The 57,671-nt window shown below is 72.7% G+C and carries 37 protein-coding genes and 1 pseudogene; 20 read left to right on the top strand and 18 right to left on the bottom strand.

Features of this window, described 5'->3' with window-relative positions; all coding sequences use genetic code 11:
* The first annotated feature begins 242 nt into the window (after positions 1 to 242).
* A complete protein-coding gene (locus ABZ312_RS12140; protein ID WP_500329352.1) occupies positions 243 to 686 on the top strand; it encodes a VOC family protein in 444 nt (147 codons plus the stop codon).
* A 65-nt stretch (positions 687 to 751) separates the two neighbouring features.
* Here the strand turns inward: ABZ312_RS12140 and ABZ312_RS12145 are convergent, their stop codons facing one another.
* Positions 752 to 1,372, bottom strand: a complete 621-nt coding sequence (locus tag ABZ312_RS12145; RefSeq protein WP_500329353.1) for a TetR/AcrR family transcriptional regulator — start codon at positions 1,370 to 1,372, stop codon at positions 752 to 754.
* Between the two features lie 203 nt (positions 1,373 to 1,575).
* Here ABZ312_RS12145 and ABZ312_RS12150 point away from each other — a divergent pair, with 203 nt between their 5' ends.
* From ABZ312_RS12150 to ABZ312_RS12160, 3 genes are all read left to right on the top strand, one after another.
* Positions 1,576 to 2,490: a LysR family transcriptional regulator gene (locus tag ABZ312_RS12150; RefSeq protein ID WP_500358946.1), complete on the top strand. Its 915-nt coding sequence runs from the start codon at positions 1,576 to 1,578 to the stop codon at positions 2,488 to 2,490.
* Positions 2,491 to 2,594: 104 nt separating this feature from the next.
* The gene (locus ABZ312_RS12155; protein WP_500437488.1) at positions 2,595 to 3,308 is read left to right on the top strand and encodes an SDR family NAD(P)-dependent oxidoreductase; all 714 of its coding nucleotides are present in this window, start codon (positions 2,595 to 2,597) and stop codon (positions 3,306 to 3,308) included.
* Positions 3,309 to 3,372: 64 nt separating this feature from the next.
* Complete coding sequence (locus ABZ312_RS12160; protein WP_500358947.1) at positions 3,373 to 3,861, top strand: ATP-binding protein; 489 nt, start codon at positions 3,373 to 3,375, stop codon at positions 3,859 to 3,861.
* Positions 3,862 to 3,900: 39 nt separating this feature from the next.
* Here the strand turns inward: ABZ312_RS12160 and ABZ312_RS12165 are convergent, their stop codons facing one another.
* On the bottom strand, positions 3,901 to 4,782 hold the full coding sequence (locus ABZ312_RS12165; protein WP_500437490.1) for a GNAT family N-acetyltransferase: 882 nt from the start codon (positions 4,780 to 4,782) through the stop codon (positions 3,901 to 3,903).
* 434 nt (positions 4,783 to 5,216) lie between these two features.
* A complete protein-coding gene (locus ABZ312_RS12170; protein ID WP_500437492.1) occupies positions 5,217 to 6,494 on the bottom strand; it encodes an MFS transporter in 1,278 nt (425 codons plus the stop codon).
* 149 nt (positions 6,495 to 6,643) lie between these two features.
* Between ABZ312_RS12170 and ABZ312_RS12175 the strand changes: the two genes are divergently transcribed.
* The gene (locus tag ABZ312_RS12175; RefSeq protein ID WP_500437494.1) at positions 6,644 to 7,402 is read left to right on the top strand and encodes a site-specific integrase; all 759 of its coding nucleotides are present in this window, start codon (positions 6,644 to 6,646) and stop codon (positions 7,400 to 7,402) included.
* A 60-nt stretch (positions 7,403 to 7,462) separates the two neighbouring features.
* Here ABZ312_RS12175 and ABZ312_RS12180 read toward each other — a convergent pair whose 3' ends face one another.
* Entirely contained in the window at positions 7,463 to 8,296 is an 834-nt protein-coding gene (locus ABZ312_RS12180) for a class II fructose-bisphosphate aldolase (RefSeq protein WP_500329360.1), read from the bottom strand.
* Between the two features lie 131 nt (positions 8,297 to 8,427).
* Here ABZ312_RS12180 and ABZ312_RS12185 point away from each other — a divergent pair, with 131 nt between their 5' ends.
* A complete protein-coding gene (locus ABZ312_RS12185; protein WP_500329361.1) occupies positions 8,428 to 9,216 on the top strand; it encodes a DeoR family transcriptional regulator in 789 nt (262 codons plus the stop codon).
* 168 nt (positions 9,217 to 9,384) lie between these two features.
* On the top strand, positions 9,385 to 10,305 hold the full coding sequence (locus ABZ312_RS12190; RefSeq protein WP_500437496.1) for an SIS domain-containing protein: 921 nt from the start codon (positions 9,385 to 9,387) through the stop codon (positions 10,303 to 10,305).
* A gap of 110 nt (positions 10,306 to 10,415) precedes the next feature.
* Here ABZ312_RS12190 and ABZ312_RS12195 read toward each other — a convergent pair whose 3' ends face one another.
* On the bottom strand, positions 10,416 to 11,396 hold the full coding sequence (locus ABZ312_RS12195; RefSeq protein ID WP_500329363.1) for a ricin-type beta-trefoil lectin domain protein: 981 nt from the start codon (positions 11,394 to 11,396) through the stop codon (positions 10,416 to 10,418).
* 172 nt (positions 11,397 to 11,568) lie between these two features.
* Between ABZ312_RS12195 and ABZ312_RS12200 the strand changes: the two genes are divergently transcribed.
* Genes ABZ312_RS12200 through ABZ312_RS12210 form a run of 3 tightly spaced genes read left to right on the top strand, consistent with a single transcriptional unit; the run spans position 11,569 to position 17,817 of the window.
* On the top strand, positions 11,569 to 12,162 hold the full coding sequence (locus ABZ312_RS12200) for a sigma-70 family RNA polymerase sigma factor (protein ID WP_499509416.1): 594 nt from the start codon (positions 11,569 to 11,571) through the stop codon (positions 12,160 to 12,162).
* Entirely contained in the window at positions 12,159 to 13,301 is a 1,143-nt protein-coding gene (locus ABZ312_RS12205) for a hypothetical protein (protein ID WP_500437498.1), read from the top strand. Before ABZ312_RS12200 ends, ABZ312_RS12205 begins: the two co-directional genes overlap by 4 nt.
* A gap of 19 nt (positions 13,302 to 13,320) precedes the next feature.
* Entirely contained in the window at positions 13,321 to 17,817 is a 4,497-nt protein-coding gene (locus ABZ312_RS12210; RefSeq protein ID WP_500437500.1) for an FtsK/SpoIIIE domain-containing protein, read from the top strand.
* Between the two features lie 106 nt (positions 17,818 to 17,923).
* Here ABZ312_RS12210 and ABZ312_RS12215 read toward each other — a convergent pair whose 3' ends face one another.
* Entirely contained in the window at positions 17,924 to 18,223 is a 300-nt protein-coding gene (locus tag ABZ312_RS12215) for a hypothetical protein (RefSeq protein ID WP_158689870.1), read from the bottom strand.
* A gap of 48 nt (positions 18,224 to 18,271) precedes the next feature.
* Complete coding sequence (locus ABZ312_RS12220) at positions 18,272 to 19,141, bottom strand: hypothetical protein (RefSeq protein ID WP_500329366.1); 870 nt, start codon at positions 19,139 to 19,141, stop codon at positions 18,272 to 18,274.
* Positions 19,142 to 19,323: 182 nt separating this feature from the next.
* On the opposite strand from ABZ312_RS12220, the gene ABZ312_RS12225 reads away from it, so the two are divergent.
* Together ABZ312_RS12225 and ABZ312_RS12230 are read left to right on the top strand one after the other, a co-directional pair.
* Positions 19,324 to 39,465 carry an RHS repeat domain-containing protein gene (locus ABZ312_RS12225; RefSeq protein WP_500437502.1) on the top strand — a complete coding sequence of 6,714 codons (20,142 nt, stop codon included), beginning with the start codon at positions 19,324 to 19,326 and terminating at the stop codon, positions 39,463 to 39,465.
* Between the two features lie 12 nt (positions 39,466 to 39,477).
* The gene (locus tag ABZ312_RS12230; RefSeq protein WP_500356459.1) at positions 39,478 to 42,009 is read left to right on the top strand and encodes a right-handed parallel beta-helix repeat-containing protein; all 2,532 of its coding nucleotides are present in this window, start codon (positions 39,478 to 39,480) and stop codon (positions 42,007 to 42,009) included.
* A 96-nt stretch (positions 42,010 to 42,105) separates the two neighbouring features.
* Here the strand turns inward: ABZ312_RS12230 and ABZ312_RS12235 are convergent, their stop codons facing one another.
* On the bottom strand, positions 42,106 to 42,399 hold the full coding sequence (locus ABZ312_RS12235) for a hypothetical protein (protein WP_500437504.1): 294 nt from the start codon (positions 42,397 to 42,399) through the stop codon (positions 42,106 to 42,108).
* On the opposite strand from ABZ312_RS12235, the gene ABZ312_RS12240 reads away from it, so the two are divergent.
* Positions 42,386 to 42,967: a hypothetical protein gene (locus ABZ312_RS12240; protein WP_500437506.1), complete on the top strand. Its 582-nt coding sequence runs from the start codon at positions 42,386 to 42,388 to the stop codon at positions 42,965 to 42,967. The genes ABZ312_RS12235 and ABZ312_RS12240 overlap by 14 nt on opposite strands.
* 87 nt (positions 42,968 to 43,054) lie before the next feature.
* Here the strand turns inward: ABZ312_RS12240 and ABZ312_RS12245 are convergent, their stop codons facing one another.
* On the bottom strand, positions 43,055 to 44,827 hold the full coding sequence (locus ABZ312_RS12245; RefSeq protein ID WP_500329370.1) for an MOSC domain-containing protein: 1,773 nt from the start codon (positions 44,825 to 44,827) through the stop codon (positions 43,055 to 43,057).
* Positions 44,828 to 45,060: 233 nt separating this feature from the next.
* On the opposite strand from ABZ312_RS12245, the gene ABZ312_RS12250 reads away from it, so the two are divergent.
* The gene (locus ABZ312_RS12250; protein WP_500437508.1) at positions 45,061 to 45,807 is read left to right on the top strand and encodes a GNAT family N-acetyltransferase; all 747 of its coding nucleotides are present in this window, start codon (positions 45,061 to 45,063) and stop codon (positions 45,805 to 45,807) included.
* Here the strand turns inward: ABZ312_RS12250 and ABZ312_RS12255 are convergent.
* On the bottom strand, positions 45,804 to 46,691 hold the full coding sequence (locus ABZ312_RS12255) for a helix-turn-helix domain-containing protein (protein WP_500437510.1): 888 nt from the start codon (positions 46,689 to 46,691) through the stop codon (positions 45,804 to 45,806). The genes ABZ312_RS12250 and ABZ312_RS12255 overlap by 4 nt on opposite strands.
* Positions 46,692 to 46,781: 90 nt before the next feature.
* Between ABZ312_RS12255 and ABZ312_RS12260 the strand changes: the two genes are divergently transcribed.
* Positions 46,782 to 47,906 (top strand): hypothetical protein, encoded by a 1,125-nt coding sequence (locus ABZ312_RS12260; RefSeq protein ID WP_500437512.1) that lies wholly within the window; start codon positions 46,782 to 46,784, stop codon positions 47,904 to 47,906.
* Between the two features lie 18 nt (positions 47,907 to 47,924).
* On the opposite strand, the gene ABZ312_RS12265 is transcribed toward ABZ312_RS12260, so the two are convergent.
* Both ABZ312_RS12265 and ABZ312_RS12270 read right to left on the bottom strand, forming a co-directional pair.
* The gene (locus ABZ312_RS12265) at positions 47,925 to 48,977 is read right to left on the bottom strand and encodes a sulfite oxidase (protein ID WP_500437607.1); all 1,053 of its coding nucleotides are present in this window, start codon (positions 48,975 to 48,977) and stop codon (positions 47,925 to 47,927) included.
* A gap of 91 nt (positions 48,978 to 49,068) precedes the next feature.
* Positions 49,069 to 50,367, bottom strand: coding sequence for a GAF domain-containing protein (locus ABZ312_RS12270; RefSeq protein ID WP_500329374.1), 1,299 nt, complete (start codon positions 50,365 to 50,367; stop codon positions 49,069 to 49,071).
* A 173-nt stretch (positions 50,368 to 50,540) separates the two neighbouring features.
* Here ABZ312_RS12270 and exaC point away from each other — a divergent pair, with 173 nt between their 5' ends.
* A complete protein-coding gene (gene exaC / locus ABZ312_RS12275) occupies positions 50,541 to 52,064 on the top strand; it encodes an acetaldehyde dehydrogenase ExaC (RefSeq protein ID WP_499509404.1) in 1,524 nt (507 codons plus the stop codon).
* Between the two features lie 47 nt (positions 52,065 to 52,111).
* On the opposite strand, the gene ABZ312_RS12280 is transcribed toward exaC, so the two are convergent.
* The 6 genes from ABZ312_RS12280 to ABZ312_RS12305 all read right to left on the bottom strand — a co-directional run bounded on the left by ABZ312_RS12280 (position 52,112) and on the right by ABZ312_RS12305 (position 55,888).
* Positions 52,112 to 53,203: a glutamate--cysteine ligase gene (locus ABZ312_RS12280; RefSeq protein WP_500437513.1), complete on the bottom strand. Its 1,092-nt coding sequence runs from the start codon at positions 53,201 to 53,203 to the stop codon at positions 52,112 to 52,114.
* Between the two features lie 41 nt (positions 53,204 to 53,244).
* Positions 53,245 to 53,463 carry a DUF5133 domain-containing protein gene (locus ABZ312_RS12285; RefSeq protein ID WP_500329376.1) on the bottom strand — a complete coding sequence of 73 codons (219 nt, stop codon included), beginning with the start codon at positions 53,461 to 53,463 and terminating at the stop codon, positions 53,245 to 53,247.
* Positions 53,464 to 53,561: 98 nt separating this feature from the next.
* Positions 53,562 to 54,275, bottom strand: coding sequence for an STAS domain-containing protein (locus ABZ312_RS12290; RefSeq protein WP_500437515.1), 714 nt, complete (start codon positions 54,273 to 54,275; stop codon positions 53,562 to 53,564).
* A gap of 526 nt (positions 54,276 to 54,801) precedes the next feature.
* Positions 54,802 to 55,068 carry a DUF4235 domain-containing protein gene (locus ABZ312_RS12295; protein ID WP_500329378.1) on the bottom strand — a complete coding sequence of 89 codons (267 nt, stop codon included), beginning with the start codon at positions 55,066 to 55,068 and terminating at the stop codon, positions 54,802 to 54,804.
* Complete coding sequence (locus tag ABZ312_RS12300) at positions 55,065 to 55,481, bottom strand: DUF3618 domain-containing protein (protein WP_500437517.1); 417 nt, start codon at positions 55,479 to 55,481, stop codon at positions 55,065 to 55,067. Before ABZ312_RS12300 ends, ABZ312_RS12295 begins: the two co-directional genes overlap by 4 nt.
* Entirely contained in the window at positions 55,478 to 55,888 is a 411-nt protein-coding gene (locus tag ABZ312_RS12305) for a phage holin family protein (RefSeq protein ID WP_500437519.1), read from the bottom strand. Before ABZ312_RS12305 ends, ABZ312_RS12300 begins: the two co-directional genes overlap by 4 nt.
* Positions 55,889 to 56,041: 153 nt before the next feature.
* Between ABZ312_RS12305 and ABZ312_RS12310 the strand changes: the two genes are divergently transcribed.
* The 4 genes and pseudogenes from ABZ312_RS12310 to ABZ312_RS12325 form a co-directional block, all read left to right on the top strand.
* Positions 56,042 to 56,413 (top strand): hypothetical protein, encoded by a 372-nt coding sequence (locus tag ABZ312_RS12310; RefSeq protein WP_500329381.1) that lies wholly within the window; start codon positions 56,042 to 56,044, stop codon positions 56,411 to 56,413.
* A 105-nt stretch (positions 56,414 to 56,518) separates the two neighbouring features.
* Positions 56,519 to 56,929 carry a hypothetical protein gene (locus ABZ312_RS12315; RefSeq protein ID WP_500329382.1) on the top strand — a complete coding sequence of 137 codons (411 nt, stop codon included), beginning with the start codon at positions 56,519 to 56,521 and terminating at the stop codon, positions 56,927 to 56,929.
* 82 nt (positions 56,930 to 57,011) lie between these two features.
* The gene (locus tag ABZ312_RS12320; RefSeq protein ID WP_500329383.1) at positions 57,012 to 57,200 is read left to right on the top strand and encodes a hypothetical protein; all 189 of its coding nucleotides are present in this window, start codon (positions 57,012 to 57,014) and stop codon (positions 57,198 to 57,200) included.
* Between the two features lie 179 nt (positions 57,201 to 57,379).
* Positions 57,380 to 57,565 (top strand): annotated as a pseudogene (locus ABZ312_RS12325) (hypothetical protein); the annotation flags it as partial.
* Positions 57,566 to 57,671 lie beyond the last annotated feature (106 nt).

A 57,671-nucleotide genomic window follows, 5' to 3' on the forward strand; every position in this document is an offset into this window, starting at 1 on the left:
CCACTACGAGGACGACTCGCCGCCTTGCGATGCACCGCACCAGACGCCGCTGGGCCCGCCCTTCGGGCGGCCGGCGCTCATTTGACGACACGACCGAGCGCTGCCCGCACCGCCAACGCGGTGGCCGTCCGGTCCGCGCCGTCCGCCCGTGGGGGAGCGGGGGTACGGATCATCCCCGCGGGACCGTGGACGTCCGGCGCGCCCCTGCGCGCCGGACGGGGCAAGGGAAAGGAGCAACCCCAGTGGACATGAAACTCGAGGTCGTGGTGGTGCCCGTCGCCGACGTCGACCGGGCCAAGGACTTCTACGTGGGCCTCGGCTGGCGGCTGGACGCGGACCTCACCACCGGCGAGGACTTCCGCGTGGTCCAGGTGACCCCGCCCGGCTCGCCCTGCTCGGTCATCTTCGGCACCGGGGTCAGCTCGGCGGCGCCCGGCTCGGTCCAGGGCCTCCACCTGATCGTGGAGGACGTGGTCGCCGCCCGCGAGGAACTCGTGGGACGCGGGGTCGAGGTGGCCGGACCGTTCCACGACGCCGGAGGGATCTTCCACCGTGCCGGGACGGAAGGACGTGTGTCCGGCCCCGACGCGGAGCGACGCAGTTACTGCTCCTTCGCGTCGTTCAGCGACCCCGACGGCAACGAATGGGTGCTCCAGGAGATTACGGAGCGGCTGCCGGGCCGCTGACCTCCGCCCCTGGTGCCGTACGGTGCCGCACCGCGGTCGCGCGCCGCGCCCGTGGTGCGGAACCTTCACACGGCGGCGACGGCCTTCTGAGGCCCGGTCACGCCGAGGATGGCGAGGCAGTTCGTCCACAGCGGGCTGAGGCGCCCGGTGTCGTTGTACAGCTTGGCGAAGAGCACCTGTCCCTCGAGCTGGGCGACGATCGACGCCGCGGCCGCGTGGGTGTCGGCGACGGTGACGTCGCCGCGCTCGCGGGCCTCGGTGACGACCTCGTCGATCATGTCGACCTGCGTCTCGAAGATCTCCTGCAGCCGTCCGCGGATGGACTCCGTCTGGTTGCTCATCTCCAGCGTCAGGTTGCCGAACATGCACCCGGAGACCGTGCCGCAGGACTGCTGCCCCGCGTGCTGGCTCTCCTCGGTCGCCTCGAACAGCCTGCGCAGCCGCTCCAGCGGTGCCTCGGCGGCGCCCAGGATGCGGGTCCAGTCGCGCCTCTGCGCCGCCCAGTGCTCGTCGATGACGGTCAGGGCGAGGGCTTCCTTGGACTCGAAGAAGTAGTAGAAGCTGCCCTTGGGCACCCCGGCCGCCTTGCAGATCTCGGCCACCCCCAGGGCGGAGTAGCCGCGCTGCTCGATGAGCGTCTGCGCGGCAGTGATGATCTTCTCCCTGGCATCACTTGTGCGTCCCATGACAGCAGTATACGACCGATCGACTATTGTGTCGTCGACCGGCCGGTCCCGCTACTTGTCCCGGTCGGGAATTCCGACCGGCCCCCATCGTGGGCGCGCCGGCGGGACGTGCGCCAGGACCGGTTTCCTCCCTGCTGCGAGGCTGCGACTCCCACACGCCCCCCGTGACGGAGATCCGGCAGGCCAGGCCCTAGCATGGCGGCGTGGAGCTGCGTCAACTTCGGTATTTCGTCGCGGTCGCCGAGGAGCTGAACTTCGGGAGGGCGGCCGAACGGCTCCTCATCGCCGGGCCCTCGCTGTCCCAGCAGATCAAGGCGCTCGAACGCGACCTGGGGGTCAGGCTCTTCGACCGCGACCGCCGGTCGGTGTCGATCACCCCCGCGGGCTCGGCGCTGCTCCCGCACGTCCGGGCGCTGCTGGAGCGCGCCGACGACGTGGGGCGCCGCGCCAAGCAGCTGGCCGGCTCGGAGGCGGTGCGGCTCGGCTACACCAACTGGCTCCCCGCCGACCTGGCGGCCCGTGCGTCCGCGGTGGCCCGGCTGCACGTGGACGCGTGGGTCGGGCCCTCCCACACCCAGGCCGCCCGGGTGGCCGAGGGCGGCTTGGACCTCGCGATCTGCTGGGTGCAGACGGCGGACCTGGAGCGGTGCGGCCTGCGGTCCCGGCTCCTGGGCGCGGACCTGCTCTACGCGGTCTCCACCGGCGACGACACCAGTGCCGTCCGGGCCGAGGACACCGTCGTCCTCCTCGACGACGACACCACCACCTGGCAGTCGTGGAACGTCTACGCGGAGCGTTTCGCCGCCGACACGGGGGCCCGCACGATCCGTATCTCCGACGGCGGTATCACCGGCAGCGGATTCTTCGACCACGTCCGCCGCTGCCGCGGACCGGTCGTCAACTCCCCGAAGGGCCAGACCACCCCGCTCCCTCCGGACCTGGTCAAGCGGCCGGTGATCGCGCCCGAGGTCTACTGGACCTGGTCGCTGGTGTGGCGCGCCGACGAGGTCCGCGACTCGGTGCTGGCCGTGGTGGACGCCCTGGCCGAGGGCGTGGGCGACCTCGGCATCCACGGCCCGGACGTCTGGCTCCCCGACGGCGATCCCTACAAGCGATAGATTTTTGGCGGTATGCCGGAATTGTCGCTCGGTCCTCGCGGTTATAGGTGACCGGTCGGCTACTTCGCCGGCGCAGTCCACACCCCATCCGTCGGGAGCAGGTCATGAGCGTTGAAGGTCAGAAGGTCGCGATCGTCACCGGTGCGTCGCAGGGCATCGGTGCCGGTCTGGTCGAGGCGTACCGGAAGCTGGGGTACGCGGTGGTGGCCACGTCGCGGAACATCGGCGAGTCGGCGGACCCGGGGGTGGCGGCGGTGCGCGGGGACATCGCCGACTGGGACACCGCGGAGCGGGTGATCGCGACGGCGGTGGAGCGGTTCGGCCGGGTGGACACGCTGGTCAACAATGCGGGGATCTTCGTGGCGAAGCCGTTCACGGAGTACACCGAGGAGGACTACCGGGCCGTGATGGCGGTGAACCTGGACGGCTTCTTCCGCGTCACGCAGCTGGCGGTGGAGCGGATGCTCCAGCAGGGCGGGGGACACGTCGTCCAGATCTCCAGCAGCCTCGGGGACCAGCCGGACGCGAAGGTGACGTCGGTGCTGGCGTCCCTGACCAAGGGCGGCCTGCAGTCGGCCACGAAGGCGCTGGCGACCGAGTACGCGACGCAGGGCATCCGGGCGAACGCGGTGGCGCTGGGGACGATCAAGACCCCGATGCACCCGGTGGAGACCCACGAGATGCTGGCGGGCCTGCACCCGGTGGGACGCATGGGCGAGATCGACGACATCGTCGAGGCCGTCCTGTACCTGGAGAGGGCGCCCTTCGTGACCGGTGTGGTGCTCCCGGTCGACGGCGGCCAGAGCGCGGGCCGCTGACGTGCGCCGGCCTCCGCCGTGGTGGGAGGCAGGGCCTTCCGCCGCGGAGGACGCCGGTCGTGGCGTGCCGACCGGCCGTCGGACCAGCTACGGCCTGGAACGACTCCTGGACGTCCTGCCCGCGGCGCCCCGCCCGTGGCGGCTGCGCCACGGGCGGGTGCACGACGCCGTCCTGTGCTTCCCCGTCCGGCACGGCCCGCGCGAGCTCGGCACCCAGCGGCGTCAGGTGCGCAGCCCCCTGGACCTGCCGGAGGTGCCGGAGGAGGCCGCGGACGACGCCCTCCTGGTCGTCTCCGAGCTGGTCACCAACGCCGTCACGCACGGCACCTCCGAACACGGCCGGGGCCTGCCGATCGTCGCCGCCCTCGCGTCGGACCACGGTCTGACGGTCCGCCCCGGCGCCGGTGTCTGCTGGGCCGACCTGCCCCTGGACCGCCCCCGGCGGTGCGGCGCAGGCGGCGACCAGGCGGCATGCGTCGCGCTGACGACGGCTTTCGCCGCGCTTCTGCTCGTCGCGGTCTTCACGGCGGGCTGCCTGCTGCAGCTCGTCTGAGACGGGGCGAGGGAGGAGCCCGCGCCCCGTCCCGGCGCCTTACAGGTCGAGCTGGTACTCGATCGCCTGGTGCGTGGGTCGGTAGCCCAGCGCGTCGTTGATGTTCCGCATGGGCCGGTTGCCGTCGGCGGTGTCGGTCAGCAGACCGTCGAGTCCGGGGTGGCGCTCGCGCGCCTGCCGGATCGACTCGGCCTTCATCCACCGCCCCAGGCCGTGTCCCCGGTGCTCGGGCAGGACTGCGGTGCCGTAGTGCTGGCCGTCGCCCTTGCCGTCGCCCGGGACGACCAGCTCGGTGAACCCGGCGATGGAGCCGTCCGCATCGTCGACGGCCACCACGGTGTGCAGCAACTCCCCTCGCGCCTCGACGGCTTGGGCGGCAGCACGGACCCGGTCCACGTCCCAGGTCACCGTGCCGTAGGCGACGTCGTCCATCGGCATGTCGTCCATGGCCCGGCGTGACGCGGCGAACGTCGTGGCGAGGTCATCGGGCACGGTCCCGTGCCATGACGCCAGCCGGTATCCGGGGTGCGGACGCTCGACGAGTTCACCGAGGGCACTGATGTCCACGTCGGCCATCGGGAGCCGGGCGAACGTCAGCGCGAGGGCCCTGCGGAAACCCCGTGCCAGGAGGAAACGGTCGCCGGGCGAACCGGCCTCGGCCTGGGCGATGACGCAACGCCGGCCGTCCGCCCGGGCAGCCGCCACGGCCGCGGCGAGCAGCCGCGAGCCGACGCCGCGGCGCCGCTCGACCGGATGGACGTGGAGCTTCAGTTCGGTGAGGTGTTCCTGCCCGGGACCGCTGAACAGGCGCAGGAACGCCGATCCGAGAGGAATCGCGTCCGCGTCGCTCGCCAGCCACGCCAGCCGGTAGCCGGACGGGCCGTGAGCGGGGTCGGTCAGTGGGGTGATGCGCATGGACAAGGTGTCTCCGTCGTGAGGAGGTGGGAAAGGGAACGCGGGACCGACTGCCGGGCACTCCTGCACATGTGCCGCACACCTCCTCGTCGACGAAGCCGGCCGGTGACACCCGGTCGGCCGGGGGACGCTAACGGTTCCCGCAGGTCGACGGCAACCCGATTCGGATCCGGCAGCCCGGGACCTCGCGGTCCCCCTCGACGGCTTCGTCACGGCCTCGCCGCCGCGCGTGAGCTCCGCGGTGACGACCTCGACGTCGTCCTCATGGCCGGCGGCGTCACGATCGGCCCGGCGCTCGACGCCGGGCGGTCGACACGCTCACGCTGCACCTTGCCCCCGTCCGGCCGGACGCCGCACGCCGCTGTTCACCGGCGCAGCGTGACCCCGACCTCGACCGTGACGCACATGACCCACGACCGCCCCTGACGGCCCCGCAGGGCTCAGGACGAGGGGGAGGGGCTGCCCACGCCCTGTTGCTCCCCGCCGGGGGCCGGGGCCGTCGACCCGGGCCGCGGGAGGGCCGCCCGTACGGCGGGAAGCGTCAGGACCAGGGCCACGGCCGCGAGTTGCCAGACCGCACCGAAGCCCAGCACCCCCGCGACGCCGAACAGGACGGACACCGGACCGGCCGCCGCGAGGCCCACCGGCCCGAGCGCGAAGGCGCCGAAGGTGCCGTAGGCGCTGACCCGGGCGAGCGCACTTGGCGGCACCTGGGACTGCGTGGCCGTGGCGTAGAGGGTGCCGCACACGGCCGAGCCGACTCCGGCCGCCAGCGCGGCGGCGCAGATCCAGGGCAGCGGCCGCCCGGTGGCGAGGGCGGCCGACGGCATGGCCCAGCCCAGGGTGGCGGCCGTGCCCACGAACAGCGGCCGGCGGGGCCGGCGCCCCAGCATCGCCACGCCGCCCGCCACTGCTCCCGCCCCGTACAGGGCCATGACCAGGCCCCAGGAGCTCGGCCCGCCGAGATTCCGCTGGGCGACCAGCGGCCCGAGGACGAGGAACGGCGCCCACACGAAAAGGTTGAACAGGCAGACGTGGACCGAGGTGACCCACAGCCAGGTCCGGGAGCGGAACTCCGTCCAGCCCTCGCGCAGCTCCGCGACGAAGGACGAGGCAGGCCCCGCGGCCCGGACGGTCCGCGGCAGCAGGAGCAGGGCCACGACGCTCACCCCGTAGCTCACGGTGTCCACGGCGAGGACCGCGGAGGCGCCCGCGGCCGCCGTCAGGACGCCCGCGATCGCCGGGCCCGCGATCGAGGCCGCCGATCGGGCCACGCCGAGCAGCGCGTTGCCGTCGGAGAGCGCGTCACCCGGCACGATGCGGGGGACGAGCGCGTCGAGAGCCGGGGTGAACAGGGCCTCGGCCGCGCCCCAGACGACGACCAGCGCGATCAGCGTGACCATGTGCGGATCACCGCCGAGGAGGGCCAGGGCGAGGCCGGCCTGGGTGAGGCAGCGGGTGACGTCCGCGGCGAGCATCACCTGCCGGCTGCCCCACCGGTCGGTGAGGACGCCTCCGGCGAGCAGGACCAGCACCAGCGGCAGGATCCGCGCCGCGAGGACCAGGCCGAGCTCGGTGCCCCCGCCGCCGGTCTCCAGGACCGCGAAGGCCAGCGCGACCGACGCCATCGACGATCCGAACAACGAGGTGGTGTAGCCGATGAAGAAGCGCCGGAAGTCGCGTTCGCGCAGGACCGCGGGGTGGAGATCGAATGCCATGGGCGCAGCGTGCAAGGGGCGCGCGGCGACACGCCAGGCCCGCGAAAGAAATTATTGAGTCGGGTCGAATCAACTTAGGATGGCAGCAGTTCACACCACAGGGTGATTTACTGCGGTCGATCTCGGGATCGACAGGGGAGGGGCGTCGCATGACCCAGCCGGTGGAGTACGCCGTCGCTGTCGACCGCTTCCTCGCCGCCTCCGGGCTGGGCGCAGGCTCGCGGCGGGTCTACCGGATCGCGCTGGCCACCTGGGCCTGGGGGCTCGTCGACCGCCCCCTGCCCGTCGGCGGAGGGCGCCGTAACGCCGAGCCCCCGGCGGTACCGCTGGCCCTGCTCGACGCACCGGGTACCGCGGGGCGGCTACGCGAGGCCTTCACGGCACGGTCCGCGGCGGTCGGTGCCCGCACCGCCAACCGTGAACTGTCGGTGCTCTGCAGCGCCGTGACGTGGTGGCGTGCGCAGGGCTGGCTGTCGGGCGACCCCACGCAGGACCTGCGGGCGCTGCCCGTGCCGAAGGCACGCCGAGCCGGGGCCGGACTCGGCGCCGACCAGGTGCGTGAGGTGCTCCGGCTGTCCGCGCCGCTGCGGGAGCAGGCGTTCTGGCATCTGCTCCACGAGACCGGGGCCACCATCGAACGGCTGCTCGCGCTGGACGTCGGCGACCTCGACCTGCCGGACCGCCGCACCCGCCGGAGCACCGGGGTGCCGCTGCGCTGGGGGGACGGATCGGCCCGGTTGCTGCCGCTGCTCGCCCTCGGGCGGGTCGACGGGCCGCTGTTCCGCACCGGCCGCGGGCGGCTCTCCTACCGGCGCGCCGCGGAGTTGTTCACCGCCGCCACGCGCCCGCTGGACGTGCGGGGGCGCGGCTGGACGCTCCGCCAACTCCAGGCGGCGGGCCGGCGCTGACCCGTCCGCCGCCCGCCGCCCGCCGCCCGCCGACCAGCGTCCGGCGTCCTGCGTCCTGCGTCAGCCGAGGACCCGCAGGGCGCTCTCGACGGCGGCGGCCATCTGCGTGCGCGCGGAGGAGAGGTAGCGCCGCGGGTCGACGGTGGCGGAGTCGGCCGAAAGGAAGCCGCGCACCGCGCCGGTGAAGGCGATGTTGAGTGCCGTACCGATGTTGATCTTGACCATGCCCGCGGCGACGGCGCGCCGCAGTTCGTCGTCGGGGACGCCGGTGGAGCCGTGCAGGACCAGCGGGACGGTCACCGCACCGCGGAGACGGGCGATCAGGTCGTGGTCGAGCCGTGCCGTGCGGGTCGTCATGGCGTGCGAGCTGCCGACGGCGACCGCGAGGGCGTCGATCCCGGTGGCGGTCACGAAGGCGGCAGCCTCGTCGGGGTCGGTGCGGGCCCCTGGGGCGTGCACGCCGTCCTTGCCGCCTATCTCGCCGAGTTCGGCCTCCAGCCACAGACCGTGGTCGTGCGCCCAGTCCGCCGCGGCGCGCGTGGCGGCGACGTTGCGTTCGTGGGGGAGGGTGGACGCGTCGTACATCACGGAGCCGAAGCCGCAGTCCGCGGCACGGCGCAGCAGGGCCTCGTCGGTGACGTGGTCGAGGTGGAGGCCCACGGGGACCGCGGCCGACTCGGCCACCGCGGCGGTCGCGCGGGCGATCGGGGCGAGGGAACCACCGTGGAAACGGACCGCGTTCTCGCTGATCTGGCAGACCGCGGGGCGTCCGGCCGCCTCCGCGCCGGCGACGACCGCCTCGGCGTGCTCCAGGGTGATGACGTTGAAGGCGCCGATCCCGCGCCGGTCGGCGTGCGCCGCGCGGACGAGTTCGGCGGTGGGGACCAGCGGCATGACGCGGCGACCTCTCGATGGAATGATGTTGAGCGAAGATGATGGTTCGACCTGGAAAAGGCGCAGAAGTGTGCGCTGCCACGCGTGGGCGCGGCGCCGGGCCGGCACACCCACCGACAGGGGGCGAGGAGATGGCGGGACCACAGGCCCGATGGAGCGCGCTGCTGGAGATGCTGACCCGCGACGGGAGCGTCGAGGTCGAGGCCGCAGCAGCCGAACTGGCGGTGTCCGCCGCGACGATCCGGCGCGACCTGGACGAACTGGCCCGGCAGAACATGGTCACCCGCACCCACGGCGGCGCCGTGATCAACGCGATCGCCTATGACCTGCCACTGCGTTACAAGGCCGCCCGCAACGCCCCGGAGAAGGAGCGCATCGCCCGGGCGGCGGCGGCCCTGGTGAAGCCGGGCACGGTGGTCGGGCTCAACGGCGGCACCACGACCACCGAGGTCGCCCGCGCCCTCGCCGCGCGCGCCGACCTCGGCGACAGCGGCACCGAGACCGCGCTGACCGTCGTCACCAACGCGCTGAACATCGCCGGTGAACTGGCCGTCCGGCGGCACGTGAAGCTGGTGGTGACCGGCGGTGTCGCCCGGCCGGCCTCGTACGAGCTGATCGGGCCGCTGGCCGCGGAACTCCTCGCGCAGCTCACCCTCGACCTGGTCTTCCTCGGCGTGGACGCCATCGACGTCACCCATGGCGCGGCGGCCCGGCACGAGGGCGAGGCGAGCATCAACCGTGCGCTCGCCCGGCGCGCCGAGCGGGTCGTGGTCGTCGCCGATGCCTCCAAGTTGGGGAAGCGTGCCTTCGCGCGGATCTGCCCGGTCGAGGAGGTCGACGTCCTGGTGACGGACCGGGACGCCCCGACCGCGCTCACCGAGCCCTTCGCGGCGGCGGGCGTGGAAGTCGTCCGCGCCTGACCTGGCCTGCCGTCGCACCGGCCGTCTCCCCCTTCCGCCGTCCCGCCACCGTATGAAGCTGCATGCAATTTTCTGCAGGAAAATTGCTAGGGTCGAGCAACTTCACACATGATGCTCGACCGGGCGTGCTCGGTGTCAAGGGCCGCCGGACAGGGACGGAGTCCATCGATGAGCGAGAGCAGGACCGAGACCGAGATACGGACCCAGCCGGAGTGCTGGCGCCGCGCCATCGGGCTCGCGGACGACGCGGAGACGGCGGCGTGGCGCGCCGTGATGCCCCGGGCCGGTGAACGGGTGGCGGTGGTGGGCTGCGGCACCTCGTGGTTCATGGCGCACGCCTATGCCCTGCTCCGCGAGACCGCGGGGCAGGGTGAGACGGACGCCTTCGCCGCTTCGGAGATGCCGGCCGGCCGGGCGTACGACCGGGTCGTCGCCCTTACCCGGTCCGGCACGACGACCGAGGTGCTGGAGGTGCTGACCCGGCTGCGCGGCACCGCCCCCACGGTGGCGGTCACCGCCGATCCCGCCACCCCGGTCATGGAGCTGGCCGGCGCGGCGGTGGTGCTGGACTTCGCCGACGAGACCTCGGTCGTCCAGACGCGCTTCGCCACCACCGAACTCGTCCTGCTGCGCGCCCTGCTGGGGGAGGACCTGACCGGACTGCCCGCCCAGGCGGAGGCGGCGCTCGCCGCGCCGCTGCCCGACGGGCTGCTGGAGACCGAGCAGTTCACCTTCCTCGGCCGCGGCTGGGCCTACGGCGTCGCGCAGGAGGCGGCGCTCAAGATGCGGGAGGCGGCCGGCGCCTGGACGGAGGCGTACCCGGTCATGGAGTACCGGCACGGCCCGATCAGCGTCACCGGGCCCGGCCGGGTGGCCTGGTGGTTCGGCGACCCCGCGGACCTCCCGGCCGGGCTGGCGGGGGAGATCGCCCGCACCGGCGGACGCCTGGTGGCCCTGGGGCGCGACCCGCTCGCCGACCTGGTCGTCGTCCAGCGGCTGGCCGCCGCGCTCGGTGCCGCACGCGGCCTCGACCCGGACGCGCCCCGCCACCTGACGCGCTCGGTGGTGCTGGCGGACGGCCGGGGCTGACGGGCGGGCCGACCTACGACCCCCGACCCCGTCCGCCGTGACGTGAACGCCGTCCCCGCCCCGAGGAGGGGCGGGGACGGCATCACGTGCGGTTTGTCATGTGCGGTTTGTCAGGACTTGTACCACTTTTGGTTCTTCGTCCCGTAGCACGTCCACAGCTGGAGCGGGGTGCCGGCGGCCGTGCCCTTGTCGACCACGTCGACGCACTTGTTCTTGTTCGTCAGGTCGCTGGACGTGTTGAGCCTGAACTGCTGGGCCCAGCCGCCGTTGCAGCGGGCCAGTTGTATGACCGCACCGTCCGTGAACGAGGCGGCGGCCAGGTCCATGCACATGCCGAAGGCGCGTACGGTCCCGTCGGAGCGGAAGTCCCACTTCTGCCAGGCGCCGCCGTCGCAGTCCTGGATCTGCAGCCGGGCGCCGTCGCGGCCGGTGCTGTTCTTCGCGCCGCTGACGGCGATGCAGCGGCCGCTCTGCGAACTGCGGATCCGCACGCCGGGCACGATGGCGGGCTGCTGCGTCTTGCTGGGTGTGGGCTGGCCGGCCGACGAACCCGATGTGGAGCCCGACGAGCCGCCGGAACCGCCGGAGGCCGAACCGCCGCCGGTGGCCGAACCGCCGCCGCTCCCGCCGCTTCCGGTGCTCCCGCCGCCTCCGGTGCTGCCGGGTTCACCGCCCACTGCCGGAAGGCCGCCTCCGGTGCTGCCGGTGCCGCCCGCCGCGCCGCCGCCGTTCGTGCCTCCCCGGGGCCCGGAGGCCGGCGGGACGTTGCCGCCCCCGGCGGGGGAGCCCTTGGTTCCGTTCGTGCCGGGCGACGCCGGCAGGACGCCGCTCTGCGAAGCGCTGGGTTGGACGGCCGCCACCGGGTCGCCCTTGCCGCCCCCGTCGGGCAGCACGTCAATTCGTGCCATCAAGGGCACGACCAGTACCGCGCAGCCGATGACGGCCGACGTGGTCGCCAGAACGCTCCACGCCCGCCTGTCCGGCAGCAGCCGCCGGTGCGGCAGCGAGGGGCGTCGGGCGAAGGTGTCCGCGAAACGGGGCGTGGCCCCGTCGAGAACCTCGGGGTCCCGTGGATCGGGATGGGGAGGCACGTGGTCTCCTGTCGGCTCGGGAATCTGCGCGGAAGCGTAGGGCGCGCGTCCGCCCTTCGATTTCGGCAAGGTGAACAATAGTTTAAGATTTCACCAAGTGTGACAGTGAATGATCGAATATGCGCCAACACTGTGGTCAGAGCATCTCGTTCAGCAGCTTAATCTTTACGCCATGTGTGTGAACGAGTCCGACTGTCGTGAGGGCGAGGCGGACATCCTCGCGGACCACGACACCGGCGGCGCCGACGAACACAGTGCTGTCGCCAGCCTGATCATCGCCGAGCGGGACAGTCTCCGGAGGTTCGTCACCGGCCTCATGGGCCGCGACGTGCATGCCGCGGAGGACGTGCTGCAGGAGACCCTGCTGCGTGCCCTGCAGCGCGCCGGGCGGCTGGACGTGCACGAGCGTCCGGTCCGCATGTGGCTCTTCCGGGTCGCCCGCAACCTGGTCGTCGACCATCGCCGCCGCGACCGCTCCGTGCCCGTCGGCATCACCGCCGCGGACTTCGCGGGCACCGCGCTCGACCACGCCGGCGACCACGCCGGTCTCGTCGAGGACCGGTCCGTGCTCCTCGCCGCGCTGAGCGCCCTGCCGCCCGCGCACCGCGAGGCCGTGGTCCGGGTGCACGTGATGGACCAGACCGGGGCCGACGCCGCCGCCGAGATGGGCGTACCGCGGGGCACCGTCAAGTCCCGGACCCACCACGGCGTGCGGGCCCTGAGGGCCGAACTCGCCCGCCGCGGCGTGGACGGAGTGGCCGCGTGAACGTCCCCGCCGGCTGGACCCGGCTCATCGCGCTCATCGGTCTGCTGATCCTCGTCGTCGTGGTGGCGCACTGGCTCGTCCGCCGCAAGGGGGGCTGGGGCGCACTGCGCCGCCGCGTCGTGCGCGAACTGACGACGGCCGCACGCGCCTTCGCCACGCCCGTCCGCACGCAGCTGCGGCACCGCAGCGGCCTGCGTGTGCTCGCGCGCCTGCTGCGCGACGACGCCGGGTGGACGGATGCGGCGACCGCGCTGCGCCGCGCCGCCGCCGAACGGCCCGGCGCCCGGCCGTACGCGACGCTGCTGGGCACCGACGTCGTCGGCGTGTACGTCGCCCACGGCCACGGCGAGGGCGCGCTGCCCGAACCCTGGGCCCGCGACGCGGCCGAGCCGCGCCTGTGGTGGATCGGCCGCGCTGACCTCGGCACCGCACCGGAGACCGGGCACGGCGGCGAGGCCCCCGTGCTCGTCTGCCTCGGCAGGGCCGGTACGGACGCGGTGCTCCTCAACCTGACGGCCGTTCCCCCGGCGGTCTCCGTCACCGGCGAGCGGCGCACCGCCCGCGCGGTCCTGCAGGCCCTCGCGGCCCAGCTCGACGCCCGCCTCCCCGCTGGTCGCGTCGTGGTCGGCGCCGGGGTGCACCCCCGGCACGACGGCCCCACCGACGTCTTCGAGCGGCTCGACGCCGGCTACGCCGTGAGCGCCGAGGCACCGGAGCGCAACCGTCCGGCCCGCGTGCGCCTGCTCACCCTGGGCGTGGCCCACCACAGCACCCTGATCCTGGAAGCGGACCGGGACGGCCACCTGCGCCTGCACGGAGGCCCGCCCGCCCTCACCGTCGACGCGCTGCCCCTGGCCCGCGCCGTCGCCCGGCTGGTACGCACCCTGCCGCCCGTCCCCGGGGACGACGGTGGCTCCGGTCCGAACCCGCCGAAGGTGCTCGGCACCCTGTCAGCCGACGACGACCTCGTCGAGACCGGACTCCCGCCCACCGCCATGGCCGTCTCCGCGACCGCCCCCCGCCCCGAGCCCGCCCCCGCCGCCACCGAACACGGCGACGAGGACGGCGACCTCGCCGAGCCGACCGCATTCGGACCGGCGGGCGTCTCCGCCGCCACCGCACGCTCCTCGTCCTCGTGACGCCCGAACTGGGAAGACCGTGAACCTCACCATCACCACCGTCGACGGCGCGGACGGCGCGCGCCGCGACCACCTCGTAGGGCTGCCACCGCGCACCACCGTCGCGGACCTCTCGGCGGCCGTGGACGGGGCGCGAAGCCGCGACCTCTACCTCGACGGCCGCCGGCTCGACCCCGACGCGCCCGTCGATGCGGCGGGACTGCGCGAAGGCGGCGTCCTGGGCCTGGGTGCCCCCGGCAAAGACCCCGACCGGGTACGCGTCGGCGCCGGGACCGACGCCGGACCGGTGCTCGCCGAGGTCCACGTGGTCTCCGGACCGCAGGCCGGGCGCACCTGGCGGCTCGGGTTCGGCAGCCACGAGGCCGGCTCCGGACCGCTCTGCGCGATCCGTCTCGAGGGCGACGGCGTCCCCGAGGGCGGCCTGTGGGTGACGGTCGGCGCCGACGGCTCCGCCCACTGGCACCGCACCAGCACCGCGCCCGGTGACGACGTGCGCGGCCGGGTTGCCGCGCCCCCGCCGGACGACGCGGTCACCGCCCTGCGCCGCACCCGTCCGCACAAGGTCACCACCGAGCGCACCGCCGCCCAGGGGCAGCCGGTGCCGTGGCCGCCCGGCGAGGACCTGACCGTCGGCTCCGTCCTGCTGAGGATGAGCGCGCCGGTCGAGGCGGACGCCGCCGTCACCGAGTCCGCGGACGGCTTCGGCATCGACTACAACCGCCCGCCGCGCATCGCCCCGCACCTGGACGGCGAGCGGGTGCGGCTGCCCTCGCCGCCCTCGCCCCCCGCCAAGCGGCCCTTCCCCGCGGCCATGATGATCGCCCCGGTGATCATGGGCTTCTTCATGGTCGCCATCTTCAAGTCGTACTACTTCCTCGCCTTCATCCTGCTCGGCCCGATGATGATGGTCTCCAACTGGGTCACCGGCCGGCGCACCGCCCGCAAGGAGTACGAGGAGGCGGACCGGCAGTACAACCGGCGCCGGATCGTGGTCGAGGACGGCGTCCGCGAGGCCGTCGCCCGCGAGCGCCGGGTACGCCATGTCACCGGCCCCGACCCCGCCGCCGTCGCCCTGATGGCCACCGGGCCGGGCAGCCGGCTCTGGGAGCGGCGCCGCCACGACCCCGACCACCTCGTGCTGCGGCTGGGCACCGCCGACCAGCCCTCGCTGCGCGAACTCGAGGACCCCGCCCGGGACGAGAACCACCGCACCATCCGCTGGAACATCCCCGACGCCCCTATCGCCATGGACCTCAGTGGCCATGGCGTGGTGGGCGTGGCCGGCCCCGCCGCCGAGGTGCAGCCGCTCGCTCGCTGGATGGCCGTGCAGGCGGCGGTGCTGCACACTCCCCGCGACCTGCGGATCGTGCTGCTCACCGATTCCAGCCGCGCCGGCGACTGGGCCTGGGTGCGCTGGCTCCCGCACGTGCGGCCCGCCGCGCCAGGCGGCCCGCTCGTCCTGATCGGCAACGACCCAGAGTCGACCGCGGCCCGCGTGTCGGAACTGGTCGCGCAGATCCAGGTGCGCAAGCGGGCCACGCGCTCCGACCGCAACGCCGCCCCCGTAGGCCCCGACGTCCTGGTGATCGCCGACGGTGCCCGGCGGCTGCGCGACGTGCCCGGCATGGTCCAGGTCCTCACCGAGGGCCCGGCCGTACGCGTCTTCAGCCTGTGCCTCGACGACCAGGAGCGGCTGCTGCCCGAGGAGAGCACCGGTGTGGTGCTCGCCGAGGCCGGCCGGCTCACCGTCAAGCGCCCCGGCACGCCCGACGTCCCGGGGGTCCGCGCCGACCACGTCACGCCCGAGTGGTGCGAGCAGGTCGCCCGCGCCGTGGCGCCGGTCCGCGACGTCAGCCCCGAGCACGACGCGGGACTCCCGCAGCGGGTGAAGCTGCTGGACCTGCTGAACCAGGAACCGCCCAGCGCCGAGAAGATCCTGGCGGGCTGGCGCTCCCGGCCCTCCGCCACCTCCTTCGTGCTCGGCAGCGGCTTCGAGGGCCCGTTCTCCCTCGACCTCGTGCAGGACGGCCCGCACGGACTGGTCGCCGGCACCACCGGCTCCGGAAAGTCCGAGCTGCTGCAGACCTTCGTCGCCTCCCTCGCCGCCGCCAACCGGCCCGACGAGCTGACCTTCGTCCTCGTCGACTACAAGGGCGGCAGCGCCTTCAAGGAGTGCGCGAACCTGCCGCACACCCTCGGCATGGTCACCGACCTCGACGCCCACCTGGTCGAGCGCGCCCTGGAGTCGCTGGGCGCCGAGCTGATGCGCCGTGAGCACGTCCTGGCCGCGGCCAACGCCAAGGACCTCCCCGAGTACCAGGCCAAGCGTGCCGCCGACCCCACCCTCGCGCCGCTTCCGCGGCTCCTGCTGGTGATCGACGAGTTCGCCACCCTGGTGCGCGAGGTGCCCGACTTCGTGCCCGGACTCATCAGCATCGCCCAGCGCGGACGGTCGCTCGGCATCCACCTGGTCCTGGCCACCCAGCGTCCCGCCGGTGTGGTGACCGCGGACATCCGCGCCAACACCAACCTCCGGATCGCGCTGCGCGTCACCGACCAGTCCGAGAGCCAGGACGTCATCGACGTCAACGACGCCGTCGACATCTCCGCCACCACCCCCGGCCGTGCCCTGGTGCGGCGCGGGCCGAAGTCCGCCGAGCCGTTCCAGACGGCCTGGGTCGGCGCCGAACGGCCGCGGCCAAAGAGCGAGGCGGAGACCGAGGCCGACAGCGGCGCGCGCAAGCCCGTCGTGGCGTCGGAGCTGTCCTGGGACGCACTCGGGCGGGCCGCGGCCCCGCCGGCGTCCGAGGTCGTCCTCACCCGGAGCGCCCAGGCACCCGCCCCCACCGACCTCCAGGTCCTGGTGGAGGAGATCCGCACGGCCGTGGACCAGCTGGAGGACTACACCCCGCAGCCCAGCCCCTGGCTGCCCGCGCTGGAGCGCCGGGTCCTGCTCGACGACCTCGACGCGATGAATCCCGTCCGCGAGGGACGCCTGCTGATCCCCTACGCCCTGGAGGACGTGCCGCAGCTGCAGCGGCGCCACGTGGCCGCCGCCGACCTCAGCAGCTTCGGCCACCTGTACGTCATCGGTGCGCCCCGCTCCGGCCGCACCCAGGTGCTGCGCACCCTGGCCGGTTCCGCCGCCCGCCACCAGAGCACCGCCGACGTGCACTTCTACGGCATCGACGCGGCCGGCGGCGGCCTGGCCGCACTCACCACGCTCCCGCACTGCGGCGCCGTCGTCCCCCGCCACGACACCGAGCGGCTGGAACGGCTGCTGCGCCGGCTCAACCAGGAACTCGTCAGCCGCCAGGAGCTGGCGCAGCGGCACAGCGCCACGGGTATCGACGAGCTCCGCAAGGTGCTTCCGAAGGCCGAACGCCCGGCGCACATCCTGCTGCTGGTCGACGGCTGGGACGCCCTGTCGGCCATGCTCGACGAGCACGAGTACAGCCACATGTACCAGGACATGGTCCGCCTGGTCCGCGAGGGCGCCGGCGCGGGCATCCACTTCATCGGCACCTCCGAACGCTCCCTGCTCAGCGGCCGCATGGCGGCGCACAACGACCACCGGCTGCTCCTGCGGCCCGGCGACCGCTCCGACGTCCAGGCCGTCGGCATGAAGCCCGGCAAGCTGCCGGCGGAGATCCCGCCCGGCCGCGGCTGGCACGTCCTGACCGGCACCGAGACCCAGATCGCGCTGCTCGCCCCCGGCGGCGGCACCGAGCAGGTCGAGGCGCTGCGCAAGATCGGGGCCGCGGCGCTCAAGCGCGACGCGCGGGTGCCGCAGGAGCGGCGCCCCTTCACGGTGGCCTCGCTGCCGCGGTCGGCGGAGTTCGCCGACGTCTACGACAAGGTGCCCGCGGGGCAGCGGCGGCCTCTGTGGGGCCTGCTCGGCATCGGCGGCGACGGGGGAGAGCCGGTCGGCGTCGACCTCGCGGGCGCGTCCGCGGTGTTCGGCGTCATCGGCCCCACGGGGTCCGGGCGCAGCAACACGCTGGCCTCGTTGGCGGTCTCGCTGCTCGCCGGCGGTACCTCACTGGTCGTCCTCACCCCGCGCGAGTCCCCGCTGCGCGGACTCAGCCGGCACACCACGGTCCGCGTCATCACCGACACCGAACCGACCGAGGAGGCGGTGCGCTCCGCGCTCGCCGCGCTGCCCGGCCCGCGGGTGGTGATGGTCGACGACGCCGACCTGCTGGCGATGTCCGGCGCGGACAAGCTCCTCAAGGAGATCACGGTGTCCGGCCGCGACCAGGGCCTCGGCCTCGTCTACGCCGCGACCGCCGACGGTGTCCAGGGCGGCATGAGCGGCTGGATGTCCAGCGCCCGCAAGGCCCGCCGGGGTCTGCTGCTCGGACCGAAGAGCACCACCGAGGGGGACCTGATCGGCGTACGGCTGCCGCACGCCATCACCCGGGTGGCACCCCATGCGGGCCGCGGCTGGACCGCGGGACCGGGCAACGAGGTGATGGCGCTCCAGGTGCCGCTGACCTCGCTCCGCACGGAGTGACGCCCGAGCCGTGGCCCGCACCGGAGCGCGGGCCACGGCACGGGCCCCGGACACCGCGAAGGGCCGGACGGGAGACGACTCCCGCCCGGCCCTTCGCGCGCGTCCCCTACTTCTTGTTGAAGTTGTTCGCGACCTGGGTGTCGAAGTCCTCGGCGCCCTTGGCGATCGAGGTGAACGCCTCACCGAAGTTCTCCAGGCCGTGGATGGCCTGGGTGAGACTGCCGGTGAACTGCTCGTAGGCGTCACGGATGGCGGGGCTGGCCTGGGGCAGCACCAGCTCGTCGTTGAGCATGCTCTCGACCTGGCCCTTCAGGCTCCCGAGCCGGGTCATCCACTCCTGGCAGGTGGCCGCGTGAGTCGCCGCCCGCTGCCGGACGTCCTCGGGAACGATGTGAATCGCGGGCATTGCATCGCCTTTCTCTTCTGATGACTGGCCTGGGGGTGGTGTCCCCGATCAGGCGATCTTCGGGTTGGTGCCGCCGTGGGTACCCGGGTTCTGCGGATGAGTGTCCGGGTTGTTGGGGTTCTTCGGGTCGTGCGGGTCCTCGCCCGGCTTGTTGCCGCCGGACCACGTCCACTCCGGCGTCTTGCCGTCGGAGCCCTTCGGGCCGCGGGTGTACTCGGTGTGGCTGCCGTCGCTGCCGGTGACGGTCATGGAGCCGCTGCCGTCGCCGTTGATGTTGGCCACCGTGTGCGCGGTGCTGCCGTCGGGATAGGTGGTCTCCGTCGTGTAGCTCGGGCCGTTGTAGGTGGTGGTGGATTTGTACGTGTTGCCGTCGTACTTGACGGTGGTCACTTCCTTGGTGACGTTGCCGTCCTTGTCGACCTCCACGTGCGAGTCGATCGAACCACCGTTGGGTGTGTCGACGTGGAAGTCGGGGGGCGTGTCACCGGGGTTCGTGGCGGAGCAGAAGTCCGGCAGTTCGCCGGGCCCCTCGCACTCCTTGAGGTGGTTCTGCTTGTAGTCCCACAGGTCCTTCTTCTGCCGCCAGTTCTGAACGTGCAGATTGGCGCTCATCACACCGATCTCGGCGCCCAGCTCGGAGTCGAACTCGCGGAACGCCTCGCCCACGCCGCCGAACGCGGAGGCCAGCTCCTTCAGGCCCTTGTCCGCGCGTTTCATCGTGCTGCTGGCGTTGGTGTGGAAGAGCGACATCGCACTGGCGACGCCCTCGTGCCCGAGGATCGCCTCCGCCTCACCGCTGCCCGAGCCGAGGCGGCCGAAGACGCCCTTGTTGATGAGCGGGTCGATCTCGCCCGCCAGGGCTTCCAGGTCGCGCTTCGCCGCGTTGAGGACGTCGTAGTCGATTTTGATCTCGGGCACAGGGGACCTCCGGACGGTCCTTGGAGAATCCGGTCACCACGACCACGCACCACGCCCCCCGCCGGTTCACCGCCGCGCACGGGTTTGACCCACGTCACATGAACCACGCGCGTGCCCCGCGCGTGGTCCACGTGGAGAGCTCCGCCGTGCTCCTCTGCGCCGAACCGGGAGGAATCCCTGACATGCCTCGCCCGAGCGACTGGAACGTTCTCGGCCTCCACGGGGACCCGACCCCCGGAGACCCGGTCCAGATCCGTCTGCTGGTCGACGACCTGGTCAAGATCGGTACGCAGGCGAGGTCCATCGCGCAGGCCATCGACCAGGTGATGAACACGGCGGACAGCAGTGTCTTCGCAGGGAAGACCGCCGACGCGCTGCGGGGCAAGGTCGACGACAGGCTGCGCAACCACATCAACGACGTGGCCGACTCCTTCTGGGAGGTCTCCCAGAACCTCGGCGCCTGGGCGAACCACATCGAGGACGCCCAGCGGAGGGCGGACGGCGCCCTGTCGGCCGCACGCGGCCTGCCGGAGGACGACCCGCAACTGGAGGCCCTTCGGCAGACCGCCCAGAGCGCGGGCACGGAGCTCGACGAGGTGGGCAACACCATCGCGAACGCGGTCAACAACGCCTCCGACATCCGGCTGCCGATCTCGGACTGCCAGGTCTTCTGGGAGATGTTCCAGATCCTGGCAATCATCCTCATCGTCCCGGCGCTGATCTTCGGCGGGCCGGTCGCCCTGCTCGCGCTCGGCGTCAACATGACGTTGTTCGTGAAGGCGGCCATCGACTTCGCCCGCGGCGACATCGGTTTCCTCGACCTGTTCCTCGCCGGGCTCGGCATCATCGCCCCCACCACGAAGGCGCTGCCGATCTTCGCCATCGGCGGTCTCCTCAAGTCCGGCTTCAAGGCCGCCCTCCAGTGGGGACGCAACGGCTTCATGTCCATAAAGGACATGGTCAGCGGGTTCCGGTTCGCCACCGTCTTCACCGGTCTGAGGGACGTCGCGCGGATCAGCCTGACCTGGGTGCGCCAGGGCGGACTGTGGGTCATGCAGAACTTCCACAACGTGCCCGCGCTCGGCGGCTCGGTGTTCGTCAAGGGCGGACTCGTCGTCGTGCAGGGCGTCCGCTCCATCCCCGTGGTGGTGCGCGGCTGGGGGTCGGCCATACGGGCCGGCGCCCCCGGGGCGTGGCAGAACTTCCGGCTCTTCGCACAGGAGACCTGGAGCAGCCAGATGGCCGGCGGCAAGTGGACGCGCCTGATCCTCCCCGTGACGCACACCGACATCGCGGAGTACGGGCTGAAGGGCGCCCTGCGCATGGGCTTCTGGGACCGCGGCGTCATGGGCCGCGGCGTGTGGGACCTGCCAGTGGGCGGCACGGTCGCGCACACCGTGAGTGCCGTGCCGATGGGTCCGCACGGCGCGACCCCGCACCTGGACCTGGGGCACGCCAACATCAACATGGCCCGCATGGACCTGGCGGACGTGCGCTTCGGCAACTTCGGCGACACCCACACCTCCGTCCGCCCGTCCTCCTTCTCCGTGGCGCCCGTCAGCACCGTCGACCTGACGGGGCTGCGGGTCGGCACGGTCAACCCCGTCTCGGTGCACGGGGCGAACGCCGTGTTCGACAACTCGACCGCGGGATTCCGGGCAGTGCGGCACATGGACGACGTGGTCGACATCGCCGGTACGCAGATGAGCCGGATGAGGATCGATGCCCTCGACGGGGCGCCCGGCCAGATGAGCGGGGGACTCGGGGTGAGCTCGATGGCCCCGGGTGGCCATGTGACGCACTCCTCCGGTCTGTATGTGCCCGGCTCCGCCGGCGCCCCGGTCGTGCACGAAGGCGTGGACGTTGCCGCCCTCGTCGCCAAGGGCAACGGAGGGAACCTGCTCGCGCAGGGTCCGGCCGGCGTCCTGACGGCACCGCCCGGCGGGACCGGCGCGGTGCACACCGCTCTCACCGGTGCGCCCGCGCCCGCTCCGGGCGGCACGGCCCTGCACGACCTGCTCGCCGCCCCCGGCGCCCCGGGTGCGGGAACCGGTGCCGCGCACACCGCGCTGACCGGCGTCCAGGCGCCGCCGAGCGGTGCCGGGGTCCACGACCTCCTGGGGGCTCCGGGTGGAACGCCCGGGGCCCACGGCCCGCTCACCGGGGTCCCTGGGCACCAGAGCGGCACCGGTGCCGCCGGAGGCTCGGCGTTCGACCTGCTGTCGGGCGGCGCCAAGGGGACGCCGAACAACCCGGTGCCCACCCACATCGGGTCCGACCTCGGGGACAACGTCGCCGGTGCCGCCCGCGCCAACCAGGCCCATCTGAGCCTGGACGAGATCGTGCGGCCCGCCGGCAGCGGACGCCCCGGCTCCGTGGTCACCGACACCGTGCCCGGTCCCACCACCCCCGGCGTCCCCGCCTCCGGCGTGCCCAAGGGCGGCGTGCACGGCACACCGCCCAAGGACGCGGCCCGCTCCGCGCTCGACCTCCTCGACGACGGCCGGGGCGTCCGTTCCGTCGACGGCCCGGCCCTCGCCGGCGCACCCGGGACCGGGGCCGGGAAGACGGTGGACGTCGACGCGGGCCACGCGTTCGCCGGCGCACCCGCGCGGCACACCGACGACGTCGTCACCCCGGCCCCGCACGACAAGGTGGCCGTCACCGGCGACGGGCACGTGGCGGTGCCGCTGCGTCAGGACCCCGCCCCGGTACCGCCCGCGACGTCGGGCGGCGGGCGCGTGCACTCGCACCAGGCGGAACTGTTCCACGAGGTCAACCTGAAGCTGGGCAAGATGGGCGCGGACGCGGTGACGGTGGAGACCGTGACCGCCGCCCGCCAGGTGCTGGAGGACCTGCGCGGCGCCGCCTTCACCAAGGTCGACGTCCGGGCGCAGGCCGACCAGTTGGCCGTGCACCTCGCGGGCCCGGAACGCGGGAAGCTCCCCGGCGGCGTCAGGGACACGGACTTCGCCGACGACGCGCCCGTCACCCCGGGGCCGGGCGGGCACCACGCACCGCCTGTCCCGCCGAGGCCGGAGAGCGGCCTGCTCGACGGGCTCGACGACCTGGTCCTGGACGACACCGGCGCACCGATGCGCTCGCACTTCGACATGGACGACGACTCGCTGCCCGGTTCCCCGGTCGGCGAGCACGGCACCGAGGACCTGGACGGCTTCTCGGAGTTCGTGGACCTGATCCGCCCGCTGCGGCAGCACGTGGAACGGGCCTTCGACAACCCCGCCGCGGACATCGAGGTGGCCCTCGTGGCGAGCCCCGGAGGCCGGACCTGGCGCGAGTTCTCCGACGACGTGGGCCACGCCATGGTGTCCGTGATGCTGCCGGGCGAGCGCAAGCCGCTCACGATCGGCTTCTACCCCGAGGACGGAAACCTCTTCGGCAACCCGGGTGCCATCGTCAACGACGCCGAATACCTCCTCTCCGGGCACGTCCGCGTACTGGGCACCTACCGGATCACCGCGGCGCAGCTGTTCGATGGGTACCGGTACGCGATGGCCAACTCCGGTGCCGTGTACGACCTGTTCCGCTACAACTGCGTGAGGTTCGCTGAGGGCTTCGTCTCCGCGGCGCTCGGGAAGTCCGTGGCGGACCTGTGGGTGGCGGCCCCGTACCGGCTCGTGGACACGATGCTGCGCCGCGACGGCGCCTGGCACTGGGCGGACGGCACGTCGCCCGTGGCCAAGCTGACCGCCGACGACACGATCCGGTACCAGGACGCCTTCGGCGAGGTGGAGGACTGGCGGCTCCACGACCAGGGCCGGTTCCAGGCCGCCACCGACCAGGCCAAGACCTTCGTGCTCTTCGACCACCAGCGTCCCCTGATCGACGGCAATCTCGCGACGGCTCCGCAGAAGGAACGTCTGCTGATCCTCGACCAGTTCGAGAAGATGATCACCCACACCATCCTCACCTCGGGTGACGACGCCGGACGCCAGCTGTCGCGTCAGCTCGGCGAGACCTACGGCACGCTCCGTCCGGGGCTGTCCGATCTGCCGGGACCGTCGGTGACGGCGCCCGCCGCCGGCGACTCGCTCTCGGGGATCGGGAGGGGCTCCGTGGACAGCGTCCCGGAACCGGCCCCGAGTCCCGGCACGTCGGCCGCGGGGGACTCCACCGGGCACCTGCCGCCATCCTCCGTGCAGTACCCGTCCGACGTGCAGCACATGTTCGACGAGATCGACGACATGCTCGACGACATGGGCGTGTTCCGCCACTCGGTGGACGACCTGCCGGCCGGTTCGCCGCCGGTCGTCCACGGGGCCGGCGGGGACGACGTCGCACGGTTCATGGACGACACGCGGCCGGTGCGGCAGCACCTGGAGCACGCGATCGCCGACCCCGCTGCCGACATCCGGCTGGTCCTGGGGACCGACGGCTCGACGGGCGCCCGTTCGCTGACGGTCTGGCTGCCGGGCCGGGACGCGCCCGTGCCCCTGGGCCCGGGTGCGCCGGGCGAGTTCGGTGCCGTCCGCGGCACCGTCGACGGGGCCCCGGGGGGCGGGACGCACGTCCTGGAGGAACACCGCATCACCGCGGCGCAGCTGGAGAACGCCTACCTGTACGCGGCGCGGAACCTGCCGCTGTGGCACACCGACGCGGGCCGGTTCACCGACGGTTTCATGGACGCCGTGCTCGACGCGCGGCCCGCGGCGCCCGAGGGTTCGGTGGGCGCGGCGGTCCACGACGTCCCGGACACGCCCCCCGCGGTGGGGGACAAGGGGAAGGGCAAGTCGCCCACCGGCACCGGCACCGGCACCCTGGACACCACCGGCACCGGATCGCACCACGACGGTCTGCGCGCGGACCTCGGGGACGACCTGTCGGACATCGACGCGTCGGCGGCCATCACCGACGCCCGCCGCGAGCTGATCAACGCCCGGACCATCCGCGACGACCTGCAGACGCGCTACGTGGAAGGCTTCGGCACCTCGGCCGAGGCCGACGGCTTCCGGTACCTCGAGTCGTGGCAGCACGTCAGGCAGGCCGACGCCGCGCTGGCCCAGGCGGAGGCCCACTGGTCCGACGTGACGGGCGGCGCGCCGTTCCCCGAGGTGCAGGCGTACCGCGGGTACGGGCTCGGCGGCGCGGCTCCGCACCTGCCCGAGGGGCTGCGGTCGCTGTTCCGCGGCAGGGGCCGGGCCGATGTCGTTCCGCCCGCCCCCGAAGGTGTCGTGCAGTCCGTGGACCACGTCCCTTCCGCGACGCACGTCGTCACCCCGCTGGAAGGCGGGAAGACCAGCCACGCACTGGTGCCCAGCGGCCAGGACCTGACGGTGGCCCGCTGGATCAGCGAGCCGGAGTCCGCCAAGGGATGGCCCGGGGGCAACGGCAGGGAGGCGTACGAGGGAGACCTCACGGCGCACCAGGACATCCTGGCCAAGGGGCTGGCGGGCGCGGAGCACGACGACGCGTTGAAGTCGGTGCTGGTGCAGCAGCAGAAGTCGTTCGAGGAGAACGTGCAGCTGTTCCACGCCCTCGAAGGCCGCCCGGAGCTGGCGAACCTGCGGATGCCGCAGCTCTCCGCGATCGTCATGGCCGAGCGGCGGGCCCTGCGCACGCTGACGGCGGACACGGACCTGCTGACGCAGAAGTTGAACAGCGGCGACTGGAAGTGGGCGGAGGGCTACCCGCTCGACGGGGCGCAGGCCCACGAGCTCATCGCCAAGGTCCACCGGCACCTCCAGGAGGACCTCTCGCTCACGGTGAACCTCAAGCTCGGCGACATCACGCCGGCCGGAGGGACGCTCCTGGACGCACTGACCTCGGACACCCAGCTGCTCCGCAACGCGTGGGAGGCCAACAACGCCAACGCGGGGTACTACGTCACCCGCGGCAAGACGGAGGAGGCTCTCGGCCTGCCGGCGTCCGTGAAGCGGACGACCGAGGCGTCCGGGATCTACCCGGGCGCGCAAGGACGGCCGTTCGCCCCGACCGCCGACGACCTCGTGGACCTGCCCAACTACGCGGCCCTCACGTCCAAGTACCGGCCGAGCGGCGTGAAGATGTACGGGCGGGCGGTCTTCCACCTGAATCCCGACGTGATGCAGCGCGCCACGTTCACGCCGGCGGACAGCTTCATCGAGGGCCTCGAGGGCGCTCGGAGCGTCACCGGCCGCGGCAACATGCTGCCGCTGCTCAACCACGGCCCCGAACCCCTGGTCCGGCTGGCCTTCGCCGAGGCGACCGACTTCCGGTACGACGGCGCGTTCCGCGGATTCCGTGACGCCGGAACGCTGGAGCGCAACCTCGGCAGGTATTTCGAGGCGCAGATCCACGGCGGCGTGAAGTGGGACGACCTCAACCGCGTCGTACTCGTGGACGACGGGTTCGACCCGGCGCTGCAGGCACAGAAGCTGCAACTCGAGCAGTTCGCCCAGGCCAACGGGCACTCCTTCACCGTCGAGATCCACAACGCGCGACCGGGCGCGGGCCGCGCCCCTGGCGTGCACCCGGCGCCGCCCGGGACCGGCGGAGCCCACTCGGGTGGCCCCGGCCCGTCGTCCTCCGGTGCCGGCGGGGGTCACCTCCCGGGTCCGGGCCCGTCGCCGTCACACGTACCGGCACCGGCTTCCGCACCCGGCGAGGGCGCGGCCGGAGGGGCCGTCGACGGCGTGCACGCGAGCTACGACGACCTCGTCTTCACCGCCTCGCTCCTCGACCGCGACGGTGTGCCCCGGGACGGCCTGTTCACGGGTACGGCCGCGCGCGTCGAGGGCTCCGGCGACGCCTCGTTCGTCTCCCCGGCGGCACCGTCCGCCTCGGGGGGCATCACGAAGCTGACCGAGGACGGGATTCTGGACGTCGTCATCGGCACGGGTGGGCGCAACGGCGGCGAGGAACGCCGCACGCTCGGCGGTTTCGAGTTCGGCGCGGGCACCCGCAACAACAACGGCAAGAATCTCGTTTCACGGCCGATCGTGGTCACGGTCAAGGACGGAGAAACGGAAGCGCAGGTGGCCGTCCACCTGAACGTGATGCTCAGCTCGGGCAACGAGGCCGACGTGACGTTGGCGGGGAAGAAGGTCGCGAACACGACGGAAGTCACGATCACGGGGAGCAAGTTCCACCTCACCGCGCGGCCGCACACCGACCAGGGCGTGATCGACCTGCACGGAGCCTCCAGCGACACCGCGTCGAAGTCCATCCACGTGGGGCCGAGCAACGCCCTCTCGTCCGGCTGGAACAGCAGGCCGGGCAACACCAGGAACCTCGCGCAGGCTCTCGGCGTCTCGGAACAGAAGCTCATCGACGCACTCGACAACCGGTTCCCGCCGAGCGGACTCGTCGAGACGGTCCACCGGTTCCAGGACGACGTGGAGCGCGCCGTCGTCCACGGCTCCGGCGCGGAGGACGTGCGGGTTCACTTCCAGGGCGACAAGTCGTTCCCCGTCCGGGGTGACTCCGGGGGTGTGTCGGCGCCTGCCGTTACCGGCCTGTCGGGCGGGGCGGGTGACGTCCTGCACGGTGCGGGTTCTGGCGCCGGCCGGGTGGATCTGACGTTGGACGCGGGATGGGATGCGGCGCGGGGTGCGGCGGCGCCGAACACGGTGAAGCACTCGTGGGTCGATCCGGTGTCGACGCCGCGGGGTGGTGGTGCGCATGCTCCTCGGTATGAGGTGCGTGCGGGTTATGACGTGCGCAGGTTCGAGCTCGGCGGGCGTCCGGTCACGGATCTGACGGTGAAGGTGCGTCTGGCCGGTGACGGGCTTTCACCGAACCAGGTGGACGCGCTGTGGGACCGTGCGGTGTCGGGTGTGGAGCGGGTGTTCAACCGTCCCGGTGAGGTGTTGCGCGACCGCAGTGTTCTGCACGTCACGTTGGAGCGCGTGACGGGCAACGCCTCTGACGCCCACCTGAACGTGAACGTGGGTGGCGCGCGGGGTGCGATGAACCAGCATCAGTGGCGGATCGACGCCACGGAGCAGGATCTCGCGCACGAGCTGGGCCACCAGTTGGGTCTGCGGGACGAGTACCGGGACACCACGGCCGGGCATCGCCCGGAGGTCGACGGCAGCCTCATGGGCAACTACCACAACGCCGCCCCGGAGGGTCTGTCCCAGGGCGGGCTGCGCCCCCGCTACCTCGACCTCATCCACGCCCAGGTCGCCGGCCACGACCACGTGCACGTGCCGCACGTGGCTGTCGACGCGGTCGGCGGGATCGCCCCCCACGCACCGAAGAAGGCCAAGCCGAATCCCTCGCAGCCGGCGGCCGTCCCGCCCACCTTCACGCGGCAGACGGACGCCACGCGATTCACCGAGGGCTACCAGAAGATCGCCGGTCACTACCAGCTGAAGCCCCTCGCCCAGTACGACGGCATGGCCAAGGGCTCGCTTCAGGCCGGTGACGGCACCCGCTTCGTCGCCACGGTCATCGCGACCGCGGACACCGATCTGCTGACGCTTGCGAAGACGTACGGCAAGGCGTTCGGCAAGGAGTCCCTCGGCGAGCGGCTGGGCCTGGTCATCGGTGTCAACGGCCGCGCCGGCACGGAAACCGCAATCGCCGACACAGTGCGCAAGTTCGCCCAGGCATGGGAGAAGGAGGGCGACTTCGCGGTTTCCGTCACCGGCTACACCTGGCACCAGCCCGATCCCAAGCTCGTCGCGGCCGGCGCCCAGAAGGAGATCCCCTACGGCGCGCTGCGTGAGGCGGTGATCCGGGACGACCTGACCCGCGGCATGCTCGACAAGGTCCGGCTCAACGCTGGGGGAGAGGTGTACCTGCACGTCGGTGACGCCGACGTGAAGAGCTTGGTCGTCGGCGGGAAGCCGCTCTTCGAGCGTGCCGCCGCGAAGATCGAATCGCTGAGTACCGAGAACGGGCTCGCTCCCGAGATGGTGAGCGGCGGTTACACCCTCCCCGAGGGCGTCGCGAAGAACGCCGCGGACCTCGATCTGGCCGTGCGCGACGCGATGGCGAAGACCGACGCGCGGACGATCTACTTCCCCGAGCCGAACACGTTCATCCGTGTCGACACGGCCAACTCCCTCGGCCTCGAGAAGGACATCAGGTTCGGCGAGATCTCCGGAGACACCATCAGTTACGAGGCCAGGGAGGGGGAACGTCTCCTCGACAGCCTGGTCAAGAACCGCCGCCACCTGTGGCAGGGGCGGGAGAACCAGGCCGTGGTGTTCGACTCGGGTCTCGCCCTCGTCACGGACGGGGACCGGATCGCCAAGGAAGTGGGGAACGACCCGCGGTCGATCCTCAACGGGCTGACCCAGAGCCACGCGAACGCCAAGACCTGGACCGAGCAGATCGAGCACTACCTCAAGCTGCACCACCCGGACGTGCTGGTGAAGGACGCGAACGCCGGGAAGAGCCTGGCGGCCATCGCCTTCCACAAGATCGAGGCGGACGGCGCCACCACCCTCACGAAGCTGGAGGTGAAGGACCTCGGCACCAACCGGAAGGCGGAATGGAAGGCGCTGATCAAGGCCACCGGGGACGACAAGGCTACGTTCAAGCAGCTGATCGACATGGCCGTCGACACCCGTAACGCGCTGGTCGACGGCATCAACAAGCACCTGCCGCAGTCCGTCTCGGCGGCGGCGCCGGCTGCTTCTGGCTCCGCGCGGCTGACTGGGGACGGGGTCCTGGACGCCATCGTCGGCAGAGGCGGCGGGAGGCCGGGGGACGAGCGTCGAGTGCTCGGTGGTTTCGAGTTCGGTGTGAAGACCCGTAACAACGGGGGCAACAATCTCATCTCGCGGCCGATCGTCATCACGGTCACGGACGGTGGGACGCAGGCGGAGGTGGCGGTCCACCTCAACGTGGTCCTCACTTCGAGTCATGAGACGCGGGTGGCCGGCGGTTCGTCGGTCACGATCAGTGGGAGCGACTTCCATCTGACCGCGCGTTCGAAGGCTGCCCAGGATCTGATCGACGAGCACGGGCCGTCCATCCTGACGGCGGACAACTCCATTCATGTGGGCCCGAACAATGCCACGCGGGGCTGGAAGAACAATTCCGGTCACACGCAGAACCTGGCGGACGAGCTTGGCGTTTCGAAGGACAGCTTGCTCGATGCGCTCGACAGGCGTTTCCCGCCGGATGGTCTGCTGGACACGCTGGAGCGGCTCCAGCGGGACGTGCGGCACACCGTCGTCCACGGCTCGGCCACGGAGAACGTGACGGTGCGCTGGGAGAGCGGGGACAGGTCCTTCCCGGTGCTGGACGACCCCGCTGGGGTGTCGGCGCGGGCGGTGTCCGCGCCGGCGGGTGCGGTGGATGACTTCTTCCACGGTGCGGGTTCTGGTGCGCGGCGGGTGGATCTGACGCTGGACGCGGGTTGGGATGCGGCGCGTGGTGCGGCGGCGCCGAACACGGTGAAGCATTCGTGGGTGGACCCGGTGTCGACGCCGCGGGGTGGTGGTGCGCATGCGCCGCGGTACGAGGTGCGTGCGGGTTACGACGTGCGCAGGTTCGAGCTGGGAGATCGCTCGGTCACGGATCTGACGGTGAAGGTTCGTCTGGCCGACGAGGGCCTGTCGCCGACAGAGGTGGATGCGCTCTGGGACCGTGCGGTGTCGGGTGTGGAGCGGGTCTTCAACCGGCCTGGTGAGGTGCTGCGTGACGGCAGCGTCCTGCACGTGACGCTTGAGCGCGTCGCGGGGAATGCCTCTGACGCCCACCTGAACGTGAACGTGGGTCGGCCGCAGAGTGCGATGAACCAGCATCAGTGGCGCGTCGACGCCACCGAGCAGGACCTGGCCCACGAGCTGGGGCATCAGCTGGGTCTGCGGGACGAGTACCGGGACACCACCGCCGGGCACCGTCCGGAGGTCGACGGCAGCCTGATGGGCAACTACCACAACGCCGCCCCGGAGGGTCTGTCCCAGGGCGGGCTGCGCCCCCGCTACCTCGACCTCATCCACGCGCAGGTCGCGAGCCACGACCACGTCCATGTGCCGCACGTCGACGTCGACGCGGTGGACGGCGTCGCTCCCCACGCACCCAGCAAGGCCAAGGTCAAGGCGAACACATCGCAGGCGGCGGTCGACCCCGCCACATTCACGCGGCGGACGGACGCTGTGCGTTTCACCAAGGGCTTCAGCGACATCGTCGAGAATTACCGGTTGACGCCGGTGGCCCAGTACGACGGCACGGCCAAGGGCTCGCTCCGGGGCGGTGAGGGTACGCGTTTCGTCGCCACGGTGATCGCGACTCCGGACACGGATTTGCTGAAGTTGGCGCAGACGTACGGGACGGCGTTCGGCAAGGAGTCCCTCGGCGAGCGGCTGGGCCTCGTGATCGGTGTGAACGGACAGGTGGGCAAGGACGCCGACATCGTCGACACCGTGCGGAAGTTCGCTCAGCAGTGGGAGAAGGAGGGCGACTTCGCGGTTTCCGTCAGCGGTTTCACCTGGGAGCAGCGGAACCCCCAGCTGTTGAAGGACGGCGGCCAGAAGATGGTGCCGTTCGGCGCGCTCCGCGAGGCGGTCATCCGTGACGATCTCACCCGTGGCATGTTCGACAAGCTGGAGGTGAACGCCAAGGGAGGGGTGTATCTGCACGTCGGTGACGCCGACGTCAAGAGCATGGTCGTTGGCGGGAAGCCGCTCTTCGAGCGTGCCGCCGCGAAGATCGAATCGCTGAGTGCCGAGAACGGGCTCGCTCCCGAGATGGTGAGCGGTGGCTACACCCTCCCCGGGGGTGTCGCGAAGAACGCCGCAGATCTCGACATGGCCGTGCGCGACGCGATGGCGAGGACCGACACGCGGGCGGTCTACTTCCCCGAGCCCAACACGTTCGTCCGTGTCGACCCGGAACTCGGCCTGGAGAAGGACATCCGGTTCGGCGAGGTCTTCGGAAAGGCCGTCAGCTACGAGGCCAGAGAGGGCGAGCGGCTCCTCGACAGCTCCCTCAAGAACCGCGGTTACCTCTGGCAGGGGCGGGAGAACCAGGGCTTCGTCTTCGATTCGGATCTCGCTCTGGTCACGGACGGGGAGCGGATCGCCAAAGAGGTGGGGGACGACCCGCGGTCGATTCTCAGCGGGCTGACCCAGAGCCACGCGAACTCGAAGACCTGGACCGAGCAGATCGAGCGCTACATCAAGCTGCACCACCCGGACGTGCTCGTGAAGGACGCGAACGTCGGGAAGAGTCTGGCGGCCATCGCCTTCCACGACATCCGGGCGGATGGCATCACGGCCCTCAAGTCGATGTCGCGCAAGGAGCTTGGAAAGGCACTCCCGGCAGAGGCGAGCGCGATCATGAAGGTAGCCGATGATTTCCCGGCGCCCGTCAAAAAACTGCTCGACATGGCCGTCGACACCCGTAACGCACTGGTCGACGGCCTCAACAAGCAGCTGCCGCAGTCCGTCTCCCCGTCCGCACCGAGTGCGAGTACGTCCACGGCCGCTCACGCGGGTGCCGGTACGGGCGGGGGCCGGCTGACCCCGGACGCCGTCCGGATCCTGGACAGCATCACGGGATCGAGCACGGTCGACGGTTCCCGCCGTACGCTCGGCGGCTTCGAGTTCGGAAGGGTCCGGGACACGGGGAGCACGAACCTCATCTCGCGGCCCGTGCTGATGACGGTCACCGAGGGGGACAAGTCGGTCCAGGTGGCCGTCCACCTCAATGTGATGGTCACCCCGAGCGGGAGGCTCGACGGAACGACGGTCACGCTCAACACGACGGACTTCCATCTGACCGCGCGGTCGAAGGCCGCTCAGGTCCTCATCGACAAGTCGGGGCCGTCCGCTCTGACGGCGGACAACTCCATTCATGTGGGGCCGAGCAACGCCAAGACCGGCTGGGACAACAGGGGCGGTCAGCTCAAGAACCTGGCGGACGAACTCGGCATCACGAAGGACAGCCTGGTCAAGGCGCTCGACAGCCGTTTCCCGCCGGGCGAACTGCTCGACACCGTCGCCCTGTTCCAGCGGGACGTGGAGCGTGCCATCGTCCATGCCTCCGCCTCCGAGGTCATCACGGTGGAGTTCCGGGGTGACAAGTCGTTCCCCGTCCGGAGCGACTCCAACGGCGTGTCGCCCAGAAGCGTTTCCGTGCCTGCCGGCGTGGTGGACGATGTCTTCCACGGTGCGGTTCCGGGTGCGGGGCGGGTGGATCTGACGCTGGATCCCGGTTGGGATGCGGCCCGTGGTGCTTCGGTGCCGAACACGGTGAAGCATTCGTGGGTGGATCCGGTGTCGACGCCGCGGGGTGGTGGTGCGCATGCGCCGCGGTACGAGGTGCGTGCTGGTTATGACGTGCGCAGGTTCGAGTTGGGGGACCGCTCGGTCACGGATCTGACGGTGAAGGTGCGTCTGGCCGATGACGGGCTTTCAGCGACTCAGGTCGACGCGTTGTGGGACCGTGCCCTGGTCGGTGTGGAGCGGGTCTTCAACCGCCCGGGTGAGACGCTGCGCGACGGCAGCGTCCTGCACGTCACGCTGGAGCGCGTCACGGGCAATGCGTCGGACGCTCACCTGAATGTGAGGGTGGGTGGTCCGGATGGAGCGATGAACCAGCATCAGTGGCGGATCGACGCCACCGAGCAGGATCTCGCCCACGAGCTGGGGCATCAGCTGGGTCTGCGGGACGAGTACCGGGACACCACCGCCGGGCACCGCCCCGAGGTCGACGGCAGCCTGATGGGCAACTACCACAATGCCGCGCCCGAGGGCCTGTCCCAGGGCGGACTGCGCCCCCGCTACCTGGACCTCATCCACGCCCAGGTCGTCAGTCACGACCACGTCCATGTGCCGCACGTCGACGTCGACGCGGTCGACGGGATCGCCCCCCACGCACCGGACGGCAAGGCCAAGGGCAAGGCCAAGGCGAGCATCTCGGCGAGTACCTCGCAGTTGGGGCCTGTGCCGCCCACGTTCACGGAGCGGACGGACGTCCTACGCTTCAGCGAGGGCTACGGCGACATCGCAAGCCACTACCGGTTGACACCAGTGGCACAGTTCGACGGTGCGGCCAAGGGCGCGCTCCAGGGCGGTGAAGGTACCCGTTTCGTCGCCACGGTCATCGCGACCCCGGACACCGATCTGCTGAAGCTGGCGAAGATGTACGGGACGGCGTTCGGCGACAAGTCGGTGCTGGGCGAGCGGCTCGGCCTGGTCATCGGTGTGAACGGGCGCGCCGGCAGTGAAACCGCGATCGCCGACGCGGTGCGGAAGTTCGCCCGGCAGTGGGCGCAGGAGGGCGACTTCGAGGTCTCCGTCACCGGCTTCACCTGGCGCCAGCCCAATCCCAGGCTCGTGGACGCCGGTACGCAGAAGGAGATCCCCTACGGTGCGCTGCGTGAGGCGGTGGTCCGTGACGATCTCACCCGTGGCATGCTCGACAAGGTCAAGCTGAACGCCAGGGGAGAGGTGTACCTGCACGTCGGTGACGCCGACGTCAAGAGCATGGTCGTCGGCGGCAAGCCGCTCTTCGACCGCGCAGCCGTGAGGATCGAGACGCTGACGGCTCGGAACGGTAACGCTCCCGAGATGGTCAGTGGCGGCTACACACTCCCCGAGGGTGCCACGCCCAAGGCGAAGGCCGACAGAGCGGCCGCGGAAATCGATCTGGCCGTCCGCGACGTCATGGCGAAGTTCGATTCCCGTACGGTCTACTTCCCGGAGCCCAACAGCTTCGTCCGGGTGAATCCGGACGCTCCGCTCGGCCTCGAGGGCAATATCCGTTTCGGAAAGGCCGGAGACATCGTCTATGAGGCGGAGGAAGGAAGGCACCTCCTCGACAGTGTCTTCAAGAACCGTCAGTTCCTGGGTTGGCAGGGCCGAGAGGACAAGCTCGTCTCGTTCGACTCGAGTCTCGCCCTGGTCACTGATGGGGGGCGTATCGCCGACAAGGTCCGGCCTGACGTACCGAGCACGGTCCTCGACGGCCTGACGCAGAGCCATGCGGACCGGGGCACGTGGACCAAGCAGGTCGAGAGGTACTTGGCGCAGTACCACGGGGGTGTCCTGACGAAGGACCCCAATGTGGGGCGGGACCTCGCTGCTTTCGCCTTCCACGGAATTCAGACGGACGACACCACCCTCCTCAAGGCGATGACCCGGCAGGAACTGGGCAAGGCACTGCCTGCTGAGGCCGATGCGCTCATGGAGGTGGCCAAGGATTTCCCGAAGACCCTCAAGCGACTGCTCGACATGGCCGTCGACACCCGTAACGCTCTGATCGGCGGCATCAAAACGCACGTACCGCAATCCGTCTCCGCGGCGGCGCCGGCTGCTTCTGGCTCCGCGCGGCTGACTGGGGACGGGGTCCTGGACGCCATCGTCGGCAGAGGCGGCGGGAGGCCGGGGGACGAGCGTCGAGTGCTCGGTGGTTTCGAGTTCGGTGTGAAGACCCGTAACAACGGGGGCAACAATCTCATCTCGCGGCCGATCGTCATCACGGTCACGGACGGTGGGACGCAGGCGGAGGTGGCGGTCCACCTCAACGTGGTCCTCACTTCGAGTCATGAGACGCGGGTGGCCGGCGGTTCGTCGGTCACGATCAGTGGGAGCGACTTCCATCTGACCGCGCGTTCGAAGGCTGCCCAGGATCTGATCGACGAGCACGGGCCGTCCATCCTGACGGCGGACAACTCCATTCATGTGGGCCCGAACAATGCCACGCGGGGCTGGAAGAACAATTCCGGTCACACGCAGAACCTGGCGGACGAGCTTGGCGTTTCGAAGGACAGCTTGCTCGATGCGCTCGACAGGCGTTTCCCGCCGGATGGTCTGCTGGACACGCTGGAGCGGCTCCAGCGGGACGTGCGGCACACCGTCGTCCACGGCTCGGCCACGGAGAACGTGACGGTGCGCTGGGAGAGCGGGGACAGGTCCTTCCCGGTGCTGGACGACCCCGCTGGGGTGTCGGCGCGGGCGGTGTCCGCGCCGGCGGGTGCGGTGGATGACTTCTTCCACGGTGCGGGTTCTGGTGCGCGGCGGGTGGATCTGACGCTGGACGCGGGTTGGGATGCGGCGCGTGGTGCGGCGGCGCCGAACACGGTGAAGCATTCGTGGGTGGACCCGGTGTCGACGCCGCGGGGTGGTGGCGCCCACGCGCCGCGGTACGAGGTGCGTGCCGGCTTCGACGTGCGTACGTTCCCGTTGGGCGAGCGTTCCGTCACGGATCTGACCGTGCGGGTCCAGCTGGCCGCCGACGGTCTGTCGCCGGCTCAGGTGGACGCACTGTGGGAGCGAGCGCTGGGCGGTGTGGAGAGGGTCTTCAACCGTCCCGGTGAGGTGCTCGGCGACGGCAGTGTCCTGCACGTCACGCTGGAGCGCGTCACGGGCAACGCCGCCGACGCCCACCTGAACGTGAGGGTGGGCGGCCCGGACGGTGCGATGAACCAGCACCAGTGGCGCATCGACGCCACCGAGCAGGACCTCGCGCACGAACTCGGTCACCAGCTGGGTCTGCGGGACGAGTACCGGGACTTGACGGCGGGCCACCGGCCCGAGGTCGACGGCAGCCTCATGGGCAACTACCACAACGCCGCCCCGGAGGGCCTGACCCAGGGCGGACTGCGTTCCCGCTACCTCGAACTCATCCACGCCCAGGTCCGCAACCACGGCCACGACCACGTTCACGTGCCGCACACCCGTGCCGTCACGGACGACGCGGTCGCACCCCCCGCGCCCGGCAAGGGCAAGGGGCGTGCCGACGAGGACGCCGGGTCACTGGACGAGGGGCCGGACCTGACCCCGCGCGCCGACGACCCGCTGACGACGGCGGACGCGGAGGCGGCCGTGCAGGACGCCCGTCGCGATCTCAACCGGGCGCACGCGGAGTTCCGGCGGCTCGAGGCGCTCGACCTGGTCGGGAGGGGGTCCTCGAACAGGACCGGGCTGGACGTGGCGCGCGAGCAGGTCGTGACCGCGGAGGTCCGGCTCGCCGAGGCGGAGGCCGCCGAGCTGAGGGTGGCGGCGGCCGAACACGCGTCGCCCGCGCCCGTGCCGTCCGTCCCGCCGGTGCCACCCGTGCCGCCCGTACCGCACGCGCATGACGGGACCCCCGGTTCGGGCCCGGCCTCGTCGCTGCGGGACACGGACTCGCTGTCCGGCACGGAGACGTTCCCCACCACACACGGATACTTCTCGGAGCTCACCGAGCCCCATCCGCGCCAGATCGACGAGGTCGACGGGACCTTCACCCGGTACGACGAGCACGGCGCTCCCGTCGCCACCGGCCGGCCGCTCCCGGCGCTGCCGGGCGTGCCGGACGGCCTGAACCTGGTCACCCCGGCGCAGGGTGCCGCCTGGCTGGAGGACGCGACCGGCACGCGCATCGCCCACTTCCGCGGGCAGGAGGTCACCGCCACGGCCGACGGCCTGCGGGTGACCCACGTGCACACCGGCGGGCCGCGGGACGGGGAGTTCATCCAGATAGGCACCGACGGCACCCTGGTCAAGCAGGGCTTCAACGTCCTCGACAAGGGCAGGCCCACCGCCTACCAGTACGTCCTCGACCACCCGAACGGCGTGTGGGAGCGGACCGGGCCCGACGGCGCCGGCGCGGGGGTGTTCCACCACGGCAAGGCGGACCTGACGGGCGCCGCGAACGGCCGCGTGGTGCTGCTCAGCGACACCGGCGCACCGGTACCGGTCTTCGAGCGCCGGCCGCTGCCCGGCGGCGGCCTCCTCGACTCGTTCCGCCGCACCGACACCATCGACTTCGGCCGTATGAACCCCCGTACGAGCTGGGCGCGCTGGGGCGACGATGCCACCCTGTCCGGCGCGGGCATCCGCGAGTACGACACCGCGGGCACCGGCTGGCGCGACCTCGACGCGCGCGGCAACGTCGTCCACGAGTACCAGGCCGGTCTGCAGAAGCACGGCAACGGCACCGGCCACACGCTGGCACTCGGGAACGAGGACGGCCGGCTGCGCTGGCACCGCTACGACGGGGCATCGAGGGAGCTGGCCGCGGGCCCGCGGACCCCGGACCGGTACGACTCCGGCTGGACCGACCTCGCCGACGACGGGCGGACCCTCGTCCAGCGCAAGTGGGGCATGGGCCACCTGCCCGAACACGCCGGGCAGTACGAGGAGCACACGCTCGTGCAGGACGCCGCCGCACCCGGCGGGTGGAAGACCGACGGGACCTGGCAGCGCCAGTCGCCGCACGGCAAGGAGGTCGGCAAGGCCGAGGTCGTCGACGGCCACCTGCTGGTCACCGAGCGGTGGCGTGAACAGCGCCCGCCCGTCTGGGTCCGCAAGGGCTTGCTGCCGGGTGCAGGGCACGCGGAGGGCGCCTACGCCCATGTGCTCGGCGACAACGCGTACCAGCTGTTCACCTGGGAGAAGCGGCCCGTCGGGGACGGCGCCGGTTCCGGAACCTCGGGCGTGCGGTACGTCGGTCTCGACGGCGGCACCCTGGATCTGGCGGCGAACGGCGACTTCGCGCGCCTGACGACCAAGCTGCACGACGGCACGACGCTGAAGGTCGGCGACCACGCCGGCGGCCCCGGCTACCCCCCGGCCGACGCCTCGTACGTGCCCTGGGAGGACTCCGGCGGCAGGCACGGCTACCGCGTCCCGCAACAAGGCGCTCCCGACGGCCCGCTGTGGCAGGACCGCTTCCAGGGGCCGGACGGGCGCCTGAGGGTCGCGCGCGAGGGCCTGCCGGACGGAGTCGTGCGCGAGTACGTCGATGCGCCGGTCGTCGGGCATCCCTCCGGCCGCGGCAGCTGGGTCACCCGTGACGCCCACGGCAACCTGACCGGGATGCGGCACCCGAACCCCAACGGCGCCGCGAACAGCTTCATCGAGGGCACGGGGCGGGCGGACTCCGCGAAGTGGACGTGGCGGGAGACGGACGCCCAGGGCAACCACCTCGGCCGCTCCGGCTCCAGGGAGTTCTTCCGCGGCTCCAACGACCCGAAGCGGTCCTGGGACGACTCCTTCCGCGACCTCGACGCGAACCGCAACCTGGTCCGCGAGCGCCGCATGCTCGACAAGGGCCGCTTCGTGGACGCCTGGCGCGACCCCGCCCGCAACGAGCGCTGGCTGACCGCCGAGTTCCAGCGCGACGGCTCACCGGCGACCGCACCCGGCCAGGGCGGCCAGGTCCGCACCTGGTGGAACCGGGCCACGGGCACCTGGGACGACCAGTGGAGGCCCGGCGCCCGCCACTTCCGCGACGAACTGCGGTCCGCCGACGGCACCAGGGTCGTCCTGCGCGACACGCCGCTGCATCTGGACGGCCCGGCACGCGTCCGCGAGTACGGCCGCACGGCCGGCGAGCCCGGCGCGGTCTGGAAGGAGTTCGACCACGGCTCCGTCGTCCGCGAGCGCACGGCCGAGACGGGCCCCGGCGGCACCGTCACCGGATACCTGGAGACCGACGCCTGGCGCGGCCAGTGGAACCGTTACGACGCGCGGGGCGAGCTCGTCGCCCAGCGCACGGACAGCGGCCTGGTCTGGGAGCGCCGCGGTCCGCTCGGCCAGATGAAGCTGGTCGGCAACGAGTACGACTACCGCGGGCCGCTGACCGAGATCCGCGGCTGGGGGCGCCGGATCCGCGAGTCCCAGCGCATGCCCTGGTCCGGGACGATGCTCCCCGACGGTGCGGGTGCGGCGCTGCGCGAGGCGCGGTACGAACCGTACTGGCGGACGGTGGCGTACAAGGCCGCCGTGGAGTTCGGCCAGGAGTTCGTCCTGGAGTTCGGTGCCAACCTGGCCGTGAACGGCATTGTGGCCGCGGCCCAGGACAAGCCGTTCACCGGCAAGGACGTGCTGAAGGCGTTCGCCAACGCCGCCGTGTCCTCGGGCGTCAAGACCGGGTTCGGCATCGCCGTGCACGAGAACCGGGCCGCCGGGTTCCGCGAGCTCGGCAACCTCAAGGCGACCCTGGCCAACATCGACGGCGGCAAGCACCCGCAGCGCAGGCCGTTCAACCACGACAAGACCTGGTCCAACGAGTGGGCCGGGAACGAGACCCCCACCCGCTGGCGCGGAGGCATCTACGACTTCACCTTCAGCGCGGGCACCAGCGTGATCTCGGGATGGGTCAACGGCGCCATGAACGCCGCGGTGTGGGGCGTCAGCGACGCCAACGGGAACACGGTCAAGCTCAGCGGCGCGGACGCCTTCCTGGACGGCGGCATCAACGCCGCGGCGGCCCTCACCACGTCGGCCTCCACCGCCCTGGTCAAGAACGTGCTCGTGCTGGGCGGCGGCAGCCGGCTCTTCCACCGGCAGGGCTTCGCGGACTTCTGGATCCAGCTACCCTTCAAGATCTTCGAGAAGTCGATCCAGTCGGTTTACCTGACCGGTGCGTACCGTGCGAGCATCAACCCGTCCTGGTACCAGGTACCGCCGCCCGGCACGCAGCAGCAGTAGAGGATCCGGAACATGACCCGTCACACCGTGGCCCCCAAAGGACAAGGCGGCCGCGGCGCCTTCCACCGGATCGCCGACGCGGTGCGCGCCGCCGCCCCCGGCGACGTGGTGGTGATCGCCCCGGGCACCTGGACCGAGGCCGTGGTGCTGGACCGCGCCGTCGTGCTCACGGCCGAGCACGGCCGCGGCAGCGTCGTGCTGGCCGCGCCTCCCGGGGACCGGCCCGCGCTGACCGTCGACGGCCCGGACTGCGCCGTGCACGGCGTCACCGTGTGGGGCGCCGACGACGGCGCCCCCGCGATCGCCGTCTCGCCGGGCGCCGGGCTGGTCCTGGAGGACTGCGCCGTCGAGGGCGGCCGTATCCAGGCCCGCGGCCCGGAGGACGAGGAGAGCGGGACGACCGCCCTGATCCTGCGGCGCTGCCGCCTCGAACGCGCCCGGCTGGCCGGCCTGCACCTGGCCGGGGCGGTCCGCGCCCGGGTGGAGGACACCAGCGTCACGGGCGTGGACGGCACGGGCGTCGTGCTGTCGGGCACGGCCCGGCTGGACGCGGCCCGGCTGCGCCTGGACCGTACGACGGGATCGGGCGTCCGGCTGCGCGGCAGCGCACGCCTGCGGCTCGCCGACTCCACGCTGACCGGCACCGGCCGGGCCGGGCTGCTGCTGGAGGAGGCCGCCGAGGCCACGGCCGGCGAACTGCGGATCGAGTCGCCCGGCGCGGCCGGTGTGCACGTGACCGGAACGGCGCGCGCCGAGCTCACCGACTGCCGGATCCGCGGCGCCTCCGCCAGCGGGGTGGTCGTCCAGGACAACGGCGTGTTCAACGCGCAGGGCTGCGCCGTCGCCGACGCCGGCGCCAACGGGCTGCTGGTCACGGGCGCCGCGCAGGCCCGCCTCGCGGACTGCCGGATCGACCGCAGCGCCTTCAGCGCCGTCCACCTGTCCGGCACGGCCACCGGGCAGCTGACCGACTGCCTCGTCCGCGACTGCGCCGAGCACGGCGTCCACGCGGCGGGCGAGGCCCGCCTCGACCTCGCGGACTGCGGGATCAGGAACGTGGGCATGACCGGCGTCGCCGTGGACGAGCAGGCCGTGGCGACGGTCACCGGCTGCCGCATCGACGACGTCGCGACGGGCATCGGCGTCGGCTCGGCCTCCGAGAGCAGGGTCGAGCACACCACGGTCACCGGCACCAAGGACATCGGGGTGCGGGTCGCGACCGGTGGTACCGCGGTCCTCACCGGCATACGGGTCACCGGGGCGGGCGCGGCGGGCGTCGTCGTCGACAAGGGAGCCGAAGCCACCGTCAACGGCGGCTCGGTGGAGGACTGCGCGGGCTCCGGCGTCGTCGTGTGGACCGGGGCACGGCCCACGGTCGCGGACCTGCGCATCGACCGGCCCGCCAAGAACGGCGTCTTCCTCGCCGAGGGTGCGGGCGGCACCTTCACCTCCCTCGACGTGTCCGGCTCCGGGTTCCCGGCGCTCCACGTGGGCGCGGGGGCGGACCCCGTACTCCGGCACTGCCGGATCCGCGACTGCGCGGACGCGCTCGGCACGGACGAGGGCGCGGCCCCGCAGCTCGACGACTGCACCGCGGACGGCGTCCCGCTGACGTTCGGGGAACCCGCGGCCGCCCCGGCGGTGCGCGCCGCCCCGGGCGTACCCGGCGCCCCGCCGGCAGGGACGCGCCCGCCGGCCACCGCCGACGAGGAGGAAGCGCCCGAGGAGACCCTGGAGGACCTGCTGGGCGAGCTGAACGCCCTCGTCGGCCTCGACCGCGTCAAGCGCGACGTCGGCTCGCTGGTGAAGCTGATGCAGACGGTCCGGCGCCGTGAGGAGGCCGGGCTGCCCGCCCCGCCGCTCAGCCGGCACCTGATCTTCGCGGGCAACCCCGGCACCGGCAAGACCACCGTGGCGCGCCTGTACGGTCGGCTCCTGAAGGCGCTCGGACTGCTGCGCGAGGGCCACCTCGTGGAGGTCGACCGTACGGCCCTGGTCGGCGAGTACGTCGGCCACACCGGCCCCAAGACCACCGCCGCCTTCAACCGCGCGCTGGGCGGCGTGCTCTTCATCGACGAGGCCTACACCCTCGCCCCGGTCGGGGCCGGGAACGACTTCGGCACGGAGGCCGTCGGCACCCTGGTCAAGCTCATGGAGGACCACCGCGACGACGTCGTCGTCATCGCGGCCGGCTACCCCGGCGACATGGACCGCTTCATCAGCTCCAACCCGGGCCTGTCCTCCCGGTTCGGCCGCACGCTCCTCTTCGAGGACTACGCCGCGGACGAACTGGTCTCGATCGTCGAGTACCAGGCCGCGGAGCACCAGTACGAACTCACCCCCGCCGCCCGCGAGGAGCTCACCCGCCTCTTCGAGCTCCTCCCGCGCGGCGAGGGCTTCGGCAACGGCCGTTCCGCGCGCCAGATGTTCCAGGAGATGACCGAACGGCAGGCGCAGCGCGTCGCCGAGCTGGACGACCCGACCCCGGACCAGCTCATGGCCCTGCAGGACCAGGACCTCCCCCAGCCCGCGAACCGCGGCTGACCGCCCGGGGCCGCGTGGCGGTCCGGCGCGCGTGTCCGGGCCGCGGGCCGCTCGTGGTCCTGGCGGCCCAACGACCTCGCGCGGCCCGTGGCGGCGTCAGTCGCCGGGGGCGGGCGCGGCGGGGGCCAGGCGCGTCTCCGTCCGGGCCACCACCTGCTCCTGGGCGCGGCGGCGCGCGGCGGAGAGCCTGCGGTCGAGGACGAAGACCGGCAGGAGCCACGCCCAGCCCCACACGACCAGCCCGTGGGCGAGGTCGACAGAGCGCAGCAGCGCGTTCGTGCCGTAGGCGAGGACGGCGGCGGCCGCCCAGGCAGGTGCCCGGTGCCGGGCGAGCAGTCGCAGGGGCGCCTTCGCCGGGCCGGACAGTTCGGCGAGCGTGGCCGCCAGCACGGCGGCCCGGTGGTCCTCCGGCCGGCCCCGCGACCATGCCTCGGCGCGGTGCCGGGCCTCCTCCGCCGTGCTGTCGCGCAGGGCGTGCGCGAGGTCGTCGCTCTGCGCCTGGGCGCTGCCCTGCTCCAGCCGGGCCCGCCTGCATGCGGACGTCCTCCCACCACGAGCGCTGCGACCATCGCAGAGCCGCCTGGGCGCGCTCGGTCTCCGGGGCGTCGGGTGCGAGGCGCTCGAGCCGTTCCAGCAGGGTCCGAGCGCGGGCGGCCCGCCCGGGGTGCTCGAACGCGTCGGCGGCGAGGCAGAACCCGGCGTACCCGGCGAGCAGTCCGAGGTGGTCCGGGGCGAGTTCCAGTCCCGCCCGGAAGGCCTTCTCCGCCTCGTCGTCGTGGTCGTCCTCGTCCTCGCCGACGTGCCCGAGGGCCAGCCAGCAGTGGAGGTCGGCGGACGTGGGGTCCTGCCGCAGCCCTTCCCGGGCGGTCCTGCGCACCGCCGCGTGGCCGCCCGCGGCGTGGAGGTCGGCGCAAAGGCCCAGGTACTCGTCCGTCGTCGTCATGTGTCCCGCCCCTGAATTCGTGCACCCCGTTCGGGGCCGCACCACTGTGTGGCATGCGAACGCGCACGTCAACGCGGATTCGGGGCTTCGGGGCGGGGCGTCCTACAGGTCGAGCACCACGTCCGTGCGCGGCTGCGAGCAGCAGATGAGGGCGTTGCCCTCGGCGGGTTCGTCGACGGGCTCCGGCGCGTATGCGACACCGCCCGTCAGGACCTGGGTCTCGCAGGTGTGGCAGACCCCGGTGCGGCACGACCAGCGGGTCGGCACGTCGCACGCCTCCGCGAGTTCGAGGAGCGTGCCGTACGCCGGGTGCCACGGCACGCTCAGGCCGCTGCGGGCGAAGGACACCGATGGACCCGTCGGCTCGCCGGGAGGGGCAGCGGGCGGGTGCGGGGTGCGGGCCGTCGCGTCGACCACGCCGGGGTTGATCGAGGACAGCGCGCCGAAGGTCTCCCGGTGGATGCGGTCCGCGGCCAGTCCCCCCGCTGCCAGCGCCTCCGCCATGTCGTCCATGAAGCCCTGCGGTCCGCAGATGTAGGCGTCCGCGTCCGGCGGCAGGTCCAGCGCGGCGATCCGCGCCGTGTCGAGCCGGCCCGCCCCGGTGTAGTCGGCGCCCGCACGGTCGCTCTCGCGCGGCCTGCTGTAGGCGATGTAGGCGTGCGCGCCCGCCATCTTTCCCACCAGGGCCCGGGACTCCGCGGCGAACGGATGGCTCTCGCCGTCGCGTGCCACGTGCAGCCACCACACCTCGCGCCGGCCGCACGCGTCGGCCAGCGCGTACAGCATCGCCATCACCGGTGTGGCGCCCACCCCCGCGGACAGCAGCACCACCGGCGTGTCGCCCTCCCCGAGGACGAATGTGCCGCGCGGCGCGGCGACGTCCAGCAGGTCGCCCTCCCGCACGTGCCGCCGCAGGAAGCCGCTGCCCGCGCCGTGCGGCTCCTGCTTGACGCTGATCCGGTACTCCGCCGCGCCGGGCCGCCCCGACAGGGAGTACGTGCGGATCAGCGGCGGCCCGTCGGGGTCCGGCCGCATACGGACGGTGAGGAACTGGCCCGGCATTCCGGCCGGCAGCGGACTGCCGTCCTGAGCGGCCAGCGTCAGCGAGAAGATGCTGCTGCTCTCGTCCCGGACCCGGGCCACCCGTAGCGGGCGGAAGCCCGGCCACGCCGGGGGAGGGGCCGCCGTGCCGGTCAGCCCGGGGTTGCCCGCCGCGCCGCCACCGTCCCCCGCCGGGGCGTCGAGCAGCGCCCGCATCGAGGCCTGCCACCCCGGGCTCAGCGCCGGGATGCGCAGGGCGCGCTCGACCTGGTCCCGGGGATGCCCGGGCAGGTACAGCAGCGCGTCGATGTCGGCAACGGTCATCGCCTCCGGCCCGGTCCCGAGCTTGACGATGTCGTCGCCCGCGGCGACCTCGCCCTCCTCCAGCACCCGCAAGTAGAAGCCCGGGCGCCGGTGGGCCACCAGCAGCGCGGCCATCCTGGGCTCCGCCATGCGCATCCCGACCCGGTAGCAGGTCACGCGCGGCTGCGTGACCTCGAAGACCGCGCCGCCGATGCGGTACCGGTCCCCGATGCACACCTCGTCGTCGGGCAGCCCGTCCACGGTGAAGTTCTCGCCGAAGTTGCCGAAGGTGAGGTCGTCCCGCCCGAGCTCCTTCTGCCAGTGGCGGTACGAGTCCAGCTGGTACACCAGCACCGCCCGCTGCTCGCCGCCGTGCCCGCCGAGGTCGCCCTGCCCGTCGCCGTCGATGTTGAGCCGCCGGACCATGCGCGGCCCGGAGACCGGCTCCTTCCAGACGCCCGTGTACGTCGTCCGGCCCTGCCACGGCACGTTCTTGGGCATACCGACGCTCACGGCGACCAGTGTGGCCATGCGCCATCTCCCTCGTAGCGCGAGCCCCCGCCTCCCGGCCACCGTATTACGCCCGTCGTGCCGCGCAACCCGGCCGAGGGGACGGTCCCCGGCGCCCCGGGGCGGGCGGTGCCCCGCGATCACCACCGCCTAGGGTGGGGATCCCGGCCCCGGCCGGGATTGCGGGCGGGCACGACGGTGTTGACCCACCCGACAGCCGCCGGCCCCTCGATGGACGGAGACCAGCACCACCCATGTCCACCACCGTTGATCACGCCCACGCCGCGGAGTCCGACGGCGAGCCCGCCCGGGCCGACGCGGCACCCGCCCTGGACAACCCGGTGTGGGCCGCCCTCACCGGGCCGCACGCCGGTTTCGCCGAGGTCCGCGGCCGAGCCGCCCGCTACCGGTCCGACGTGTCCGTCTTCGCGGGCCTCGCCGACCCGGCCGACCCCGCCGCCTGGGACGACCTGGCCCAGCTGCTCGGCCCAGGCGGTACCGCCCTGGTGACCGGCTCACCGGTGATCCCCGAGGGCTGGGAGGTCGTGGAGGGCGGCGAGGGCATGCAGATGGTCGACACCGCGCTCCACGCCGAGCACGCCCCGGAGGCCGTACGCCTCGGCCCCGCCGACGTCGACGACGTCATGGACCTGATCGCCCGCACGCGGCCCGGCCCCTTCCTGCCGAAGACCCTCGAACTCGGCACGTACCTCGGCATCCGGAAGGACGGCCGGCTGATCGCCATGGCCGGGGAGCGCATCCAGCCGCCCGGCTGGACGGAGATCAGCGCCGTCTGCACCCACCCGGACCACCGCGGCCGCGGCCTGGCGACCCGGCTGATGAGCGCCGTCGCGGCGGGCATCAAGGAGCGCGGGGACACCCCGCTGCTGCACGCCGCCGCGAGCAACACCAACGCGGTACGGCTCTACGAGTCGATCGGCTTCAGCCACCGCCGCCGCACCCTGTTCCTGCTGGTCCGCGCACCCGGAGCCCGGGCCTAACCCCGGTCGGTCCGCTTCTGGTGCTCGCCCGCCCGGGCGGGGGCCGCGGGGCGGACGGTTGCGTCGGCGGTGCCGGCGGCCAGTGAGCCGAGCAGGGCCAGCGAGCGTGCCGCCTCCGATCCGGGCTCGGCGTGGTAGATCACCAGGACCTGGCCCTCGGCGCCGTTGACGCTCAGCTTCTCCCGGTACAGGTCCATGTCGCCGACCTGCGGGTGCCGCATCCGGGCGATCGCGCCCTCGCGCCGGTGCACGTCGTGGCGCGCCCACAGCATCCGGAAACGGTCGCTCTTCAGCGAGAGCTCGCCCACGAGCGCGGCCAGCCGGGGGTCGTCGGGGTCGGGCCCGGCCACCGCGCGCAGACTCGCCACCGCGTTCACCGTCGCGGTCTGCCAGTCCCGGTGCAGCTCCCGCTCCTCCGGGTCCAGGAACGCCGCGCGGAGCCGGTTCACCCCCGGCACGTTGTTCGGCGACAGTGCCCGCGCCAGGGCGTTCGCGGCCAGGACGTCGAGGTACTTCCCCTGTACGAGCGCCGGCATCGGCAACTGCCCGAGCAACTGGAGGACGTGGCCCGGCACCTTCTCCTGCGCGGGGCGCCTGGCCCTGCGCGGCTTGGGTCCCACCAGCCCGATCAGGTACGCCGTCGCGTCGGCGTCCAGCCGCAGCACACCCGCGAGCGCCTCAAGGACCTGCACGGACGGATTGCGGTCCCGCCCCTGCTCCAGCCGGAGGTAGTAGTCCGAGCTGATGCCCGCGAGCATGGCGACCTCCTCGCGCCGCAGCCCCGGCACGCGCCGCAGCCCACCGCCGTTGAGGCCGACGTCCTCGGGCCGTACGAGTTCCCGCCGGGCCCGCAGGAAGTCACCGATCACATTCGAGGCGTCCATGCGCCCCACGCTAGTTCGCCCCCCGCCCCCGTGCCTGGCCCTGCCGCCCCCAGGAACGGCCCGCCGGTGACCGTCCGGGAGGATGGCCGCATGGCTGACGGGAACTCGGGCCTCGCCCGTGGGGACGTGCTCGACGAAGGACGTGCCCTGGCGCTGATCGGCGCCGCGTCCACTGTGGAGCGCCTCCCCGTGGGTGGTGCGACGATGATCATCGGCACCGCCGGGACGCTGATCATCGTGGCGGCGGGGGACGTACCGGGGCGCAGCGGTGTGTGGAACGCCCAGGAGCTTCGTCTGCTCGGCCCCGCACCGGCATCGGTGCTGGAGCGGCTCTGGGAGTGGGCCGGCTTCCATCTGCTCGTCCGCGTGGACGAGGGACTGCTCTACCTCGGCACGGGCCACGCGGAACAGATCGGTTCACACCTTCCTCCCGGCGGCACCGCGTACGAACTCGACGACTGCAAAATACGACCGGAGACGCCCCTCGGCCGGGCGCTGCTCCAGCGGGTCCGCCCGCCGCACCCCGTCGCGACCCGCCCCGGCCTGGAGTGGCTGGACCATGTGAACGGCGACCGTGCCCTCGCCCTGGAGCGGTTCGTCACGGGCTGGTACCCGGCCACCGCCGACGACGGGGAACCACCGGTCGTACCTGGCGGCTGCGCGGACCTGCCCGGAGGGCTCGGGCAGCTCTACCGACTGGCCGCGCGGCGTCCCGGCGTCCTGGGCGTCCAGAACCGCATGGTCGAAGACCCCGGCCGGGAGACCGACGTCTGCGGCGACATGCGTGTCCTCGGCGTCGAGAACCAGGGAGGGTTCCGCTGGTCCACGCTGTGGACGCCCGGCGAGCCCGAGGACGACCCCACCGTCTGGCACCGAGTGGACGACGAACCGCCGGTCGCCGAGAACGAACCCCTCAGCGGCTTCCTCCTCCAGTTCTCGCTCTACGAGGCCGCGATGGGCGCCGACTATGTGGCGCTGGCACACGGAATCAGCGGAGCCGAGGTCGAGCCGCTCACCCGGGAACTGCGCCCGGTTCCCCTCCGGCCCCTGGAGCCCAGGTCGGCCAGGCGTTTCCACGTGGCACCCGGGCTCGTCCTGAGCGTTTCGAAAGGGTGGAGGGAGAACGCGTACGACGTTCGGGCCGGAGCCACCGACCGCGGCGCTCTGGGGCCCCTGGCCCACGACGCCGTCGACTGGCTGCACTTCGACGGGTGACCCCGCGCCGTGCGGAGATCAGGCGCCGGCCTCCAGGCACAGCACCGGTACGCGCTGGACGAGGTTGTTGGCGAAGCCGCCGCGGTTCCAGGGCTGTTCCGGCGGCTGGGTGTGGCCCTCCGCGTCGGTGGCGCGGACGCTGAGCACGTGGTGGCCGGGCGTCGCCTCCCAGGTGGTGTGCCAGTGCCGCCAGGCCCAGGGGTGGCCCTCGTCGGCGAGTGCGGCCGCCTGCCAGGTGTGGCCGCCGTCCGTGCTCGTCTCGACGCCGACGACCGGCGCGCGGCCGGACCAGGCCCGGCCCTCCAGGCGCTGCGGGCCCGGCCGGACGACACGGGTGCGCGTCATGAAGTCGGGGAAGCCGGGCGGCACCATGAGGGCGCGCGGCGCGATGCGGGTCACCGGCTCGCCCGGCTCGTCGGGCTCCTGCCGGAAGCGGTACGCGACGGACTGCTGGAAACCGGTGAACGGCGTGTCCGTGAGCGTGATGTCGCGCAGCCACTTCACGTGCGCCATGCCGTACCAGCCGGGGACGACCAGGCGGACGGGGTGCCCGTGCTGCGGCGGCAGGGGCGCGCCGTTCATGGCGTACGCCACCAGGACCTCGGGGTCCTCGGCGGTGGCGGCCGCGACCGTGAGCGAGCGCTGGTAGTCCTGTTCGACCCCGCGCTCCACGCCGTGGTCGGCGCCGGTGAAGACCGCCTCGACGGCGTCGGGCTCCACGCCCGCCTCCCGCAGCAGCGTGCGCAGCGGCACGCCCGTCCAGTCGGCCGTACCGACCGCCTCGGTCAGCCAGGGCTGGCTGACCGGGCGCGGGGTCAGTCCGGCGCGGCCGTTGCCCGCGCACTCCATGGTGACCCGGTGCGTGACGGCCGGATACCGGCGCAGGTCGTCCACGGACAGGTCCAGCGGGGTACGGACCCTGCCGCCGACGGTGAGCCGCCAGGTCCTGGCGTCGGCCGGCGGGATGTCGAAGTGGACCAGTACGTAGTGCAGGCCGGGCGGCGTGACGTCGTAGCGCAGGGCCTCCAGGGGGAGCGCGTGGTTGCGGGCCGCCAGGCCCAGTTCGTCCATGCCGATGCCCTCGGCCGGGTCGGCCAGCCGGGACGCGGCGCTCACGTGCGCGATGTTCGGATCATCCACCCCACCAGTGTGCCCCGGCAGGTCAGTGCCGGGCACGGTCGAGCAGCGCCCGCAGCACTGGACGCCGCGGCGACTCGCGGGGCAGGGCGCGCAGCGTCGCCTGCAGCAGGTCGACGTCGCCGTGGTTGCCGGGCCGGTCCAGCCAGTCGAGCAGCAGCCTGGCGTCGCCCCGGTCACGCAGGGCGCGACGCAGCCCACAGTGGAGTTCCTCGCGCGCGTCGACGATGGCCGGGGCGTCCGAAGCGGGCAGCAGCGCCCCGGGGTAGCGGGCCAGGGCCCGGCGGTGGGCGCCGCGCGCGAGGAGGGCCCGGACCTCGTCCGCGTCCGTGGTGGCCGGCAGCAGCAGCCGGTACGGGCGCGAGCCCAGCACCTGCGGGCCGAGCAGCCGGCGCAGCCGCGACATCTCGGCCCGCATGGTGACCCGGGCCGATTCGTGCTCGTGCAGCCGGACCGCCAGCGCGTCGGCGCCCAGCCCGCGTGGATGCCGGGCCAGCAGGAAGACGATCTCCGAATGGCGAGGGCTCAGTTCGACCGTGCCGTACGGGGAGGTCAGCTGTGCCCGGTCACGGGCCAGCACCTCCAGCCGGGCCGTCGCGGTCCCCGCGGCCGGTGCCGATCCCGGGGCGGCCGGCAGCACGCCGCGCAGCCGCAGCAACCGCAGTTCGGCCTCCGCCGCCGCCACGGTGGCGCGCACCAGGGCCAGGGCGTGCGGCGCCGCGATGTGGTCGCCGCCGGTCAGGTCGATGACGCCGATGACCGCGCCGGTGTCCGGGTCGCGGACCGGGGCCGCCGAGCAGCTCCACGGGTGCACCGGACGGATGAAGTGCTCGCCCGCGTAGATCTGCAGGGGCCGCCCGAGCGCGACCGCGGTGCCGGGTGCGTTGGTGCCGGCCGCGTCCTCGGCCCACTCCGCGCCCTCGACGAAGCCGATCCGTTCGGCCCGCGCGGCCAGCCCCGGGGTCCCCTCGACCCACAGCAACCGGGCGTGCTCGTCGCCGACCGCCACCAACTGGGCGCTGTCCTGCGCCGGTTCGACGAGCAGGCTGCGTACGACGGGCAGCACCGCCGCCATCGGGTGCTGCCGCCGGTAGTCCCGCAGCTCCGCGGCGCCGAGCCCGGGGGAGCGGGGGCCGTCGGCCTCCGGGTCCACGCCGCGGCTGAGCGAGCGCTGCCAGGAGTCGCGGACGACGTCGCGCACCGGGCGCGGGGGGCGACCCGTCGTCAGGAACTCCTCGTGGGCGCGCGCCACGTCCCGCCGCAGGAGGTCCGGATCGGTTCCCGGCGGCCAGGCCGCGTAGGACGCCGCGTACGAGACAGTCATGGCCGTCCCCGGAAGTAGGCACGGACCGGTGCCCGGCGGCACCGGGTGGGGTGCTGCCGAGTGTAGTTCCGCGGTGGCGCTCCGCCGCAACCCTGTTGCAACCTTGCGTGTCCTACGGTCGCGCCGAACGCCGTCCGCAACGGAGCGGGTGGCACGCAATGGGAGGCCGCCCCATGACCCGGTACGCCAACCCCGGCTCCGACGACGCGATCATGAAGTACCAGCCCCGCTACGACCACTGGATCGGCGGCGAGTACGTGCCGCCCGCCCGCGGCGAGTACTTCGAGAACCCGACCCCGGTCACCGGGGAGACCTTCACCGAGGTCGCCCGCGGCACCGCCGAGGACGTCGACCGGGCCCTCGACGCCGCCCACGCGGCCGCGCCGGCGTGGGGCCGTACGTCGGTGACCGAGCGGGCCAATATCCTGAACAAGATCGCGGACCGCATGGAGGCGCACCTGGAGGAACTGGCCGTCGCCGAGAGCTGGGAGAACGGCAAGCCGGTCAGGGAGACCCTCGCCGCGGACATCCCGCTGGCCATCGACCACTTCCGCTACTTCGCGGGTGCCATCCGCGCCCAGGAGGGCAGCCTCGCCGAGATCGACGACGACACCGTCGCCTACCACTTCCACGAGCCCCTGGGCGTCGTCGCGCAGATCATCCCCTGGAACTTCCCGATCCTGATGGCGACGTGGAAGCTCGCCCCGGCCCTCGCCGCGGGCAACGCCGTCGTCATCAAGCCGGCCGAACAGACCCCGGCCTCCATCCACTTCTGGATGAGCCTGATCGCCGACCTGCTGCCGCCCGGCGTGGTCAACATCGTCAACGGCTTCGGCGTCGAGGCCGGCAAGCCGCTCGCCTCCAGCCCGCGCGTGGCCAAGGTCGCCTTCACCGGTGAGACGACCACGGGCCGGCTCATCATGCAGTACGCCTCGCAGAACCTGAGGCCCGTCACCCTGGAGCTGGGCGGCAAGAGTCCCAACATCTTCTTCGACGACGTCTCCAGCGCGGACGACGACTTCTACGACAAGGCGCTCGAGGGCTTCACGATGTTCGCCCTCAACCAGGGAGAGGTCTGCACCTGCCCGTCCCGCGCGCTGATCCAGGGCGGCCACTACAACGCCTTCCTCGAGGCGGCCGTCACCCGCACCGAGAAGATCGTCCAGGGCCACCCGCTGGACATCTCCACCATGATCGGTGCCCAGGCCTCCAACGACCAGCTGGAGAAGATCCTCTCCTACTTCGACATCGGCCAGCAGGAAGGAGCCAAGGTCCTCACCGGCGGCGAACGCGCCGACCTGGGCGGCGAACTGGCCGGCGGCTACTACGTCCGGCCGACCATCCTCGAGGGCGACAACCGCATGCGCGTCTTCCAGGAGGAGATCTTCGGCCCCGTCGTCGCCGTCACCTCCTTCGGCGACTTCGACGACGCCATCGCCACCGCCAACGACACCCTCTACGGCCTCGGCGCCGGCGTGTGGACCCGCGACGGCAGCACCGCCTACCGCGCCGGCCGCGCGATCCAGGCGGGCCGCGTCTGGACCAACTGCTACCACGCCTACCCGGCGCACGCCGCCTTCGGCGGCTACAAGCAGTCGGGCATCGGCCGCGAGACGCACAAGATGATGCTCGACCACTACCAGCAGACCAAGAACCTGCTGGTCAGCTACTCCCCGAAGAAGCTCGGCTTCTTCTAGGACGCCGCGTGAGGGGTGCCTGGCCCGGCCGGGGCCGGGCACCCCTGTCAGGTGTGGGTGAGGCGGACGCAGGCCGCGGCGACTTCGCGGAGGTCGCCGGTGCGGCGCAGCAGGTCGCGTTGGACGCGGGCGCCGTTGCCGGTCTTGAGGAGCCCGGCGAGGGCGTCCTGCGCGGGGACCAGGTCGCCGTTGTCCTCCAGGGCGTCGCGTACGAGGTCGAACAGCGCGCGGACCACGGCCTCGGCCGGGGCGGGCTCCATGGTCACCGGGTGGACCAGGCGGCCGTCGATGCCCTCGCGGGCCGCCCTCCAGGTCGCCAGCCGCAGCAGGGCCACGCCGTGCGCTGACGGCGGCTCACCGGCCCGCCACGCGCGGGCCGCGGTCTCCACCAGCGCCCGCACCAACGTCGCCAGCAACGCGGTCACGGACGCGTCCAGGCACACGTCCGCGACGCGGACCTCGACGGTCGGGTAAGCGTGCGACAGCCGGGCGTCGAAGTACACCATGCCCTCATCGCGGAGGGCGCCGGTGGCGATCATGGCCCGCACCTGCTCGTGGTAGGCGGCGGCGGAACCGAACGGTTCCACCGGCCCTGCCGACGGCCACCTGCCCCACACCCGGCTGCGGTAGCTCGCGTAGCCGCTGTCCCGGCCCTGCCAGAACGGCGAGTTCCCGCTGAGCGCCAGCAGCACCGGCAGCCAGCAGCGGATCCGGTCCAGGACCGCGACGCCCTCCTCGTCGGACTCCACCGACACATGGACGTGGCAGCCACAGGTCAGCGTCTCCTGCGCGGTCAGCCCGTACCGCTCCCGCAGCCACCCGTACCGCTCCCCGGTGCTCAGCTGCGGGCTCACCGGCAACGGCGACGTCGCCAGCGCCGCGACCGCGCCACCGGACTCCTCGGCGTGCCGTGCGGCCTCCGCCCGCCACCGCACGATCTCCGCCGCCAGGTCCTCCATCCGCGACTGCGGCCGGGTGGCGAACTCCACCTGCTGACGCTGCAGTTCCGCCTCGAACACCTGGCCGCCCGCCGTGCCGTCACGACCGGCCGACGCCAGCACCGCCGTCGACAACGCCCGCGGCTCCCCGGACTCCGCGTCCAGCAGCAGGAGTTCCTCCTCCACACCGACCGTGCGCAACGCTTCTCCTTCCCGGCAGCCGCGGGGGACGCGGACGCGCCTCAGGCAAGCACCGAATCGTCCTCCGGCCGGGCCCCCGGCAGCCGCAGCCGCGCCGCGATCAGCGCCGTGGCGACGTCCCGCGTGCCGGTCGCCACGCACAGCGTGTACGAGACGTCCGCCATCCGGCGGCGCACCTCGGGGTCCCCAGCGTCGAGCATCCTCAGCGTCTCGTAACGGTCGACCAGGTCGTTCAGCACGGCGGGGTGGGCCAGCAGCACATCGTCCTCCTGCGGGGTGGTTCATGGGATCAAGCCGCGTACCTGGCTGCCGCCTACCCCGGCTTCGGCCGGGCACGCAGGAGGAGCGCGGTGCGGGATCAGCGGCGGGTCCGCTCCGGCAGGGCGGTGACGATGATCTCGCGGGTCGCCGTGCTGTCCTCGACCGTGCGGAACCCGGCGAGGGCCAGCGCGTCCAGCACCGCCCTGTGGAGCGGGCGGCGGTGCGCCCCGGCCGGATGCCGCGCCGTCACATCGGTGCCGAGGAGGGTGCCCCAGCGCACGACCACGCCCCGCGGCCCCGCCTCCACGACGGGACGGTCCTCGCCGCCCGCGTGCCGTGCGAGCGGCAGGCCCGCGTCCAGCAGGGCCAGGCACACCGCCGTGTACAGGCGCCGGACGTCCGCGCCGAGCCGGTGGGCCGACGGGCGGGACGGGGTGAGCGCGCCGCGGTTGCCGGTGAGGTCGAGCAGCCGCAGGACGGTGTCGCTCGCGACGGTCACGGTCAGCGTCCGGTGCGCGGCCATGGCGCGGTTGCGCAGCTCCAGCAGGGCGTTCAGTCCCGCCCCGTCGCAGTCGGTGACGTCGCGCAGGTCCAGGTCGAGGCCGTCCCCCGCCTCCAGGGCGGCGAACAGGGCGCGGCGCACTTCCGGCGCGGTCGCGGCGTCGAGCTCGCCGATCAGGACGGCCTCGGTGCGCGCGGCGCCGTGGGGACCGAGCAGCATGGTCAGGCGCGTATGGGACTCATGCTGCCCGGCGAGTTCGGGTCCCGCGGGGACGGAGTGCACCCGCAGATCGGGAAACCGGTCCGACATGCCGTACCTCCTGCACTTTCGCTGCTCGCCGGTGCGTGCACCATCTCGGCGTGGAGTGATCGGAAAACGTGAACGACACCCGGAGGCCCGCATGAACATTTCCGGGCAAAAGGGTGACATCGGCATGATATGTGCTGGAGGGCGGGTTGGCGCCCGGTGTGCCGGGCGCGTCCGTCCGCGCGTCGCGGCGGGGCCGCCCGCACGCCCGGTCGGCGGTCGTACGCGGGCCGTACGGGGGCGGGGCTCAGGGATCAGAGCGGGCGGCAGCGCGGCGCTGCCCGTCACGGCGGGCGTCGTGCCACCTGTCGGTGGGAGGCCGGCCCCGCCACAGAGCCGGCCCTCCGGGAGTCCGGTTCCGAGAAGCCACACGGATCGGGACGCCCACCACGCTATGTGCCACCACTGACAACCGGCGCGTGCGGCGACGTCCTCCTCATGGGCGGTGGCAGCCAACGACGGGAGGGGCCGAGGGGAGTTCCCGGTAGGGCGCCCGGCTCAGCGGGAGACCGCCGGCGCGACGTGAACCTCAGCCGGGCCAGACACCGGTGAGACGCCGGGTGGCGGTCGCGCCCGCGCGGTCGACCGCCGCCTTGACGAAGGCGAAGATCGCGCCCTGGAGCGCCGCCGCGGTGAGCACCTCGGCCCAGGAGCGGTCCTCGTCGGTGGCGTCGGGCGCGTCCTGTTCGTGGCCGAGGGTCTTCCAGGCCTGCTTGAACAGCGCGCCGGCGATCAGCCCGGAGACCGCGCCCAGGGTCAGTCCCACGGGCTTGTAGACGATTTTCGACGCCTTCACCCGCGCCTCCTCCTGGCGCGGCGCACCAACAGCAACACCCCCATCGCCGCGCCGGCGCCCAGCAGGGGCGCGCGATGGGACCGCGCGGCGCGTGCGGTCCGGCCGGCACGTGCTCGTACCGCCGGGGCCTTCGTGCGGGCCAGCCGCCCGGCGCGCACAGCCTGGAGCCGCATCCGCCGGGCCGCCTCGACGGCCTTGTCCCGGGCCGGCTCCGGGGTCTTCTCCCGGACCAGCTCGCCTATCCGGGACGCCGCCTCGTGCGCCTTGGCGCCCGCCTGGCCGGCCCGGCCCGCCAGCCGGCCCTTGACATCGGTCTTCGCCGACAGCGCCGCGACGGTGCGGCCCAGTTCCTCGCGCGTCGCCTCGACGCGCTCACGCAGTTCGTCGGTCGTCGGTGACTTGTCGCTCGTCATCGGTGTGCCCTTTCCTTGAGTTCCGCGATGTCGGCCTTGACGCTGTCGATGGTGGCCTCAGGCGCGGGCGGGGCCGCCCGGCCGAACTGCCTACGGCCCGCCGCGGCAAGTACCGCCGCGACCAGGGCCAGGACCCCCGCGACGACCAGCGCCGCCGCCCACACCGGCAGCGCGAGCGCCAGGGCCGCGACGGCGGCGGAGCCGAGCCCCTGCAGCGCCAGGACCGCGAAGAGGCCCGCCCCGCCGAAGAGTCCGCCGCCCAGGCCGAAGCGCCGGCCCTTCCGGGTCATCTCCGCCTGGGCCAGCCGCATCTCCTCGCGTACCAATCGCGACAGTTGCTCCGACGCGCGGGACACCAGTTCGCCCACCCGTTCGTCACCGCCGCCGCGGTGCTCGGTCGCGCTCACGGGCCGTCACCTGCCTCCGTCTGTTCCGCGGTCCGTCTTCCGTTCGCCCCCTCACCACGCGCCTTCCCGCTCCGCACCGGCTCACGCGCGATCACCCTCCTGACGTGACATCAGACCCTGCCGGACGATGATGCGTTCGGCAGGATGGGGACCATGAAGACAACCTCCACGCCGCAGCCGGGTTCGTCCTGCCGGGGCTCCGCCCTGTCCCTGTGGTCCAAGGACTCGGTACTCTCCATCGGTTCGGTGGGCTCCGTGCTCTCCATCGGTTCCGTCGGCTCGGTGCTGTCCGTCGGCTCGGTCGGCAGCGCCCTGTCCGCGGGGTCCATCGGTTCGGCCCTGTCGCTGCTGTCGACCGGTTCGTGGCTGAGCGTGGGCTCACTGCTGTCCGCCGGGTCGCGCTGGTCGGTCCTGTCCTGGCGCTCCTCGCACGGTTTCCGCTCCGCTGGCACGGCAGCCGCCGTGGCCGGAGCGGCCGCGCTCGTGCTGCTGGCCCGTTCGGCGGGGGACCCGCCAGCGGAGTGATCACAGGCCCGCCCGGCGTGCCGCGCCAGGGCCCGGGCGGGGTCCGGGGGTTTGGATGGGGGCGGCCGCCGACCGGTGGCCGTCGCATCCGACCTGGAGGCCGTCGTGCGTGTCCGCCCTGTCGCTGTGTCCGTCCTGTCCACGGCGATGCTCGTGGCCGCGGCGCCCTCCGTACGGGCCGCGGACGGCTGGACGCCGCACCGCGACGGCGGCCGCAGCGTACGGCTCGCCGTGTACGACTCCGGGCGCGTCGGCCACGCCCTGATCACCGTCCACCGGGTCGGGCGCGGCTGGGAGGTCGACGCCCTCGTCACCAAGGAGGTCGACGACCCGGGCTGCATCTACCTCGCCACCGACGACGGTGAGGACGGCGGCCAGGGCCGGGAGATCGGCGCCCAGTGCGGCTCCGCCGACACCACCACCCGCATGATCAGCCACACGGAGTTCCGCCGGCTGGTCCTCGGCTGGGTCGACGGTGACGGCGTCCCCGTCAGCCGGCGCAGCGTCAGGCTCTGACGGCGTGCGCGGTGTCCCCCGGTGTCCGCGACCTCGCCGGAACCGCTGGCCCGCGACCGTAGCGATGGGGTACGACTGCACGATGGACTGCGAGCGTTGCCTGGAACCCGTGATCGAGGGCCCCGAGGGCGGCTACGTGTGCGGCCTGTGCCTGTTCACGGTGGAACCCCCCGGGTACAACAAGCGCCGCGAGGAGGGGCTGCGGGCCGTCGCGGCCGAACGCCGCCGCCGTACTTCGGAACGTCGCGCCCGCAAGGGGCTGCCGGTCTGAAAGGTGCCCATCCGGCACTCCGCGGACCTGCTGCCCGACCCGGAGGCCATGGCCTGGCCGGCGCCACGCCCTCCCGCCGAACGGCCTCGACGCGGGCGCGCCCTCGGGATCGGGCGCCGCGCCCCGCGCTGCCGGCGCCGGGCCGTACGGCGCCGGCTCGCCGACCGCCGACTGCATGTCTCCGCACGCAGCAGATCTTCGGCAACGTCTCGCGCTACCTGCTGCCCGCTTTCCCGCTGTTCGTGCCGCCCGCGCCGGCCCTCGCCCGCACCCGGCCCGCCGCGCGGGCCACGCTGCTGGGGTTCGCCGCGCTGGCCTCCGGCTCGTACGCCGGATACGTGCTCTTCGAGCCGGGCGTTCCGTAGCCCGCGGCCATGGTGGTGATCCAGCCCTCGCCCGAGCCCGGCGGCGACCACCACGTACGCGAGCACGACCGCGTCGACGGGCCCCCGGGCAGCCGGGCGGCCCGGC

The organism is Streptomyces sp. NPDC006207 (assembly GCF_040613835.1).
GTDB lineage: Bacteria > Actinomycetota > Actinomycetes > Streptomycetales > Streptomycetaceae > Actinacidiphila.

Excerpts from the sequence above, each read along its gene's own strand:
- ABZ312_RS12180 (WP_500329360.1), bottom strand. The coding sequence starts at position 8,296 with ATGCCGCTGGTCCCCACCGCCGAACTCGTCCGCGCGGCGCACGCCGAC.
- ABZ312_RS12290 (WP_500437515.1), bottom strand. The coding sequence starts at position 54,275 with ATGTCGGACCGGTTTCCCGATCTGCGGGTGCACTCCGTCCCCGCGGGA.
- ABZ312_RS12215 (WP_158689870.1), bottom strand. The coding sequence starts at position 18,223 with ATGCCCGCGATTCACATCGTTCCCGAGGACGTCCGGCAGCGGGCGGCG.
- ABZ312_RS12230 (WP_500356459.1), top strand. The coding sequence starts at position 39,478 with ATGACCCGTCACACCGTGGCCCCCAAAGGACAAGGCGGCCGCGGCGCC.
- ABZ312_RS12265 (WP_500437607.1), bottom strand. The coding sequence starts at position 48,977 with ATGGACGAACTGGGCCTGGCGGCCCGCAACCACGCGCTCCCCCTGGAG.
- ABZ312_RS12170 (WP_500437492.1), bottom strand. The coding sequence starts at position 6,494 with ATGGCATTCGATCTCCACCCCGCGGTCCTGCGCGAACGCGACTTCCGG.
- ABZ312_RS12270 (WP_500329374.1), bottom strand. The coding sequence starts at position 50,367 with ATGACTGTCTCGTACGCGGCGTCCTACGCGGCCTGGCCGCCGGGAACC.
- ABZ312_RS12250 (WP_500437508.1), top strand. The coding sequence starts at position 45,061 with ATGTCCACCACCGTTGATCACGCCCACGCCGCGGAGTCCGACGGCGAG.
- ABZ312_RS12175 (WP_500437494.1), top strand. The coding sequence starts at position 6,644 with ATGACCCAGCCGGTGGAGTACGCCGTCGCTGTCGACCGCTTCCTCGCC.
- ABZ312_RS12245 (WP_500329370.1), bottom strand. The coding sequence starts at position 44,827 with ATGGCCACACTGGTCGCCGTGAGCGTCGGTATGCCCAAGAACGTGCCG.
- ABZ312_RS12300 (WP_500437517.1), bottom strand. The coding sequence starts at position 55,481 with ATGACGAGCGACAAGTCACCGACGACCGACGAACTGCGTGAGCGCGTC.
- ABZ312_RS12260 (WP_500437512.1), top strand. The coding sequence starts at position 46,782 with ATGGCTGACGGGAACTCGGGCCTCGCCCGTGGGGACGTGCTCGACGAA.
- ABZ312_RS12200 (WP_499509416.1), top strand. The coding sequence starts at position 11,569 with ATGTGTGTGAACGAGTCCGACTGTCGTGAGGGCGAGGCGGACATCCTC.
- ABZ312_RS12145 (WP_500329353.1), bottom strand. The coding sequence starts at position 1,372 with ATGGGACGCACAAGTGATGCCAGGGAGAAGATCATCACTGCCGCGCAG.
- ABZ312_RS12190 (WP_500437496.1), top strand. The coding sequence starts at position 9,385 with ATGAGCGAGAGCAGGACCGAGACCGAGATACGGACCCAGCCGGAGTGC.
- ABZ312_RS12310 (WP_500329381.1), top strand. The coding sequence starts at position 56,042 with ATGAAGACAACCTCCACGCCGCAGCCGGGTTCGTCCTGCCGGGGCTCC.
- ABZ312_RS12320 (WP_500329383.1), top strand. The coding sequence starts at position 57,012 with ATGGACTGCGAGCGTTGCCTGGAACCCGTGATCGAGGGCCCCGAGGGC.
- exaC (WP_499509404.1), top strand. The coding sequence starts at position 50,541 with ATGACCCGGTACGCCAACCCCGGCTCCGACGACGCGATCATGAAGTAC.
- ABZ312_RS12155 (WP_500437488.1), top strand. The coding sequence starts at position 2,595 with ATGAGCGTTGAAGGTCAGAAGGTCGCGATCGTCACCGGTGCGTCGCAG.
- ABZ312_RS12255 (WP_500437510.1), bottom strand. The coding sequence starts at position 46,691 with ATGGACGCCTCGAATGTGATCGGTGACTTCCTGCGGGCCCGGCGGGAA.
- ABZ312_RS12225 (WP_500437502.1), top strand. The coding sequence starts at position 19,324 with ATGCCTCGCCCGAGCGACTGGAACGTTCTCGGCCTCCACGGGGACCCG.
- ABZ312_RS12185 (WP_500329361.1), top strand. The coding sequence starts at position 8,428 with ATGGCGGGACCACAGGCCCGATGGAGCGCGCTGCTGGAGATGCTGACC.